47 protein-coding genes (2 of these 47 only partly in view) are annotated in these 57671 nt (G+C 70.8%); 10 read left to right on the forward strand and 37 right to left on the reverse strand.

Going from position 1 to position 57671, the window contains the following annotated elements:
* The 18 genes from ACTWPV_RS03655 to ACTWPV_RS03740 form a co-directional block, all read right to left on the reverse strand.
* On the reverse strand, nucleotides 1–271 hold the beginning of the coding sequence (locus ACTWPV_RS03655; RefSeq protein WP_443150587.1) for a sialidase family protein. It extends 890 nt beyond the left edge of the window; only the first 271 of its 1161 coding nucleotides appear in the window; it begins with the start codon at nucleotides 269–271; the stop codon falls past the left edge of the window.
* 17 nt (nucleotides 272–288) lie between these two features.
* The gene (locus ACTWPV_RS03660) at nucleotides 289–1332 is read right to left on the reverse strand and encodes a sialidase family protein (protein ID WP_443150588.1); all 1044 of its coding nucleotides are present in this window, start codon (nucleotides 1330–1332) and stop codon (nucleotides 289–291) included.
* Nucleotides 1329–2378 (reverse strand): ABC transporter ATP-binding protein, encoded by a 1050-nt coding sequence (locus ACTWPV_RS03665; protein WP_347642075.1) that lies wholly within the window; start codon nucleotides 2376–2378, stop codon nucleotides 1329–1331. Before ACTWPV_RS03665 ends, ACTWPV_RS03660 begins: the two co-directional genes overlap by 4 nt.
* Nucleotides 2375–3382 (reverse strand): ABC transporter ATP-binding protein, encoded by a 1008-nt coding sequence (locus tag ACTWPV_RS03670; protein ID WP_443150589.1) that lies wholly within the window; start codon nucleotides 3380–3382, stop codon nucleotides 2375–2377. The genes ACTWPV_RS03665 and ACTWPV_RS03670 overlap by 4 nt, the downstream gene beginning before the upstream one ends.
* Nucleotides 3383–3388: 6 nt before the next feature.
* On the reverse strand, nucleotides 3389–4564 hold the full coding sequence (locus tag ACTWPV_RS03675) for an ABC transporter permease (protein ID WP_443150590.1): 1176 nt from the start codon (nucleotides 4562–4564) through the stop codon (nucleotides 3389–3391).
* A gap of 6 nt (nucleotides 4565–4570) precedes the next feature.
* Nucleotides 4571–5569, reverse strand: coding sequence for an ABC transporter permease (locus ACTWPV_RS03680; RefSeq protein WP_347642078.1), 999 nt, complete (start codon nucleotides 5567–5569; stop codon nucleotides 4571–4573).
* Between the two features lie 9 nt (nucleotides 5570–5578).
* Nucleotides 5579–7564 (reverse strand): ABC transporter substrate-binding protein, encoded by a 1986-nt coding sequence (locus ACTWPV_RS03685; protein WP_443150591.1) that lies wholly within the window; start codon nucleotides 7562–7564, stop codon nucleotides 5579–5581.
* Between the two features lie 18 nt (nucleotides 7565–7582).
* On the reverse strand, nucleotides 7583–9799 hold the full coding sequence (locus tag ACTWPV_RS03690; protein WP_443150592.1) for an Ig-like domain-containing protein: 2217 nt from the start codon (nucleotides 9797–9799) through the stop codon (nucleotides 7583–7585).
* Between the two features lie 414 nt (nucleotides 9800–10213).
* Nucleotides 10214–11236, reverse strand: coding sequence for a sugar-binding transcriptional regulator (locus ACTWPV_RS03695; protein WP_347642081.1), 1023 nt, complete (start codon nucleotides 11234–11236; stop codon nucleotides 10214–10216).
* A complete protein-coding gene (locus ACTWPV_RS03700; protein WP_443150593.1) occupies nucleotides 11226–12740 on the reverse strand; it encodes an FGGY-family carbohydrate kinase in 1515 nt (504 codons plus the stop codon). Before ACTWPV_RS03700 ends, ACTWPV_RS03695 begins: the two co-directional genes overlap by 11 nt.
* Entirely contained in the window at nucleotides 12730–13749 is a 1020-nt protein-coding gene (locus tag ACTWPV_RS03705) for a transketolase family protein (protein WP_443150594.1), read from the reverse strand. Before ACTWPV_RS03705 ends, ACTWPV_RS03700 begins: the two co-directional genes overlap by 11 nt.
* Complete coding sequence (locus ACTWPV_RS03710; protein ID WP_443150595.1) at nucleotides 13746–14654, reverse strand: transketolase; 909 nt, start codon at nucleotides 14652–14654, stop codon at nucleotides 13746–13748. The genes ACTWPV_RS03705 and ACTWPV_RS03710 overlap by 4 nt, the downstream gene beginning before the upstream one ends.
* A complete protein-coding gene (locus ACTWPV_RS03715) occupies nucleotides 14651–15640 on the reverse strand; it encodes a sugar phosphate isomerase/epimerase family protein (RefSeq protein ID WP_443150596.1) in 990 nt (329 codons plus the stop codon). Before ACTWPV_RS03715 ends, ACTWPV_RS03710 begins: the two co-directional genes overlap by 4 nt.
* A gap of 1 nt (nucleotide 15641) precedes the next feature.
* Nucleotides 15642–16505, reverse strand: a complete 864-nt coding sequence (locus ACTWPV_RS03720) for a nucleoside hydrolase (protein WP_347642086.1) — start codon at nucleotides 16503–16505, stop codon at nucleotides 15642–15644.
* An 88-nt stretch (nucleotides 16506–16593) separates the two neighbouring features.
* The gene (locus ACTWPV_RS03725; RefSeq protein WP_443150597.1) at nucleotides 16594–17898 is read right to left on the reverse strand and encodes a hypothetical protein; all 1305 of its coding nucleotides are present in this window, start codon (nucleotides 17896–17898) and stop codon (nucleotides 16594–16596) included.
* The gene (locus tag ACTWPV_RS03730; protein ID WP_443150598.1) at nucleotides 17885–19360 is read right to left on the reverse strand and encodes a pectinesterase family protein; all 1476 of its coding nucleotides are present in this window, start codon (nucleotides 19358–19360) and stop codon (nucleotides 17885–17887) included. The genes ACTWPV_RS03725 and ACTWPV_RS03730 overlap by 14 nt, the downstream gene beginning before the upstream one ends.
* A 223-nt stretch (nucleotides 19361–19583) precedes the next feature.
* Nucleotides 19584–21464 carry a calcineurin-like phosphoesterase C-terminal domain-containing protein gene (locus tag ACTWPV_RS03735; protein ID WP_443150599.1) on the reverse strand — a complete coding sequence of 627 codons (1881 nt, stop codon included), beginning with the start codon at nucleotides 21462–21464 and terminating at the stop codon, nucleotides 19584–19586.
* Between the two features lie 169 nt (nucleotides 21465–21633).
* Nucleotides 21634–22173: a MarR family winged helix-turn-helix transcriptional regulator gene (locus ACTWPV_RS03740; protein ID WP_443150600.1), complete on the reverse strand. Its 540-nt coding sequence runs from the start codon at nucleotides 22171–22173 to the stop codon at nucleotides 21634–21636.
* 99 nt (nucleotides 22174–22272) lie between these two features.
* On the opposite strand from ACTWPV_RS03740, the gene ACTWPV_RS03745 reads away from it, so the two are divergent.
* Nucleotides 22273–23481: an MFS transporter gene (locus ACTWPV_RS03745; RefSeq protein ID WP_443150601.1), complete on the forward strand. Its 1209-nt coding sequence runs from the start codon at nucleotides 22273–22275 to the stop codon at nucleotides 23479–23481.
* A 155-nt stretch (nucleotides 23482–23636) separates the two neighbouring features.
* Here the strand turns inward: ACTWPV_RS03745 and ACTWPV_RS03750 are convergent, their stop codons facing one another.
* The 12 genes from ACTWPV_RS03750 to ACTWPV_RS03805 form a co-directional block, all read right to left on the reverse strand.
* Complete coding sequence (locus tag ACTWPV_RS03750; RefSeq protein ID WP_443150602.1) at nucleotides 23637–24326, reverse strand: GntR family transcriptional regulator; 690 nt, start codon at nucleotides 24324–24326, stop codon at nucleotides 23637–23639.
* A 41-nt stretch (nucleotides 24327–24367) separates the two neighbouring features.
* Nucleotides 24368–24757 carry a UTRA domain-containing protein gene (locus ACTWPV_RS03755; protein WP_443150603.1) on the reverse strand — a complete coding sequence of 130 codons (390 nt, stop codon included), beginning with the start codon at nucleotides 24755–24757 and terminating at the stop codon, nucleotides 24368–24370.
* A 133-nt stretch (nucleotides 24758–24890) separates the two neighbouring features.
* Nucleotides 24891–26348, reverse strand: coding sequence for an ATP-binding protein (locus ACTWPV_RS03760; RefSeq protein WP_443150604.1), 1458 nt, complete (start codon nucleotides 26346–26348; stop codon nucleotides 24891–24893).
* An 86-nt stretch (nucleotides 26349–26434) separates the two neighbouring features.
* The gene (locus ACTWPV_RS03765; RefSeq protein WP_443150605.1) at nucleotides 26435–26785 is read right to left on the reverse strand and encodes a helix-turn-helix domain-containing protein; all 351 of its coding nucleotides are present in this window, start codon (nucleotides 26783–26785) and stop codon (nucleotides 26435–26437) included.
* 288 nt (nucleotides 26786–27073) lie between these two features.
* Complete coding sequence (locus tag ACTWPV_RS03770; protein ID WP_443150606.1) at nucleotides 27074–30007, reverse strand: glycosyl hydrolase; 2934 nt, start codon at nucleotides 30005–30007, stop codon at nucleotides 27074–27076.
* Between the two features lie 80 nt (nucleotides 30008–30087).
* Complete coding sequence (locus tag ACTWPV_RS03775) at nucleotides 30088–31887, reverse strand: right-handed parallel beta-helix repeat-containing protein (protein WP_443150607.1); 1800 nt, start codon at nucleotides 31885–31887, stop codon at nucleotides 30088–30090.
* A complete protein-coding gene (locus tag ACTWPV_RS03780) occupies nucleotides 31884–33740 on the reverse strand; it encodes a right-handed parallel beta-helix repeat-containing protein (RefSeq protein ID WP_443150608.1) in 1857 nt (618 codons plus the stop codon). Before ACTWPV_RS03780 ends, ACTWPV_RS03775 begins: the two co-directional genes overlap by 4 nt.
* On the reverse strand, nucleotides 33737–34504 hold the full coding sequence (locus tag ACTWPV_RS03785; RefSeq protein WP_443150609.1) for a hypothetical protein: 768 nt from the start codon (nucleotides 34502–34504) through the stop codon (nucleotides 33737–33739). Before ACTWPV_RS03785 ends, ACTWPV_RS03780 begins: the two co-directional genes overlap by 4 nt.
* A gap of 8 nt (nucleotides 34505–34512) precedes the next feature.
* A complete protein-coding gene (locus ACTWPV_RS03790) occupies nucleotides 34513–36504 on the reverse strand; it encodes a hypothetical protein (RefSeq protein ID WP_347642099.1) in 1992 nt (663 codons plus the stop codon).
* Nucleotides 36505–36506: 2 nt separating this feature from the next.
* Nucleotides 36507–37313 (reverse strand): carbohydrate ABC transporter permease, encoded by an 807-nt coding sequence (locus ACTWPV_RS03795; protein WP_347622522.1) that lies wholly within the window; start codon nucleotides 37311–37313, stop codon nucleotides 36507–36509.
* Nucleotides 37310–38242 (reverse strand): carbohydrate ABC transporter permease, encoded by a 933-nt coding sequence (locus ACTWPV_RS03800; RefSeq protein ID WP_347642100.1) that lies wholly within the window; start codon nucleotides 38240–38242, stop codon nucleotides 37310–37312. The genes ACTWPV_RS03795 and ACTWPV_RS03800 overlap by 4 nt, the downstream gene beginning before the upstream one ends.
* Nucleotides 38239–39510, reverse strand: coding sequence for an ABC transporter substrate-binding protein (locus ACTWPV_RS03805; protein WP_347642101.1), 1272 nt, complete (start codon nucleotides 39508–39510; stop codon nucleotides 38239–38241). Before ACTWPV_RS03805 ends, ACTWPV_RS03800 begins: the two co-directional genes overlap by 4 nt.
* Nucleotides 39511–39670: 160 nt before the next feature.
* Between ACTWPV_RS03805 and ACTWPV_RS03810 the strand changes: the two genes are divergently transcribed.
* Nucleotides 39671–40771, forward strand: coding sequence for an FCD domain-containing protein (locus ACTWPV_RS03810; protein ID WP_443150610.1), 1101 nt, complete (start codon nucleotides 39671–39673; stop codon nucleotides 40769–40771).
* On the opposite strand, the gene ACTWPV_RS03815 is transcribed toward ACTWPV_RS03810, so the two are convergent.
* Nucleotides 40758–43181: a glycoside hydrolase family 95 protein gene (locus ACTWPV_RS03815; protein ID WP_443150611.1), complete on the reverse strand. Its 2424-nt coding sequence runs from the start codon at nucleotides 43179–43181 to the stop codon at nucleotides 40758–40760. The genes ACTWPV_RS03810 and ACTWPV_RS03815 overlap by 14 nt on opposite strands.
* A 299-nt stretch (nucleotides 43182–43480) precedes the next feature.
* On the opposite strand from ACTWPV_RS03815, the gene ACTWPV_RS03820 reads away from it, so the two are divergent.
* A complete protein-coding gene (locus ACTWPV_RS03820) occupies nucleotides 43481–44323 on the forward strand; it encodes an amidohydrolase family protein (protein ID WP_443150612.1) in 843 nt (280 codons plus the stop codon).
* Nucleotides 44324–44339: 16 nt separating this feature from the next.
* Here ACTWPV_RS03820 and ACTWPV_RS03825 read toward each other — a convergent pair whose 3' ends face one another.
* From ACTWPV_RS03825 to ACTWPV_RS03850, 6 genes are read right to left on the reverse strand one after another with little or no spacing between them, the layout of a single operon-like run.
* Nucleotides 44340–45386, reverse strand: coding sequence for an aldose 1-epimerase family protein (locus tag ACTWPV_RS03825; RefSeq protein ID WP_347642105.1), 1047 nt, complete (start codon nucleotides 45384–45386; stop codon nucleotides 44340–44342).
* Nucleotides 45383–46096, reverse strand: a complete 714-nt coding sequence (locus ACTWPV_RS03830) for an SDR family NAD(P)-dependent oxidoreductase (RefSeq protein WP_443150613.1) — start codon at nucleotides 46094–46096, stop codon at nucleotides 45383–45385. Before ACTWPV_RS03830 ends, ACTWPV_RS03825 begins: the two co-directional genes overlap by 4 nt.
* Nucleotides 46093–47133 (reverse strand): hypothetical protein, encoded by a 1041-nt coding sequence (locus ACTWPV_RS03835; protein WP_443150614.1) that lies wholly within the window; start codon nucleotides 47131–47133, stop codon nucleotides 46093–46095. The genes ACTWPV_RS03830 and ACTWPV_RS03835 overlap by 4 nt, the downstream gene beginning before the upstream one ends.
* The gene (locus ACTWPV_RS03840) at nucleotides 47121–48311 is read right to left on the reverse strand and encodes a CaiB/BaiF CoA transferase family protein (RefSeq protein WP_443150615.1); all 1191 of its coding nucleotides are present in this window, start codon (nucleotides 48309–48311) and stop codon (nucleotides 47121–47123) included. The genes ACTWPV_RS03835 and ACTWPV_RS03840 overlap by 13 nt, the downstream gene beginning before the upstream one ends.
* Nucleotides 48311–49087, reverse strand: a complete 777-nt coding sequence (locus ACTWPV_RS03845) for an enoyl-CoA hydratase/isomerase family protein (RefSeq protein ID WP_347642109.1) — start codon at nucleotides 49085–49087, stop codon at nucleotides 48311–48313. The genes ACTWPV_RS03840 and ACTWPV_RS03845 overlap by 1 nt, the downstream gene beginning before the upstream one ends.
* A gap of 13 nt (nucleotides 49088–49100) precedes the next feature.
* Nucleotides 49101–49817: a FadR/GntR family transcriptional regulator gene (locus ACTWPV_RS03850; protein ID WP_347642110.1), complete on the reverse strand. Its 717-nt coding sequence runs from the start codon at nucleotides 49815–49817 to the stop codon at nucleotides 49101–49103.
* 188 nt (nucleotides 49818–50005) lie between these two features.
* Here ACTWPV_RS03850 and ACTWPV_RS03855 point away from each other — a divergent pair, with 188 nt between their 5' ends.
* The 7 genes from ACTWPV_RS03855 to ACTWPV_RS03885 all read left to right on the forward strand — a co-directional run.
* Nucleotides 50006–50668, forward strand: a complete 663-nt coding sequence (locus ACTWPV_RS03855; RefSeq protein ID WP_347642111.1) for an aspartate/glutamate racemase family protein — start codon at nucleotides 50006–50008, stop codon at nucleotides 50666–50668.
* Nucleotides 50665–51963, forward strand: a complete 1299-nt coding sequence (locus ACTWPV_RS03860; RefSeq protein ID WP_347642112.1) for a RuBisCO large subunit C-terminal-like domain-containing protein — start codon at nucleotides 50665–50667, stop codon at nucleotides 51961–51963. Before ACTWPV_RS03855 ends, ACTWPV_RS03860 begins: the two co-directional genes overlap by 4 nt.
* 7 nt (nucleotides 51964–51970) lie before the next feature.
* On the forward strand, nucleotides 51971–53209 hold the full coding sequence (locus ACTWPV_RS03865; protein ID WP_347642113.1) for a four-carbon acid sugar kinase family protein: 1239 nt from the start codon (nucleotides 51971–51973) through the stop codon (nucleotides 53207–53209).
* Between the two features lie 212 nt (nucleotides 53210–53421).
* Nucleotides 53422–54174: an SDR family NAD(P)-dependent oxidoreductase gene (locus ACTWPV_RS03870; protein WP_443150616.1), complete on the forward strand. Its 753-nt coding sequence runs from the start codon at nucleotides 53422–53424 to the stop codon at nucleotides 54172–54174.
* 433 nt (nucleotides 54175–54607) lie between these two features.
* The gene (locus tag ACTWPV_RS03875; protein ID WP_347622537.1) at nucleotides 54608–55585 is read left to right on the forward strand and encodes an ABC transporter permease; all 978 of its coding nucleotides are present in this window, start codon (nucleotides 54608–54610) and stop codon (nucleotides 55583–55585) included.
* A gap of 1 nt (nucleotide 55586) precedes the next feature.
* Complete coding sequence (locus tag ACTWPV_RS03880; protein WP_347642115.1) at nucleotides 55587–56429, forward strand: ABC transporter permease; 843 nt, start codon at nucleotides 55587–55589, stop codon at nucleotides 56427–56429.
* On the forward strand, nucleotides 56426–57671 hold the 5' portion of the coding sequence (locus ACTWPV_RS03885; protein ID WP_443150617.1) for an ABC transporter ATP-binding protein. 824 nt of this gene lie beyond the right edge of the window; 1246 of the gene's 2070 nt are visible here — the first part of the coding sequence; it begins with the start codon at nucleotides 56426–56428; the stop codon falls past the right edge of the window. Before ACTWPV_RS03880 ends, ACTWPV_RS03885 begins: the two co-directional genes overlap by 4 nt.

A 57671-nucleotide genomic window follows, 5' to 3' on the forward strand; every position in this document is an offset into this window, starting at 1 on the left:
GCTTGCCCGCCGCCAGCCGCGACATGTAGAGCGCCTGGTTCGGCGCCCCTTCCGTGGTGCCGCCGTAGTAGACGGTCAGCATGTCGCCGTTCGGCGCCTGCGCCAGCCCGGCCGCGTGCACCTTGGGGACGTCCGGGTCGGGCGCGGCGACGTCCTGGCGGCAGGCGTAGGAGCCGGTCGGCTCCACCCGCACGTCGCCGTCTCTGTCGCCGGCACTGTTGGAGAGGGAAGAGGGGACCGCCACTGCCACCGCCAGAGCGCCGTATAACATGCTCTGCCGAAGTTTCATCACAGGCCAATCTCTAGATACTTGATGGTTTTCCGGAGATAGGAGAAGGCGACGTCCGCACGCCCGTCACCGCCGTCAATGACGCTCGGATAGGAGTAGCCGAGCTCGTTCTGCCAGTACTCGCTGTCGGAGTCCTGCAGGACCCGCCGGTACGGCCAGCTCTCGCCGCCGTCGTCCGACACCGCGAGCACCAAGGGGGTGCGCAGCGCCTTCTTGCGCTGCTTGCCGTTCTTGACCACCCACCTGTACTGCTCGCGCTCCAGGCTCGCGTCGTTGTAGACGAGCGCCAGCCGTCCGTCCCGGAGCTTCGTGAGCTGGACGGAGGAGTCGTTGTTCGGCAGGCCGGTCCGTTCCGGAACCGACCATGCCCGGCCGTCGGCCGAGGTGGAGGCGTAGATCCGCTCCGCCCGCCGGTCGCGGTACATCGCCAGCAGGCGCCCGTCGGGCCGCTCGGCGATGGTCATCTGCACGAGGTCGCCGCTGTCGGGGACCGCGTGCTCGGTCCACGTGCGCCCGCCGTCGTCGCTGACCTGGATCGCGCTGCGGTCGCCGGACTTGCCGCAGTGGTAGACGGGCAGCAGCCACGTCCCGCCGGCCAGGACGACCGGCGGGTTCCGCACCCAGGTGCCCGGCTCGGAGAAGAGCACGTCCGGCTCGCTCCAGGTGCGGCCCGCGTCGGCAGACGTCCTGACCACGATGTGCGCCGTCGTCTGGTCGTACGGCTCGCCGGAAGTGTGCAGCAGCCGGATCAGCCCGTCGCCGCCGTCGAACAGCACCGGGTTCTGCTCGCTGCGCCGCGGGTCCGCGGCGACCAGCAGGGGGGTCTCCCAGCGCTCGCCGGCCAGCCTGGAGACGACCACGTTGGTGCCGGGGGCGCCCTCCTCGGGGCCGCTGAACCAGGTGCACAGCAGCTCGCCGTCCCGGGTGCGCAGCAGGTTGGCGGCGTGGTTGTCCGGGCCGTGCGGCGCGGGCAGCAGCGCCTCCCGCACGCCCGGCAGCGCGCCGGACGGGCGGATGACGCCGTCGAAACGGGGGTCGGTCATGCGTTCACCTTCGGGTCCTCGCGTACGTCCGGGTCCGGGACGCCGCGCAGTTCGAGTTCCTCCGCGAAATGGCAGGCGACGCGGCGCCCTCCGACCTCGCGCAGCGGCGGCTGCTCCGTGCGGCACACGTCCTTGGCGTACACGCAGCGCGGGTGGAAGGGACAGCCGGCCGGCACGTTCGCCGGGTCGGCGATGTCGCCGAGCAGCTTGATGCGCTCGCGGCGTTTCCTGGCCGCCGGGTCGGGGTCGGGCACCGCCGACAGCAGCGCCTCGGTGTAGGGGTGCATGGGGCGGCCGTAGAGCTCGCCGGTCGGGCCCTGCTCGACGACCTTGCCGAGGTACATCACCGCGACGACGTCGGCGACGTGCTCGATGATGCCGAGGTCGTGGCTGACGAACAGGAAGCCGATGCCCGACTCCTCCTGCAGGTCGGTCAGCAGGTTGAGGATCTGCGCGCGGACCGACACGTCGAGCGCGCTCACCGCCTCGTCGGCGACGACCAGCCGGGGCGACAGGGCCAGCGCCCGCGCGATCCCGACCCGCTGGCGCTCGCCGCCGCTGAAGGCGTGCGGGTAGCGGTTGGCGTACTCCGGGCGCAGGCCGACGCGGTCGAGCAGCTCGCCGACGCGGTCGTGGATCTCCTCCTTGGTGCCGTACTGGTGCGCCCGCATGGGCTCCCCGATGATCTCGCGCAGCGTCTTGCGCGGGTTGAGCGACGAGTGCGGGTCCTGGAAGATCATCCGCACCTGCCCCCTGTACGGCTTGAGCTCCTTCTCCTTCAGGCCCGCCACGTCGACCACCGAGCCGTCCGGCCGCCGGTAGAGCATGCGCCCGCCGGTGGGGTCGTGCGCCCGCACGATGCACCGGCCCAGCGTGGTCTTGCCGCAGCCGGACTCCCCGACCAGCCCGATCGTGGTGCCCTCCTCGATGGTCAGGTCCACCGCGTCCACGGCCTTGACCGCGCCGACCTGCCGGCCGAGCAGGCCGCTGCGGATGGGGAAGTGCTTGGTCAGCCCTTCGATCTTGAGCAGGGGTTCCGTGCTCATGGACGCTCCTCCTGCTCGTCGTCGTAGAGGAGGCAGGAGACCTCGCGGTCGCCCACCGGGATGCGGCTCGGGGTCACGGTGTCGCACCGGCCGGCCATGGCGCTGTCGCAGCGCGGGTGGAACGTGCAGCCGCCCGGCCGCGCGAACGGCGGCGGCACCATGCCCTTGATCGCCGCCAGCCGGGTCCGCGAGGCGCGCCCGAGCCGGGGCATCGAGCGCAGCAGCGCCTGCGCGTACGGATGTTTGGGCGCGGAGAGCACCTGCTCGGCGGCTCCGTACTCGACCACCCGGCCCAGGTACATGACCGCCATCCGGTCGGCCACCTGCGCGGCCACGCCGAGGTCGTGCGTGATCAGCATGATCGCCATGCCGAACTCCGCCTGCAGGTCCCTGAGCAGCTCCAGGATCTGCGCCTGGGTGGTCACGTCCAGCGCGGTCGTCGGCTCGTCGGCGATGAGCAGGCTCGGGCGGCACGACAGCGCCATCGCGATCATCGCCCGCTGCCGCATGCCGCCGCTCAGCTCGAACGGGTAGGCGTCGACCCGGCGCCGCGGCTTGGGGATGCCGACGCGGTCGAGCATGTCGATGGCCCGCTCGCGCGCCTCGGCCTTGCCGACGTTGTCGTGCAGCCGGACCGCCTCGACGATCTGGCTGCCGATGGTGTGCACCAGGCTCAACGAGGCCATCGGCTCCTGGAACACCATCGCGATGTCCTGCCAGCGGACCTGCCGGAGCAGCCGCTTGTCCGCCCCGACCAGCTCGACGGGTCCGTCCTCCCGGTGCAGCGTGATCCGCCCGCCCTCGATCTGTCCCGGCGGGTCCACCAGGCGCAGGATCGAGCGGGCCATGACGCTCTTCCCGCAGCCGGACTCGCCGACGATGGCCAGCGTCTCGCCTCTGTGAACGCGCAGGTCCACGCCGTCGACCGCGCACACCACGCCGTCGTCGAGCAGGAAGTGGGTGCGCAGGTCCTCGATCTCAAGCAGCACGTCGTCCGCGGGCACGCCTGCTCACCTTCCTGTCGCCGGGTTGATGGTCGTGCTCGCCTGTCGCGCCCGGCGCCAGCGGGGCTTCCTTCTCCGGGCCCGGCTCGCCGATCCGTACGGGTCGGCCGCGTCTCTCAAGCCGTCTCCGAAGAAGTTCATGGCGACCACGACGACCACCACCGCGACGCCCGGAGCCAGCAGCCACGGAGCGTTCGCGACGACGCGCACGTTCTGCGCGCCCTCCAGCAGCACGCCCCAGCTCACCGCCGGCGCCTGCAGCCCCAGGCCGAGGAAGCTCAGGCTGGTCTCGCCGAGGATCATGGCCGGGATGGCCAGCGACAGCGAGGCGATGATGTGGCTGGCGAACGACGGGATCATGTGCCGGAAGATGATCGACAGCCGGCCGACGCCGTCCAGCCGGGCGGCGGTGACGAAGTCCTCCTCGCGCAGCGACAGGAACCGCCCGCGCACGTCCCTGGCCAGCCCGGTCCATCCGATCAGCGACAGCAGCACCGTGATGGCGAAATATCGGGTCAGCGGCCCCCAGTCCGTGGGGAGCGCGGCCGACAGCGCCATCCACAGGGGCAACGTCGGGATCGCCATCAGGAACTCGATGACCCGCTGCACGACGTTGTCGACGCCGCCCCCGAAATATCCGGAAATGCCGCCTATGAGCATGCCGAGTAAGAAGCTGGCGGCGACCCCGACCAGCCCGATCGACAACGACACGCGGGCGCCGTGGATGAGCCTGGACAGCAGGTCCCTGCCGTTCTCGTCGGAGCCCAGCAGGAAGACCGGCTCGCCCTTGGTGACCGGGCCGATCAGGTGGATGTCGGACGGGATCAGCCCGAGCAGCCTGTACTCGTCGCCGTGCACGAACAGCCCCACCCTGATCACCTTGGCGGGGTCCTCGGTGTAGGTCTGCGCGTACGTCGTCGCGTCGCGTTCGGTCGTGTACCCGTAGACGTGCAGGCCGTGCTCACCCGAGTACCGCACCGTCTGCGGCGGCGCGTACGTCATCGACGTGTTCGCCGTCGAGCTGGACATCGGCGCGAAGAACTCCGCGAAGATCGCCACGAAGTACACCGGGATCAGGATCGCCGCGCCGACCATCGCGAGCCGGTGCCGGCGGAACTGCCGCCACATCAGCCGCCACTGCGGCAGCGTCCCTACTTCCTTCGTCGGTCGCCTGAGGAACATGTGGCGCTACTCTCTCTTGTACCGTTTGCGGATTCGCGGGTCCCACCACGCCAGCGCCAGATCGCTCACCACGGTGCCGACCACGGTCAGCGTGCTGAGGATCATGATGAAGCTGCCGACCAGGTACATGTCCTGGCTCATGACCCCGCTGAGCAGCAGCGGGCCCCCTGTCGGCAGGCTCATGACGACCGACACGATGGTCTCCCCGCCGATGAGCCCCGGGAGCAGCCAGCCCACCGTGCTGAAGAACGGGCTGAGCGACATCCGCACCGGGTACTTCAGCAGCAGCTTCCACTCCGGCAGCCCCTTGGCCCTGGCCGTGTGCACGTAGGGCCGGTAGAGCTCGTCGAGCAGGTTCGCCCTGGTCACCCGGATCATGCCGGCCGTGCCGGACACCCCGATGACCAGGATCGGCACCCACAGATGTCCCGCCAGGTCCAGGACCTTGCCCAGGTTCCAGGCCGCGTCCTGGAACTCCGGCGAGAACAGGCCGCCCACGCTCGCCCCGAAGTAGCGGAACCCGATGTACATGAGGACCAGCGCCAGCATGAACTCGGGGACCGCCATCCCGATGAAGCCGAGGAAGGAGAACCCGTAGTCACCCCAGGAGTACTGCTTGACCGCGCTGTAGATCCCGATGGGGAACGCGATCGCCCAGACCATGAGCAGCGAGCTGATCGACAGGATCGCCGAGAGCGCGACCCGCTCGCCGATGAGCGTGGCGACCGGCTGGTTCCAGGCAAACGATTGACCGAAGTCGCCGTGGAGCAGGATCGCGGTGATCCAGCGCCAGTACTGCAGGAAGATCGGATCGTCCAGGCCGTAGCGCAGCCTGAGGTTCTCGATCTCCGCCGGAGTGAGGCCCTCGCCGCCCGCCTGCGCGTTCGCGATCAGCGTCGAGACGTAGTCGCCCGGCGGCAGGTTGATGATGACGAAGGTGGCGATCGAGATCGCCCACATCGTCACCACCACGTACAGCAGGCGGCGGCCGAAATAACCCAGCATGCCGGCGCCTCAGAAGGAGTACTGCTCGGGCTGGGTCGGCCCGGGGTTCACGGGACAGACGGACATGGAGTCGGGCACGTTCTTGACCTCGTTGGAGACGATGCCGTACTCGTCGGGGTGCGAGCTGACGCCGATCGCGTAGAACTGGTCCTTGGCGATCCGCACGACCTCCTTGGCGTGCTCCAGCGCCTTGTTGATGTCCGGCTCGGTGCGCATCGCGGTGAACGCCTCGAGCTGCTCGCGCACCACCGCCGGCGGCTCGTCGCCGTTCTTGCCCTTGCTGCCGTACCACAGGGCCCAGCGGATGGCGTAGCGGGCGCTGCCTGAGTTGCTCGGCACGTAGTAGTGGCTGCCGCCGGTGCCGGTGATCACGTCGAAGTCGCTGCACGTGAACGTGGACGCCTGCGGGTTGTTGCCCATCGTGCGCTCGGTGAACAGCGTGTCCGAGACCGGATCGACGCGCAGGCTGACCCCGACCGCCTCCCAGTGCTTCTTGACGAACTCCAGCGCCTGGACATGGTGCGGGAACTCCGCGCTGGTCATGACGGTGACGATCAGCGGCTTGCCGTCGGGGCCCAGCCGCCTGCCGGCGGAGTCCTTCTCGGTCAGCCCGGCCTTGTCCAGGTACTCGCCCGCCTTGGCGACGTCGTACTCGGTGTACTGCTTGGCGAACTCCGCGTCGTAGACGGCGTTGTTCTTGGACGGCGCGGCCTGCCAGGGCTCGCCCTGCCCCGCGTACACGCCGTCGATGATCTCCTTGCGGTTGATCGCGTACGACAGCCCGATCCGGAAGTCCTTCTTCTGGAACAACTCGCGCAGGTCGTCGTCGCCGATCGTCTGGTTGAACTGGATGATCATCGTGTTGCTCAGCCGGCTCGGCACGTTGAACAGCCGGTACTTGCCCTTCCCGGCGTTCTGCGCGACCAGCGGCTTGTTCTCCGGCGTGTTGAAGTTGCGGAGCTGCATGTGGATCTCGCCGTTCATGATCTTCAGCAGCTCCACCTCGACGTCGCCGAGGAGGTCCGACCTGAACCGGTCCATGTAGGGCAGCTGGCGCCCCTGGTCGTCGACCTTCCAGTAGTACGGGTTCCGCTCGGCCACCACCGCCGTGCCGTCGCCGATCGCGGTGGTGATCTTCCACGGGTGCAGCGTCGGGATGTCGGCGTTGTGCGCCCAGTCGTTCTTCTGCATGAACAGCTGCGTCCAGTCCTCGAACTGCTGTTCCTTGGCGAGCTTGTCGGCGTCCGGGTTGTACTTCTTGTGGAACTGCTTGAGGTAGTGCTTGGGCAGCAGGAGGCCGGTGGCTCCGCCACGCTCGAACGTGGCGACCGCGATCTGGAACAGCAGGCCCGCCTTCGGCTCCTTGTAGACGTAGCGGACCGTCCGCTCGTCCACCTTCTCCACCTTGACCAGCTCGTCCGTGGTGCCGTTCTCCAGGAAGAGGTCGTAGACGCCGGTCGTGTGCAGGCCCTTGTAGACGGTCACGTCCTCGAAGCCGAACAACAGGTCGTCGGCCGTGCAGGGCTGCCCGTCGGACCACTTCAGGCCGTCGCGCAGCCGGAAGACGTACTCCCGGCCGTCGTCCTTGACCTCGAACTCGGCCACGTTGGGGATGATGTCGTCCGGCCCCTTCTGGCCGTTGGTGCCGGGCTTGAGCCGGACGAGGGGCTCGTAGGCGAGGGTGTAGATCAGCCAGTCCCAGTCGTCCTCGCCCACCATGGCCGAGTTCCACGTGCCGCCGTACGAGCCGGGCTCCTTCAGCGGCTTGACCACCAGGGGGTTCTTGGGCAGGCGCTCGGCGAGCGGCGGCAGCTTGCCGTTCCTGACCAGCTCTGCCAGCGCGGGAGCCTCCTTGGCCGACAGGTCGGCCGCCTTCGCGACCTTGCCGCCCGTGTCGGGGCTGGTGTCGAAGAAGCCGCATCCACTGGCGGAGGCCAGCAGCAGGAAGCCGCCGCCGGCGAGCAGACCCCTCCTCGTCAACGGTTGTGGTGTCATGAGCATGCTCCTGTCTGGTCAGCCATTGATCTTCACGAGGCTGAACTGCGCCGTGGTGTAGTTGCGGACGGCGATCGCCTCCTGGTTCCCGTCGACCGCGAGGCCGATGTAGAACCGGCCGCTGCGCATCGCGATGCGCTCGTAGCCGATGCGGTCCCAGTTCAGCGAGTTGTCCGAGAGGAAGGCCTCGAACTCGTGGTCGCCGGTCGGCAGGCTCCGGCAGACCAGGCGCAGCCAGTACGGCTTCACGCTGAGCGGATCCTCGCCGTCGTACGGCCAGAGGCCGACGCTGGGCTCCTTGCCGTTCTGGGCCACCCTGATGGCCTTGGCGCGCAGGCCGGCGCCGTCGTCGCCGCTCGCGGAGTAACCGATGCCGGCCATCATGAACGGCGAGTTCGGCGCGAGGTCCTGGCGCACCATGATGCCCGCCACGGCGTCGATGTGACCCGCGCTCATGCTGTCCAGCCGCGCGGTGATCTCGACGACCTGCCCCCGCTTGGTGAACCCGACCGCCTGGTGGGCGAAGTGGAAGGAGTCCTTCCAGCCGGCGATCTTCCCTGACCCCTTCAACGTGAGCACGCCGTCCTTCAGCGCCGTGCTCCCGGGGATGGGCACCTCGCCGATGTCCTGCGCCTTCCACGGCTTGTGGGTCCTGGTGCGGGTGACGTGGATCGGCACCAGCGACGAGGTGGTCGCCGATCCCGTGCTGTCGGTCGCGCGGGCCGTCAGGCAGTGGCTGCCGTCGGTCGCGTCCGCCCAGGTCACCTGGTACGGCGCCGCGGTGGCCTCGCCGATCTTCTTGTCACCGTGGAAGAACTCGACCGTGGCGATGGACGCGCCGTCGAGGGCCTTGGCGTCGGCCTTGACCACGATGGACTGCTTGTCCTGGTCGGCCGCGAACAGCTGGTCGGCCTTGGGGGACAGGATCGCCACCTCGGGGTTGCGGGCCCCGGCCCGCTGGATGGAGTTCAGGTAGCGCTCCAGGTTCGTGTACCCGCTGCCGTCCACCGTCCTGGCGTCGTCGGCGTTCTCCGGGTCCAGCCCTTGCGCGGTCTCCCAGTCGTCCGGCATGCCGTCGTGGTCGCCGTCGGCGGGGGCGGGCACCTCGGACGGCAGCGGCAGCGGGCCGCCCACGTCCTTCTGCGAGTTGATGTGCCGCCCCGTGCCGGTGCGCGCCTCGTTGACCAGCCGGGCGTCGATGGCGTCCCGCCGCGGCAGGGTCGCTCCGGCCTGCTCCAGGACCGTGGCGTACGCCTGCGCCGGCGTCTGCTCCGTGATGCCGTTCTCGAACTCCACCGGCCTGGGTAGCAGCGTGATGCCGCCGACCGGGTAGGTGATGCCGAGCGTGTTGTCGGCCGTGATGTCGTCGTGGCCCTCGACCGTGTTGCCGCTGACGTGCCACTGGCCGAAGCGTCCTGGCGCCACGATCGTCCTGGCGATCGGGGGCCGCGTGTTCGGTCCTGGCTTGTAGTAGTTGCCGACGATGTTGATGCCGTTGGACCACTCGCCGCCGTAGCAGGACGTGATGCCGGGGTTGTAGATCACGTTGTTGCGGTGGTCCACGACCAGGCTCATGCCCTCGGTGAAGCTGAAGCGCGGGTTGCGGCCGTTCTCGTGGACGAGCAGGTTGTGGTGGTAGGTGATGGTGTCGCCGCCCCACAGGCCGCCCATGCCGTGGCGGCCCTTGGGGTGCACCGAGTTCACCAGGCCCTCGGAGATGACGCACCACTGGACGGTCACGTTGGTGTTGCCGTAGACGGAGAAGCACTCGTCCACGCCCCAGCTGAACGAGCAGTGGTCGATGATGAGGTCCCGCACGCCGCGGGCGCCGAAGGTGTCGATGGGGGTGCCGAGCTCGTCGCCGCCGCGGAAGCGCAGGTGGCGCAGGATGATGTTGTCACCCTTGATCTGCGTCTCGTTGCCGATGACGGTGACGCCGTGGCCGGGAGCGGTCTGGCCGGCGATGGTGAGGTTGGAGCCGGTGATGTCGAGGCCGCCCTTGATCCGGATGTTGCCGGCGACCCGGAAGACGATCGTCCCGTCGGACTTCGCCACCGCCTCGCGTAACGAGCCGGGGCCGTCGTCGTCAAGGGTGGTCACCTCGTACACGGCGCCGCCCCGGCCGCCCGTGGTGTACATCCCGGCCCCTTCGGCGCCGGGGAAGGCGGGCACGCCCTTGGCCCGCACCTTCGCCTCGACCGTGGGGGTCGGGCTCGGGCTCGGCTTCGCCGCCACGCTCGATGTGCTCGCCCATGCCACGGCGGGCGGGGCCAACGCCGCGGATCGCACGAAATTCCGGCGGCTGAATGATGAATGATGGCGATCGAAGCCAAGGGCCTCGGTCATGCGGAACGCTCTCTTTCCGCCCCGAACAGACAGGGCTGTGCCGTCTTTCGGCACGACTCCGGAACCACGCTGGCGCTTGCTGAGAATTTTTATTCAGGCATGAATGGAGTGGATTCATCACATCGTGAACGACACGGTTGTGGCTGTCAAGAGTGGTTACGTACGTGGATGAAACAGTCAGTTAACAGACGCGTCACGGCGTCCTGGGAGCGGAGACGGCGAAGGCCGCCGGGCCAGATGCCCGGCGGCCTTCGCGCACGAGAGAGAGCCCGGGGGCGGAATGGCCGCCCGGGGGAGCGGAGGTCAGTCCTTGAGCAGCTGCTCGGCCACGCCCACATCCGTGATCAGAGTGTTCACCCAGCCGCCCTTGAGCGCCGCGCGGATGGCCGCAGCCTTGCGCCGGCCCCCGGCGATCGCGATGCGCCGGGGCACCCGCAGCAGGTCGTCGGCCGGAATGCCCAGGATGCGCCGCTCCAGCGGCGAGTCGATCAGGTGGCCGTCGGCGTCGAAGAACCGCAGGCACACGTCGCCCACCGCGCCCAGACCGCGCAGCGTCTCCAGCTCCTCCTCGTCGATGGCGTTGCCGCTGTCACGCAGCAACGGCGACGGGTCGAGGCTGCCGACGCCGACCAGCACGGTCGTCAGCCGCGACCACGCTTCGACGACCTGCCGCACCACGTGATCCTCCGACAGCGCCCGGCGGGCCTCCGGCGTGCCGACCAGACCCGGAGCGGGCAGGAACACCGGCTCGGCGCCCGTCAGATCCGCCAGGTGGGCGGCCAGCCGGGTGGCCTGCACCTGCGCCGAGCCCTTGCCCACGCCGCCGATGAGCTGCACGACCTCCTCGGCCACCCGCACCGGACGGCGCTGCATCGCCTCGACCGTGGCCAGCAGGCTCGCGCTCCACGACGAGATGCCGAGGTGCTCGCCACCGATGAGGGTGGCGTCGAGGTGGGTCGCCCCGGCCGAGCCCAGCGCGGCCACCACGTCGTGGTTGTCGCCCGCGGCGTCCACGACGATGATCTGCTCCACGCCGTACTTGCGCTCGAGGTCCTCCTCCAGCAGCGCGTGCACGCCGCTGGGCACCACGACGACCGTGCGCACGATGCCGATCTCCGCGGCCTCCTTGAGCAGCCGGGACACCCGCGGCTGCGAGATGCGCAGCTGGGCGGCGATCTGCGGCTGGCGCACGCCGTGCTCGTGGTAGAGACGCGCGACCCGCACCAGCAGCCGCATGCGCTCGGACTCCTGGCTGAGCCGGCGCCCGGAGTACCTCACGGGCTCGCCGCCGACACGGCTCTTCTCGAACTGACTGTCAGCTCCCACGATCGCTGGCCTCCGCTTCGGCTCCGCCGCTCCTGCTGGTCCGGTGGCGAGCCCGGCCCACTGCTGAGTGCCATTCTGCTAGGGCGCGGCGGCGCTCGCACACCGGAAGGCCGGGCGTGTAGCACCGGCCGTGGCGGGGCAGCCCGGACAGCTCCCGGCGGGACCACACACCGGACGACACCCCGGCCAGGTGAGCGGCCCCAAGCGCGGACAGCTCGGGCCGTCGCGCCACCCGCACCGCGCGCCCGGTCACGTCGGCCTGCCACTGCATGAGGTCGGCGTTGGCGGTGGGACCCCCGTCGGCCAGCAGCTCGTCGACCGGGCCCGCCGCCCGCTCCAGGGCCGCCACGACATCGCCGACCTGCAGCGCGACCGAGTCGACCGCCGCCCTGGCGAGGTCTTCCCTGCCGGTGCCGAGGCCGAACCCCGTCATGACCGCCACCGCCTGGTCGTCCCACCACGGCGCGCCGAGGCCGCCGAAGGCCGGCACGAGCTGCACCGCGCCCCTGCGGCCCCGGGTCGCCAGCCGCGCCAGCTCCTCCGGCTCCGTGCCGAGCACCCCGGCCAGCCAGGTGATCGTCGCCCCCGCGGACAGGATGTTGCCCTCCAGCGCGTACGCGGGCGCCTCGTCCTGCCAGCCGATGGTCAGGCACAACCCCTCGTCCCCATCGGCTCCCGGGTCGGCCAGTCCCATCACCGAGGAGCCCGTGCCGTACGTGACCTTGACCCGTCCAGGACGGCCCGCCGCGTGCGCGAACAGGGCGGCGTGCGAGTCGCCGAGCACCGCGCTGACCGGCACGCCGGCCAGGGACGGGTGCAGCGCGGCGGCGTCGGCGTGCTCCTTGACGGAGGGCGCCGCGGACGGCGCGATCGCGGGCAGCGTCTCCTCGGGGATCCCGAACAACTCCAGCAGCTCCGGGCTCCACCGGCGTTCCCGGACGTCCATGAGCTGGGTACGGGAGGCGCTGCCGACCTCGATCACGTGCCCGGCGCCCAGCCGGTGCAACAACCACGAGTCGACCGTGCCCAGACAGAGCCCGCCCGGCCGGCCGTTCTCCCGGCCGTGGTGGTCGAGCAGCCAGGCCGCCTTGGCCGCCGAGAACATCGGGTCCAGGGGCAGGCCGCTGATCCCGCGCACCATGGGCGCGGCGCCGGAGGCGGCCAGCCGGGCGCACAGGGCGGTGCCCCGGCGGTCCTGCCAGCTCACCAGCGGGCTGAGCGGCGCGCCCGACGCGCGGTCCCAGAGGATCAGCGACTCGCGCTGCACGCTCAGCCCCACGGCGACCACCCGTCCCGGCGGCGCACCGGCCAGGCAGGCCGACGCCGCGTCGCGGACGCCGCGCCACAGCTCCTCGCCGTCCTGCTCGACCATGCCCGGCGCCGGATGCCGCTGCGCGAGCGGCACGGAGGCCCGCGCCACCGTCTCGCCCGCGGCGTCCACGAGGATCGCCTTGGTGGCGCTGGTTCCCTGGTCGACGCCCAGGACCAGCGGGTCAGCCGTCATGGTCCGCACCCGCAAGGTCGCCGCCGTGGCCGCCGCCTTCGCGGCCGCCGCCTCCGAGGTCGCCGTGCCCGAGGCCCAGCACGTCCAGCGCCGAGCGGGCGATGCCCTCGGCGGTGAGCCCGAAGTGTTCCAGCAGGAACGCCGTCTCGCCGGTCGGCGCGAACGTACGGGGGCCGAGCAGCCGCATCGGCACCGGCCTGGTCTCCAGCACGACCTCCGCCACCGCCGCCCCGAGCCCGCCGGTGGGCACCGCCTCCTCGGCCGTGACGACCGCCCTGGTCTGCCGGGCGGCGGCGACGATCTCCTCGCGGTCGAGCGGGGAGATCGTCGACACGTTCACCACCCGGGCGTCCACTCCGTGCTCGGCGAGCAGCGCGGCGGCCTGGAGCGCGCGGCTGACCATCGTGCCGGTCGCCACGAGCGTCGCGTCGTCGCCGTCCCGCAGCCGTGCCGCCCGCCCGTAGGCGAAGGCGGGGCCGCCGGGCGGCGAGACGTCCGGCACGGGGAAGCGGCCGATCCGCAGGAACACCGGCCCCGTCGTCTCCGCCGCCCACCGGATCGCCGCGCTGGTCTGCGCTGGATCGGCGGGCACGACGACGGGCAGGTCGGCGATGGCCCGCAACCACGACAGGTCCTCCGTCGAGTGGTGGGTGGGCCCGAGCGCGCCGTAGGCGAGCCCGGGGCTCATCCCGCACAACTTGACGTTGGCCAGGCTGTAGGCGATGTCGGCCTTGATCTGCTCCAGCGCCCGCGCGGTCAGGAACGTCGCCGCCCCGCACACGAACGGCACCAGCCCGGCGTTGGCCAGCCCCGCGCCGATGCCCACCATGTCCTGCTCGGCGATGCCGACGTTGATCAGCCGGTCGGGGAACTCCTGGGCGAAGGCGCCCAGCTTGCTCGACCCCACCGAGTCGTTGCACACGGCCACGATCCGGCTGTCGGCGCGGGCCAGCCGCACCAACTCCGCGGCGAAGGCGTCCCTGCAGTCGTGCGTCTCCTCGACGATCAACGCAGTTCCTCGAGCGCCATGCGGGTCTGCTCGGCATCCGGCACCTTGTGATGCCATTCCACCCGGTCCTCCATGAACGACACCCCTCGCCCTTTCACGGTCCTCGCGATCACGCACCGCGGCCTCCGTCCGGCTCGCGGCGCGGTCACGGCGTCCAGCAGCGCCAGATGGTCGTGCCCGTCGACCTCGGCGACCTCCCACCCGAACGCCCGCCACTTGTCCGCGAGCGGTTCCAGGTCGTTGGTGTCGCCGGTGGGCGCGCCCTGCTGCAGTCCGTTGCGGTCGATGACGGCCGTCAGGGACGACAACCCCCGGTGGGCCGCCGTCATGGCGGCCTCCCAGTTGCTGCCCTCCTGCAGCTCGCCGTCGCCGAGAACGACCACGGTCCTGGCCGGTGACCCGCGCAGGCGCAGCCCGACCGCCACGCCGACGCCGACGGGCAGGCCGTGCCCGAGCGGGCCCGAGCTGGTCTCGACCCCCGGCACCGCCTTGCGGCTGGGATGGCCGTTGAGCGGCGACATCGGGGCCGCGAACGTGGCCAGCCGGTCCGCGGGGAAGAAGCCGCAGGTCGCGAGCGTGGTGTAGAGCGCGACCGAGCAGTGTCCCTTGCTCAGGATGAGGCGGTCGCGCTCGGGCCAGTCCGGCCTGGCCGGGTCGATGCGCAGCACGGCGCCGTACAGCGTGGTGAGAATGTCGGTCACGGACAGGTCGCCTCCGGTGTGACCGAGGCCCACCGCGTGGATCGTGCTGATCACCGTGCGCCGGATCCCGCCCGCCAGCGCGGCCAGCGCGGCGGCCGAGGCGGCCCGGTCGGCGTGTGCCAGGCGGTCGCGTAGCCGGCGCCATTCACCGATGGCGTCGTGGTCGGGCAGCAGGAGGCCGCCGGCGGTCTGCGTGAGGGTCACGGCGTCTCGCGTGCGGTTCCGAGCGCCGCCCAGAGCAGCGCCTGGGCCCTGAGCGCGTCCTGCCGCTCCTGCGCGTCACGCAGCTCGTCGAGGTCGACGCGGTCGCACACCTGCTCCAGCATGCGGATCGTGGCGATGCTCTGCGACAGCGCACGCACCGGGTCCTCCCTGAAGGGGAACTGGTCGAGCAGGACCGGCGCGCTCCAGCCGATGCGCCGCACCGCCAGCAGGTATTCGATGGTCTCGAACAGGTGCACCGACGCCACCGGCAGGTCGTCGTCCCAGCCGCGCCAGTTGTCGTTCAGCTCCACCGACACGAGCCGCCCGCGCCGGTGCACGAGCTGCACCGCCTCCGCGGGCGTCTCGCCGGCCAGCAGGGAGTGGCCGAAGTCCATGACGATGCCGACGTTCGGCTGGCCGGCCTCCTCGATGGCCAGCAGGGTGCGGGCCGCGTCGGAGAGCGTGATGCGCACCCGCGGCTCCTTGGCCTTGTACTCGATCGCGAACTGCACGTCCGGGTGTGCCGAGGCCAGCTCCCGGATCGCGGCGACGGTCAGGTCCCACAACCGCGCGTAGTCGGCCTGTCCCGGCATGTCGAAGCCGTCCTGGCCGGGCCAGAACTTCACGTAGCCGGCACCGAGCTCCCGCGCGACGGCGACCGCCTCGTGCACGCGCTCCACGGCGCGCTCGCGCACGGCGGGATCGGGGTTGGTGAACGCCCCCTTGACGAACTCCCGCGTGTACAGGTGCGGCGTGATCGCCCTGGCCCGCAGGCCGCGCTCGGCCAGCGCCGCCGCCAGCTCGGACGTCTTGGAGACGCCCTCGGCGAACGGCACGTTGATGTCGAGGCACTCCAGCCCGTCCACGGACGCCGCCAGGTCGAGCATCTCGGTCATCTTCCTCGACGGCCCGTAGCCGTCGGTCGCGTACCGGTCGACGATCTGCCCGAACGCCCATATCCCGGCGCCGAACGTCAGCGCGCTCATGTCACACCCTCCTCTGCGCGAAGGCCCGCAGTTTGGCGAAGAAGTCCTCGTGGATGAACCGTGCGTCGATCGAGTCGTAGGTGCGGATCGGCCGGTTCGCGACGGAGAAGTCGTGCGAGCCGTCGTGGCGGAAGTTCGGCGCGGGCCGCTCCACCCAGGTCCCGCAGGCCGGGTGCAACATCAGGCCGATCGCGGGGGAGTCGCCCAGCACGCGGAACTCGATCGACCCGCCGTGCTGGCTCTCGTTCCACTCGACGAGCTGGCGCACGAGGTAGTCGCCGATCTCGCCGTACGGCGCGACCTTCTCGTCCAGCTCGGCGTAGCCGACCGCCATCATCCGGTACGTCGGCGCGGGGATCTGCCAGACCCGCAGCGCCGACGAGAACACGATGTTGGCCGCCACGATGTCGTTGGACAGGTTGAACTCGGGGCGTCCCGGGTCGCCCCCTCTGCCGTCGTAACCGCCGCCGCCGATCCAGATCACGGTCACGTCCCGCTCGGCGATGCGGGGCTCCAGGAGCAGGGCCGAGGCCATGTCGGTGAGCGGGCCGAGGAACGCCACGAAGAGCGGCTCGGCCACGTCGCGCATGGCCTCGGAGATGATCAGCTCGACGCCCGGCGTCATGACCGGGGTGCCGACGTCGGGCAGCGCGTACGGCATGCCGTCGGCCACCGGCACCTGGCCGTCGAGCTTCATCAGCCGCAGCAGCAGCTCGATCTCCTCCCGGCTTTCCTCCAGGCTCGACCGGGTGCGTCTGTTGCCGAAATGCGCGGGCACCAGACCTCGAATGTCGAGGCTCGGGGAGAGCAGGGCGTGCACGATCGCGAATTGGTCGTCCGCCTCATTTTTGGCATCGGTGTTCACGATCACCCGGCGCCGGTGGGAAAAAGTCCTGACCGCCACGGAATCCTCCGCCTGAATATTTATTCAGTAATGTATCTATATTCCGATATTAGGTTGTGATATTTGAGGTGTCAAGATCCCAGAGGATCACGGACAGCGCGTGCGGCGAGATGGTGTGGTCCTCGTGCGTGGCGTCCTCGAGGATGTCCCACCGCCCCTCCTCGGGCCGCCCGCCCGCGAGCAGCGCCACCCGGTCGCGCACCGGGGCGTGGTAGGCGCGGTGCCCGACCCCGTTGAAGCAGCAGTCGTCGAACCGGTTGAGAATCTGCAGCTGGCCACGCCCCCGGCCGATCGAGGCCAGCACGTACATGTCGAGGAAGTCGTCGGACTCGGCGGCGTAGAAGCCCGGCAGCGCCGCCTTCGTCTGCTCGAAGTCGCCGATCGTCGGGCTCGGCTTGGGCGAGGCCGGGCGCAGGAAGAACGGCAGCGACCCGGCCACCGGATAGCTGCGCGTCACCCGCGGGTCGAGCGCGGAGTAGACCGTGGTCGTCCAGCCGCCGCCCGACAATCCGACCATCTCCACGGAGGCCGGCCGGTACGTCGCCGCCGCGTAGTTCAGGGTCACCGTGAGCGGTTCGAGGAAGAAGGTCAGCGTCGAGAACCCGGACCTCTCCCAGGGCGGAAGCTCCTTGTGCGAGGGGCCGGGCAGCAGCGTGTCCGGGTCGTCCGGGTCGGCGATCTGCTGGGCGTTCCAGTGGTGGAACGGCATCGCGTACGCCATCACCCGGTAGCCCCTGTCCAGCAGCGCCTGGACGGTGCGGAGCATGGTGTCGAACGGCTCGCCGTGCCCGTTGTGATAGAGGGCCAGCCGCCGGTTCCAGCCCTTGCGCGGCAGGAGGTCGTACACCTTGGCCGAGACGCGGTAGCGCAGCGGGACCGTCAGCAGGTCGATCCTGCGCACGCCGGTCAGCGAGGCGAAGTCGGGCGCGTCGACGCCCTTCTCCACCTCCGGCAGTGACGTGGGCAGGCCCGCGCCCTTCCAGATGTAGTCCGCCATGGCCGTGCGCCTGGCCGCGATGTCGGCGGCCGAGTGGATGCCGATCAGCGGCTCGATGTCGACGCCCGCCACGGCCCCGGGCAGCGTCCGGTACTCGGGGCCGAACCTGGCGGCGATCTCCTGGTTCACCGGCGCCGCCGGGCGCGGCGGCCGCTTGGCCCCCAGCCCGCCCGCCGCGGCCGTCCCCGTCGTGGCCCGGGCCGCGCTCCGGGTCGTGGCCGCCGAGGCCGGCGCCGCCGCGCCCGCGACGGCGGCCGCGCCGAGCCCGCCCAGAATCCCGCCCAGCACGCCGCGCCGGCTCGCCGCGCCACTCACAGGGCCGGCCGCGCCCGGGCCCTTCTCGTCACTCGTGTGCATCAGATCGGCTCCCGTGCTCTCCGCGGTGGCCCCGCTCCGGATCCCAGCCGCCCAGGACGAACGCCGGGTCGCTCCACTGCTTCGCCTCGGCGTCCGTGAGCTGGCGCGAGCAGGCCAGCCGCTGCGAGGTGTCGATCGCGCGGCCGGACAGGTCGGTGCTGCCGTGCTCCCAGAAGGACGTCTGCTGGGCCTGCGCGCAGTCGTTCGGGTCGATCTGCCAGCCGGCCGGGTCGATGTGGCCGTCCATCTCGGTGTCGATGTACACGACCTGGCTGTGCGTGAACCGCCACACCGCGCTGCGGCTCAGCGCGACCGAGCCGTCCGGCACGCCGGGCGCCCGTGTCAGCTTGGTCCTGACGAACACCGTGCCTGGGCGGGTCTCGTCGTTGCGGCTCTGCGAGATGTAGCCGCGGTCCGTCGACTCCAGCACCGTGTCCTGGATGAACACCGTGCCGGTGCCCCAGACGAAGTCGGTGTCGCCGCTGATGTGGCTGTCGCTCACGAAGCCCTTGCCCTGCAGGCGCAGCGTGTCCTGGAAGCTGCGCAGGTGCACGCGTTCGAGCGCGATGCGCTCGTTGTTGCCCCGGAACGCCTCGGCCTGCGAGCCGCCGTCCGGCGTCGTGTTGTGCAAGGTGACGTCGCTCATCCGGAAGTCGGACGCGTCCACCCCGAACGAGGCCCGCCAGCAGTTGTGCAGGTCGGACGTCTCCAGCACGCGGCGCGGGCACACGTCCTCGGGGCCGCCGTCGCTCAGCGCCTTGTCGCCGTTGCGCAGGTCGTTGTTGGGATAGCGGATCACGGTGCGCTTCGCGCCCGAGCCCTTGATGGTGATGTGCGGGCGGTCCTCGCGGACGTAGACGATCTCGGTGTAGACGCCGGGCCGCACGTCGATCGTCACCGGGGTCGTGTTGCCGGTCGGCACCGCGTCGATGGCGCCCTGCACGGTGCAGAAGTCGCCGGTTCCCTTGGCCGACACCGTCAGCCGGCCCGGCTTGGGCTCGCGCCTGGTCGTCGTGAACCGCCAGGCCCGTGGGTCCCGCACGCCGTCGAAGCCCGCGAACACGCCCTGGTCGACGGTGACGTAGTACTCCTGGCCGTACTCCAGTCGGTGGTGCAGGTAGACGTCGGCCCGGCGCCCCTCGATCATGATCGATTCGTACGAGAAGTCGTGCGGCAGTCCCGTGTCGGAGATCGCGCTCCCGACGTTCTTCCTGTCGGTCCTGGCGGTGGCGGCCTCGATGCGGTCGGCGAGCGTGCCGTCGGCGCGGCGCACCTCGATCGCGCCGGTCGTGCCCAGGGCCGGCGGCTCGGGGAACGTGATGGTCAGGGGCGCGTCGACGCAGGTCCCGCCGCCCCGCCCGGGTACCGAGAAGCGCGGCTCGTCACCCGCCTCGGCCTGTGCGGTCACCGGGCATAAGACGAGCGCCGCCGCGGTCGCGAGCACCGTGATGGTTGCCTTCACCTGCACCTCTCATGGCGAATGGATAGTTGGCTGTGAATAAATATGTATACGTCTCAACAGGTCCGGTCAAGGCCGCAAAGCCCCCTGTTCGCTCGCATCCATGGCTTCCGCAGGGCGTCGGGCAGGTTCCAGGCCGGGAAAGGGCCGACGAGGAGAGGCCGCGAACGCGCGAAGGCCGCCACCCGATGCGGGTGGCGGCCCCGGAGAGACGGGCGGGAGAGCCCTACCGTTGTTCGGCGACGGTGAAGCGCAACTCGTCGGTGAACTTCCGGCCGTAGGAGTCGGTCGCGGTGACCCTCGCCCTGTGCTCGCCCTCGGCGAGGTCGGCGGGCAGCTCGAACCGCCAGAGATGCATCGACCGGTCCGCGATGCTGGCGTCGCCCACCAGTTGCCGCGCGACGGCGTGCGGGTCGGCCCACTCGGGGCCGACCAGCTGGTCCTCGCCGCGGAGCTCCTGCGTACGCGTGGCCTCGCGCGCCGGGCCGTGGTCGATCGAGACCTTGACCGTGGAGCCGGTGGAGCCCATCCAGAAGTTGGTCGTGAGCCAGGTGCGCCCGTTCAGATCATCGCGGTCCAGGACATTGGGGTCACCCAGTTCCGGCGCCTCTCCTTGCTGATCCTCGTTCCAGGCCTGCCGCGCGGCGTACCACTCACGATAGGCCGGGCTGTTGAGGCCCAGCTGCGTCTGCACCCTGTCGCTCTTGCCGGTCACCGTGTACCGCTCCTTGAAGGAGCTGCCCCTGATGTCGAGGGTGAGCAGGCCCGGCATGCCGCCGTCGCGTCCGACGGCCACGGGGTAGCCCTCGTCGGTCAGCTCACCCGAGTACCAGTCACCGGAGATGGCGCCCGCCGTGATGTGCGGGAACGGCAGCCCTTCGACGCCGAAGAGGTCACGCCAGCCCTGGGCGAGGTCGCCGGTCTTCATGTTCTCGATGGAGTGGCTGTGCCCGGAGACGGCGACGGCCTTGCGGCCGTCCAGCAGTTCGTGCACCTTGCGGACCTGGTCGACGTTGTGGATCGGGCTGCCCTCGTCGGCCCAGTTCAGCAGGGAGATGTGGCTGGCGACCACGATGAGCTTGCCACGGTCGACCTCGGCCAGGTCCCGCTCCAGCCACGTGAGCTGGTCCTCGCTGAGTCTGCCGTTGTACGCCGGCTTGCCCGCCGGGTCGTCGCACTGGGGCCGCAGGCCGTCGGCGTTGTCGACGTCGGGGGTGCAGGGGTAGCGCACCGTGTTCAGCGCGACGACGTGCACCTCGCCCACGTCGTACGAGTAGTACGCGGGCGCGAGCTGCGCGCGGAAGGTGTCGAACGAGTGCTCGGCGGTCTCGGCGTCGAAGTCGAGGTCGTGGTTCCCGGGCAGGAACCGGGCCGGCCCGTTGGTCAGGCTCGTGAGCTCCTTCACGTCCGGGTAGAGCGACAGGTCGTCACCGACGACGTCACCGATGAAGAGGGTGCCGCATCCCTGGTAGTCGTTGCGCTTCGCGAGGTCGGCCATCGCACCCTTGCGGGCGTAGCCGATTTCCGTCTTGTTGTAGGGCTGCAGGTCGCCCGCGATCACGCAGTGCTGTTCCCTGGTCTTCGTCCGCGTGCTCCGGACGACGGGGAAGTTCACCGCGTTCGGAAGGGCGCCGGTGGGGGCGATGCCGCCGTAGCGCAGCTCGGGCGAGCCCTCGGGCAGGTGGTTGTAGTGGAACTGCGCCACGTTGGACGCGTCCACCGGCACCTGGTAGCCGGCCGGCTGCGTGATGAACACCGTCATGTTGTCGTAGACGGGTAGCCGGTAGCGGCCGCGGGAGTCGGTGGTCACCACGTCGCGCCCGTTCGACACCACGACGTCGCGCAGGCCGCGCTCGTGCCGGTCGTGGACGCTGTCTCGGTCACGGTCGTCGAAGACGGTCCCGGTCAGGACCGAGGGGTCGGCCGGGCCGTCAGGGGTGCGGACGACCTCGACGTGGCCGCGGTAGGCGGTCTTGTTCCAGGCACCGTGCAGCGTGCTCGCCGCGGCGCCCGAGGCGGGGCCGATCGCGACGGCTGAGCCGGCGACCAGGGAGGTGAGGGTCAGGGCGACGCGGAGTCTGATGCCTGCTCGGGAGGGACTCAACATAAGCGTTCTCCGGTGAGTCGTTCGGTGCGGCCGTCATGGCCGGCCGGACGATCTTTTCGGAGCTAGCTGAACAGCGACCCCTGCGCGAGAGAACGCCAGCGGTATGGAGATCGGCCCGCGGATGATCCCACGCGCGGGCCGGCGGCGGGCCCGCGCGTGGGATGGCCGGTCATCTGCGGGACGGCGCCGCGCCCGCCTGCGCCCCGGCCGGGGCGTCCCCGTGGCTGAGTAGGAGTTTGCGCAGCAGGGCGGCCAGCTGGTCCTGTTCGGTGGGTGACAGCGCGGCCAGGGACCGGGCCTCGCCGTTGACGTGGTCGGTGACGGCCTGGTCGATGAGGTCACGGCCGGCGTCGGTGAGGGTGATCAGGACACTGCGGCGGTTGTCCGGGTCGGTTTCGCGGGTGACCAGGTCGCGGCTCACGAGGTGGTCGATCCGGTTGGTGATCGCGCCAGAGGTGACCATCGACGCGCCGCTGAGGCCGCCGGCGGTCATCTGGTACGGCGGCCCTGACCGGCGCAGCGTCGCCAGGATGTCGAACTCCCAGGGCTGGAGTTCATGGCGGGCGAACACGGCACGATTGCGCTTGCTGAGCGTCTGGGCGGCGCGGGAGATGCGGCCGATCACGCCCATGGGCGAGGGGTCGATGTCGGGGCGCTCGGCCCGCCACTGACGCAGCACGTGGTCGACGTGGTCCTCGGAGTGCTCCATCAAGACTCCTTAACATTGAAGTGTTTGACACCAAGATAACCCATCTTCTACGATCCTCAGTGTTGAAAAGTTCAACATTGAGATTTTGAGGTGGTTGTCATGTCCGTGGACACCGCACCCGTCGCCAGCGCCACGCCGGCGCCCCCGTCCCCGAACGTTCCGCTGCGGAGCTGGCTGGCCGTCATCGCGGTGGCCACCGCCACCTTCGCGATGGTCACCGTGGAGTCGCTGCCGGTGGGGCTGCTCACCGCCATCAGCGGCGGTCTCGGCGTCTCCCCAGGGCTGGCCGGGCTGACCGTGACCCTGCCGGGGCTGCTGGCGGCGATCTCAGCCCCGGTCCTGCCGATCCTGATCCGCCGGCTCGACCGGCGTCTGGTGCTGCTGAGCCTGCTCACGGTCATGCTCGCGGCGACCCTCACATCCGCGCTCGCCCCCAACTTCGGCGTGCTGCTGGCCTCCCGCGTCTTCGTCGGCATCGCCATCGGCGGCTTCTGGGCGCTGGCCGCCAGCGTCGCCGTCCGGCTCGTACCCGAACGTCACATCCCCCGCGCCACCTCGCTGGCCTTCGGCGGCGCCACGGCCGCCAACGTGCTGGGCGCTCCCGCCGCCACCCTGATCGGCGGGCTGACCGACTGGCGGATCGCCTTCGGTGTGGTCGCCGCCCTCGGCGCCCTGGTCGCCGTCGCCCTGTACGCCCTGCTGCCCAAGCTGCCCGCCACCACGACCGTCTCGCCGCGCACCCTGGTCGCCCAGCTGCGCAACCCCGCCGTGCGCGCCGCGGTGACCGCCACCTTCCTCCTGGTCGGGGCGCACTGGGCCGCCTTCACCTTCATCAGCCCGATCCTGCAGCAGACCTCCGGGCTCGACGCCACGCTGATCGGCCCCGCGCAACTGGCCTTCGGCGTCGCCGGGATTCTCGGCACCTTCGTCGCCGGGTCCGCCGCCGCCCGCGACCCGCGCCGCGCGCTCATCGGCGCGGGTGCGCTGCTGGCCGCCTCCCTGGCCCTGTTCCCCCTCGTCGGCGCCACGCCGGCCGGCGGCCTGGTCCTGCTGGTCGTCTGGGGCCTGGCCTTCGGCGGGGTGCCCGTGGGCGTGCAGAGCTGGATCTTCAAGGCCGCTCCCGAGGCGGCCGAGGCCGCCACCGCGCTGAACACCTCGATGTTCAACCTGGCGATCGCTGCGGGCGCGGCGGTCGGCGGCGTCATCGTCTCGATGACCGGCACCACCGGCGTCCTGTGGATCGGCGCGGCACTCGGCGTCGTCGCCGGCCTGGCGGTCTGGGCCACCGGCCGCTCCCTGACCAGGTGAGCTGTACACCGAGGCAACGACCACGTGGCGCGCCCGATCCGGACCGGCTCCGGCGGGCGCGCTTCCTTTTGAGCGGTCACAGACGGGCGCGCACGCTGACCCGGGCGGGCAGCGCGATCCTTGGAGTCTCGCCCTTCTCGCGGGTCAGATCCTCCCTATCGTTCACCGGGCTGGGCCAGCTGCCGATAGAGCACCTCGAACAGGTGGCCCCCCTTGATCAGAATCGACGCCTCAACGGGGCGCTCAGCGTCACTGCGGATCACACGAAACTGCCTGATCACCGGCACGTCGGACGGTAGGTCGAGCAACACGACCTCTTCGGTACGCGGTTGGCGCACCGAGATTCGATCCTCAAAGATTCGCTCAGGGAAACCCAGGTCGGCGAGTGCCTTGGGAGCACCGCCTTTGATCCTTACCTGCCGGGCGAGGGGTGTCCCCTGAGCGATGGCGAGGGGATAGTACGACCACGAGAGTTCGATCGGATCGCCCGCGTGCAGCAGGACACGGTGGCGCTCCACGCACCGCTCGCCTTCGTTGAGATCGAGCGCGTGCGCGACGTCGGCTGGTGGCTCGACCTCACTCACCCGCAGCAGGTCGTAGCCGTAGCCGCCGGGCACGGGTGTTTTGTACGCGGCGGCCGTGACAGCGAAGGGCTGCCGCTGCCGTACGAAGACGCCCTTGCCGGGCTGCCCCTCCAGAAAACGCTCGTCTTTCAGGAGCTTGATCGCCCCCTGGACAGTGGCAGGTGCGCATCCGTACTGCTCCGCAAGTTGCTGCGTTGAGGGCAGTTGCGCGCCCGAGGGAAGAAGCCCGGACATGATGTGGGCGCGCAGGTCTGCGGCCACCTGCTGATGCCGAGGTCGGCTGTCAACCCGTTTCACCACGTTCAGCCTTCCTCGTGTTCGTACCGTAGTTCGCGGCCGCTGGCGATCATAGCCATCACGGTGCTCTCGAACGGGGTTCCGGCGTGGTCCCGGACGACGCGACGAAGCACCAGAACCCAGTCGGTCTCATCGAGGTGCAGCACGTTCCGCTCGGTCGCCGTGGCCGGCCGGGCGCTCACCGTTTCCTCGACTTTGCGCATCCTGTAGCCGAGTTCAGCGAGCAGTCGCACCGCACCGCCACGGATCTTCCTCGGTTGTGCAAGAGGTGTACCGCGAGCGATCGAGACCGGATAGTAGGAGTCGGCGAGTTCGACCGGAGCCCCGTCCAGCAAGACCGTGCGGCGCCTGATGACGTCGTACGAACTCTGCGTGGCGGGCGGCTTGGGCCACATCCGCAGGACGGACAGGACGGCCAGTGGTGATCGGGTCAGCGAGAGCCCATGGGTGCACATGGCGGAGGCGAGACGGCTGTGGAACGAGCTACTCGGAGGGGGCGCTCGGTAGCGTCGACGTTGAGGAGTAGCCTCAGGAATAGAGGCGCTCCGGCGTGACGAGCATGAGGTCGCCGCCTTCCGCCGCGAGCAGATCCGCGGTGAACCCGGCGGCGCTGTAGCAGACCAGCCGGGTCGATCGTGTGTCATATCCCCGGCCCGCGAGCAGGCCGCGTACGCGGCGGAGCCGTTCGACGTGTCCCTCGCACATGGTGTCCCCCCATTTGACCTCGCCGAGGGAGAGCACCTTGCGAGGCCCGCCGTCCGGCTCGCCCAGGACCACCACGTCCACCTCGTGGCTGGTCCGGCGTTCCGGGTCGTTGACGACGCCGTGACCGATCTCCGCCGGGACGCCGCCGAAGGCTTCCGCGCCCGCGAAGTCCGCAGCCCAGGTGCGGCAGACCTCTTCGAAGTGCGGCCCCACCACCCCGCTCAGGAATCGATCGCGGCTGCGCCTCCACACCTGGTCGGCTCGCCGGCGTTCGAGCTCCCGCCAGGCCGGACGCATCACCGCGTGGTAGAAGGTGATCAGTGGCTCGGTGATCCGGTAGAGCGGGCGGGCCGCACGCAACATGTCCGGAGACTTGGCCAGCAGGCCGGCGTCCTCCAGCACGGCGAGCGGGTGGCTGATCTCCGTGGACTTGCGGCCGATGTAGTTGGCGATGCCCCCGCGCGAGGCGTTCCCCTCCGCCACCGCCGCCAGGACCGAGTGGTAGAGGGCGGCGTCGCGCAGGTCCGGCTCTTCGGCGAGGAGATAGCGTGCCTCGCGGAAGAGCGGCCGGGCGGGGTTCAGCACCGCGCGCTTGACCCAGTCGTCGAAGTCGTCCAGCGACCGCGGCGTGTCGTCGCGGACGTATTCGCGACGGTACGCGGGTGTGCCGCCCACCACGGCGTGAGTGAGGAGGGCGAGCCGGGGGTCGCTGATCTGCCAGAACTCCGCTGCCAGCCGGTAGTCCAGAGTGGGGACGACCAGTTCCAGGCCCGCCCTGCCGCGCAACGGCGCGTTGCCGGCGAGCAGGCCGCCCATGAACGTGAGGGCGGAGCCGCACAGGATCAGCCGGATCGGCGATCCTCCCTTGCGCCGCCGCAGGTCCAGGGCTGCTTGGAGGACGGACGGCAGCTCGGGGGAGACCTTCACCAGGTAGGGGAACTCGTCGATCACCACCGGAAGCGGTGACGTGGTCTCCAGGTCGAGAATCGCTTCGATGACCGCACGCCAGGATGTGAAGTGGAGCGGGACGGGGCTGCCGAGGCGGGCGGCCAGTTGCTCGCCGATCAGGTGGAAGTGCTCGGCGGCGACCGCCTCCGTGCCTTCGATGTAGATGCCTCCTGCCGCATCGGCGATGGAGCCGAGGAGCAGCGTCTTGCCCTGACGCCGTCTCCCCGACACCACGCCGAGCGTCGGGTATGGGGAGTCATCACGGATGAACTCGACCAGTTCGGCCCACTCCGCCTCGCGGTCGAAGATCTCTGAAGGCTTGGTGAGGTTCACTCCAATAATATAGGAGTACGATTATTATAAGTCTACTTCAACATGCTGCGCCGCTGGATGGCGTACGGCGGCTCTCCAGCGATGTGTCAGGCTGCGCTGTCCACCGGCTTGTCGGTGACGGGCAGTCGCAGGGTCCGGTCGCCGAAGTCGACGACCAGGTCGAGTCGTGCGCCGAGTGCCTCGACATAACGAGCGATGACAGTGATGGAGGTCACTTCACCGTGTTCGATCTGCGAAACTCGGGCGACGCTCACGTCCATGATTGCCGCAATGTCCTTCTGGCCCAAGCCGCTTTCCTTGCGAGCTTCGGCCAGTTGGTGTCCCCTCGCTTCGGCAAGCAGGCGTCGCGCTCCTGCCTCGATCTCTGCTGGGGCAACACCGGCAGCGTGCAGTTCACGCTCCAGGTCTTCCCAGTCTCCCGGCGTTCTCTTAGGCACGTTCACTCCTTGCTGTAGCTGGTGTAGACGGTATAGAGCTGTTCGGCCAGCGGAATGTTCTTCTCGTACCAGCGCTCCCAGTTCCCAGCCTTGTCGTCACTGTCCACGCCAAATGATGCTCCTCGATTCAAGGATAGCCTTAAGTGTTGGGTCAGACTACTTCCTGAGGCGTGGGAACGCAGCGGATCCGATCGAATTCATAGAGTGACCGACGTCACTGCTCGCCCCGCACTTAGCTGATCGGCTCAGCAGCGGTGCAGCCGGGGCGTGGTTCCGGGCGCGCGGGCCTCAGCCGGGCAGGCGCGCCTCCCTGTACGGCACCAGCCTGACCGGTCCCTTCAGCCCGTACGGTTGCCGCTTCAGCCCGCCGTAGACGTCCGGGTCCGCCACCCTGAGCCGGTTGCCCAGCGGGGTGGCCACCTCGACCTCGATGGTGTTGGGGCCGCGCCGGACGTGCGGGCCGAGGTCCACGATCGGGTGGAGCTGGTCGGCGGGGTCCAGGCGGCGGCCGTTGACGCGCACCCGGCACGTGTCGGTCACCTCGCCCAGCTCCAGGTACGCCGGGCCGTCCAGGTCGACCGTGGTGGTGTAGGTCCCGATGCCCGACACGTCGGCCAGTCCGGGGAGCTCCGCCCAGGGAACGAGCGTGTCCAGGTCCAGCTCGTGGATGACTTTCGAGGTCTGCGTCGGCGTGGCGCCGGGCTGCCAGTCCTCGACCCTGAGCCGCCACGACGACAGCTCCACGGGCGGGGGGACCTCGCCGACGGCCGTGGTGACGGTGCGGCCGGTGGAGAGGGTGGTGGTGTAGGTGCCTGCCTTGGCGGCCCGGATGGCGAGGTCGCCGCCAGAGTAGAGGGCGCGGTCCGCGTCGGTGGCGGTGGCGTGGGGGAGCCGGCCCGTACGGTAGCCGAACAGCCCGGCCCGCGCGATCGCGACGATCCGGGCCTGCCCGGGCCGGAGGGCGACGCGCAGGCGGATCCCGTCGGGCTCCTCCGTGTACAGCGCGATCCGCTCGGCCCGCCCGGTCCACGGGTCCAGCAGGTACGGGACTCCGTGGCGGTCCGCGCGGGCCAGCGTGACGTCGTGGTCGATCGGGGCGACCGGCGGTTTGGGGTTCTCGACGTGCTTGCCGTTGCACAGGTAGTAGTAGTCGATCTTCCCGGCTGACCGTCGCAGGGTGAGCAGCGTGCTGGGGGCGGCGTACCGCACGTCGGGCCGCACGCCGAGGGAGGCGAGCGCGCCGGGGACGTCGGCCTGGCCGGCGACCATCCGCACCGTGGGCTCGGCCAGCAGCGCGGCGACGAGTTCGCGGAGCCGCTCGTTCTCGCCGTCCCGGGGCAGGCCCGGCGCCGAGGCCGACTCCCACGCGCCGAGCAGCACGATGGGCAGCCCGGCCCGCGCGTACTCCAGCAACCGCCCGGCCACCGGCACCGTCATCGTGGGCTCGCCCGCGTAGAACTTGTCGCCCTCGACGAACAGCGCCTTGTAGGCGGGCCCCGACGGCGCGAGCCGGCCGCCGGAGACGCGGGCGGCGGGCAGGTCGAGCAGGGGGCCGCTGACGAACTGGTGGGTCCAGCCGGTGGGGATGCCGTCGCCGGTGAACCAGGAGGCGCCGATGCCGGTCTTGGTGTAGCCGGTCTGCCGCAGGACGGCGACGTCGGCTCGGGGCACGCCCTCACGCAGGACCTCGTGGACACGGGCGAGATATCCAGAAATATCGGATACGTGGTGCCAGGTCGGCTGGCGCGGCCCCCACGACTCGGCGTAGCCGGCCGTCCCGTCGTACGGCGTGAACGCGGCGAACCCCGGCCAGGCCGCCCCCGGCGCGCTCGCGTAGCTGAACCCGTGCAGCACCGTCTGGTTGAGCCCCGCCGCGTACGCGCCCCCCATGGTGGTGAGCAGCCTCGTCCACGTCGTGGTGTAGGCGCCGCCCGCGTACGCCCCCGCCTCGCAGGACAGCAGCTCGTGCCCCGCCAGGTCCCGGCCGCCGGCCAGGCAGCGGTAGTCGTCGAGGTTCTTGAACCCGAGCGACTCGCCCTCGGGGATGTCCAGCACGGCCGCCGCCGCGATGGCGTCGGTCCGCAACCCGTACGGCTGCGCGCGCAGCTTCAGCCCGAGCGAGTGGGCCCAGTCGCGCAGCCCGGCGAAGTGGTGCTCGTTGAACAGCTCGGAGATCGTGTCCCAGTAGTCCTTGCGGGCGTGCCGGGTCATGGCGGCCTCGTACGCGAAGACCGGGTCCTCCTCGGCCAGCAGCACCACCGGCAGCAGGGGCGCGAGCGGGTGGCCCCGCCGCCGCCCGAACTCCTCCAGCAGCCCCGGCGTCCACGGCAGCGCGTCGGTCTCGATCTCGATGGAGTCCTCGAACAGCGCGCCGCCCGCCTTCTTCAGCAGCCGGCGCGTGGCAGGCGTGAGCAGCTCCGACTCCCAGTGGTCGATGACCGCCTGGGTGCCCGCCGCGCTGAAGTGGTCGACCACGTACGCCTCGGGCGCGGTGTGCGGGCCGGACTCGGGGCGCTGGCCGGAGCCGCGCTCCCAGTAGGAGATCAGCACCCACTCGCCGTCGGCGGGCGCGGTCCAGGTGACGTTCTCGCCGGTCACGGGCACCTCCCGCACGGAGGCGGGGTCGAGCCCGGTCTCGTCGCCGGTGGAGTGGGCGGGCTCGATCCTGGCGGCCTGGACGAGCAGCAGTTTCCGCTCGGTGACGCCCTCGCCGGGCGGCACGGCCGGTGGCGGCGCGGCGCCCGCGTACGTGGCGCCCGCGGCGACCGTGACCGAGCCGTGGGCGAGCTCCTTGACCGCGGCCGGGCTGTCCGGGGTGATGGACGGCACCGCCGCCGGCCAGGACGGGCCGATGGTCAGGTCGATGCGGATGCCGCGCCTGGCCGCCTGGTCGAGCGCGGCCTCGACGGCGGCGTTCCACGCGGGGGTGCCCCAGCCGTGGCCGGCGGGGTCGAGCACGGACTTGTCGCGGATGCTGTGGTGCACCGCCGCGATCTCCGCGCCGCCGAAACCGGCGGCGGCGAGCTGGTCGACCTCCCGTCGGATCTCGGCGGGATCGACGTGGGCGTCGGGCCACCACCAGCGCACCATGGGCCGCGCGGACCGGGCCGGGCGAGAGGACCAGATCCTCCCCGGCCCACCGACGGCGGGCGTTCCGGAAAGGGCGAGCGTGGCCGTGGCGGTGCTCAGGAAGAGGAAGCCGCGGCGCGTCAGATCGTTCATGGGGGATGCTCCAGCGGGCCGGAGGGCGGGGGTGGAGAACGCCCGCGGGCGGGGGATCGGTCGCCGCCCGCGGGCGCCGTCTAACTCGGGACGGGGTACGGGAAGGCGCTGGTCACGCCGATCTTGTCGTACTCCATCTTCGAGGCGTCGAAGCCGTCCGCCCAGTTGGCGTTGGTGACCTCGTTGCACTGGTAGCTCTGGTACTTGTCGTCGGTCACCTTGCCGACCTCGATGTCGGCGAAGGAGAAGCCGCAGCCGCCGGCGTCCATGTGCACCCCTCGCGTCCCGCTGTCGGGCATCGACGCGTCGGGGATGACGTCGCCGATCACGACCTGGGAGACGTGGTTGGTGATCGGGTGCGGATCGGCGTTGCTGACGCCGTAGGTGTAGAAGGCGCCCATGTCACCGCTGTCCAGGCCCGCCTCCTCGATGCGGAGATACTTGAACATGTTGCCGTGCGCGTACCCGTCGCCGTCCTTGACCTCGGGGCGCACCTCCAGGCTGACGCCGTAGCGGGCGCTGTGCCGGACGACCGTGTGGCTGACCTCGTTGTTGCCGGTGTTCATGAGCTCGACGCCGGCCGCGTCGCCGGGCACGAGCTCGCCGACGTGGTGGATGTAGTTGTTGGTGAAGACGTTGTGACCCGCCACGTCGCCTTCGCCCGGGTAGCCGCCCTCGACCTTGATGCCGTCGGCGCCGATGTTCTCCAGCAGGCTGTCGGAGATCCGGATGTGGTCGTTGGCGAACAGCAGGTAGACCGCCGTGAAGCCGGTGTCGGCGATGTGCAGCCGGGTAAGGTCGACGCCCCGGGTGTTGGTGAGGGTGACCGCGCCGAACCGGTTGCGCGGCATCTCGATCTGCCGGTCGTACTCGGGGTACTTGTGCGGCACGCCGGCGTCGCCCGCGCTGATCCAGCCGTTGCGGTACCAGCCGACGAAGTCGCTGTACTGCAGGGCCAGCCCGTCGAGGGTGAGGTTCTGGACCCGCTTGTCCGGGGTGCTGCCCGCCAGCGAGACGATCGTCTGCACCGTCGGCGCCATGACCTTGTCGATCGAGCCGCGCGGCCAGTAGTAGACCTCGCCCTTGCCGAAGTCGAAGAAGTACTCACCCGGCTGGTCGAGGAAGTCGAGGGAGTTCTGCAGGAAGTAGCGCGAGCCGCCGCGGCTGTTGACCAGGGCGTAGCGCGTCCAGTGTTCGAGGGTGATCTGGTTGTCGTCCCAGGACGGGTTCTGGATCGGGACGGTGTCGGTGAACCAGCTCCAGCTGCCGCCCGACCAGACCGTCACCTGCGCGTTGTCGAGGTTCCAGCTCTTGTCCCACTCGCCCGGGTTGGAGTAGAGCCACTGGTGCACCGCCTCCTTCTCCGGCTCCTTGAGCACGGAGGTGAGGTAGGGCGCCCACACGTCGTCGGACCTGCGGTTGGGGAAGCGGGCGGTGGTGGCGCGCCTGCCGTCCTCGAACAGCGTGTAGAAGGTCCGGTCGACCTTCGTCTTGTAGATGTCGCCCTTGTACTTCTGCCAGCCGGTGAGCGGCTCGGCGCCGAGCAGGCGGGCCTTGCCCGGCCCGTCCGCGCTGCGGTAGATGATCCGGTGGCCGTTCTCGCCCGAGTCGGCCTCGGTGAACTCGATGGTCTTGTCGACGACGTAGTCACCGGCCTTGACGTTGACCACGATGTCGCACTTCTGGTGCTTCTTCTTGGCCCTGACCTGGTCGCGGGCGTGCTCGATCGTCTTCCACGGGCGTTGCGCGTTGCCCGCCCCACGGTCCGCGCCGTCGGGCGCGACGTAGAACTCCACCGGCTTGCACGGGGCCTGCGCGCTCGCGGCCGGCGCGACGACCAGCGCCGCCAGGACGACCACCGCCGCGCTCACGACCTTCACTGCCGCACCTTCCCGGGCGCCGCCTTGGCCTCCGGCAGCGGGTACGGGAACGCGTCGGTCACGCCGATCTTGTCGTACTCCATCTTCGAGGCGTCGAAGCCGTCCGCCCAGTTGGCGTTGGTGACCTCGTTGCACTGGTAGCTCTGGTACTTGTCGTCGCTGACCTCGCCGACCTCGATGTTGGCGAAGGAGAAGCCGCAGCCGCCGGCGTCCATGTGCACGCCTCGGGTGCCGCTGTCCGGCATCGCGCCGGCCGGGTCGTTGATGACGTCGCCGATCACCATCTGCGAGACGTGGTTGTCGATCTCGTGCGGCTCGGTGTTGCTGACGCCGTAGGTGTAGAAGGCGCCCATGTCGCCGCTGTCCAGCCCCGCCTCGTCGATGCGGATGTAGGAGAAGCGGTTGTTGCGGGCGTAGTTGTCCTCGTCCTTGATCTCGGGGCGGACCTCGAGGCTGATGCCGTAGCGGGCGCTGTGCCGGACGTTGATGTGGCTGATCTCGTTGTTGCCCGTGCTCATCAGCTCGATGCCGGCCGCGTCGCCGGGGACGAGCTCGCCGACGTGGTGGATGTAGTTGTTGGTGATCGTGTGATGACCCGAGATGTCGCCCTCGCCGGGATAGCCGCCCTCGACCTTGATCCCGTCGGCGCCGATGTTCTCCAGCAGGCTGTCCGACACCCTGACCCGCTCGTTGGCGAACAACATGTAGACGCCCATGAAGCCGCTGTCCGACAGGTGCAGCCTGGTCAGGTCGATGTCCCGCGAGTTCGTCACCGTGATCATGCCGAACCGGTTGCGCGGCATCTCGATCTGCCGGTCGTAGACCGGGTACTTGTGCACGTAGCCCGAATCGCCCTCGCTGATCCAGCCCGCGCGATACCAGTCCACGAAGTCGCTGTACTGCAGCGCCAGCCCGTCGAAGGCGAGGTCGTGCACCCGCTGCTCGGGGGTGCTGCCCGCGATCTGCAGGATCGTCTTCACCGTCGGCGCCATGACCTTGTCGATCGAGCCGCGCGGCCAGTAGTAGACCTCGCCCTTGGCGAAGTCGAAGTAGTACTCACCCGGCTGGTCGAGGAAGCGCAGCGTGTTCTGCAGGAAGTAGCGCGAGCCGCTGCGGCTGTTGACGAACGAGTAGCGGGCCCAGTGGTTGAGCGTGAAGAAGTTCTTGCGGAAGTCGGCGCCGCCCAGCGGCACGGTGTCGGTGAACCAGCTCCACGAGCCGCCCGACCAGACCACGACCTGGGCGTTCTGGTCGAAGTCGGCGTCCCACTCCTGCGGCACGTCCTCCGGCTTGAAGTACAGCCACTGGCGCACCGCCTCCTTCTCCGGCTCGCCGAGGATGGAGAACAGGTAGGGGGACCACAGCTCGTCGCTCGTCCTGTTCGGGTGGCGGGCGGTGGTGGCGCGCTTGCCGTCCTCGAACAGCGTGTAGAAGTTCCGGTCGATCTTGGTCTTGTAGATGTTGTCCTTGTACTTCTGCCAGCCGGTGAGCGGCTTGGCGCCGAGCAGGCGGGCCTTGCCCGGCCCGTCCGCGCTGCGGTAGGTGATCGTGTGGCCGTTCTCGCCCGAGTCGGCCTCGGTGAACTCGATGGTCTTGTCGACGACGTAGTCGCCGGCCTTGACGTTGACCACGATGTCGCACTTCTGGGGCTTCTTGTCGGCCCGCAGGGCGTCGCGGGCCTGCTCGATCGACTTCCACGGGCGTTTCTCGGTGCCGTCGCCCCGGTCGCCGCCCGAGGGGGAGACGTAGTAGTCACAGGTGGGCTTGGCCGCCGCCGAAGGAGCGGAGGCGGAGGCCGGGGCGGTCAATCCGCCGATGAGTAAGATGATCGCGCCGACAGACCTGATGATCACTGGCTCTCCTTGACGTTCCGCCACCGCTCGTACTCGGCGCGGGTTTCGGGGGTGAGTGGGTAGTAGTCGGAAAGCGCCCCGCCCTCTTCGATGCGGGCGCGGCTGTAGAGCTCCCACTGCTCGTGGTCGGCCGCCGCCTCCAGCACCTGCTGGGCGCGACGGCGCGGCACGATCACCGCGCCGTCGTCGTCGGCCACGCACAGGTCGCCGGGCAGCGCCAGCGTCCCGCCGACGGCCACCGGCACGTCGTACGCCCACGGGAACAGCTCCGCCTGCGAGGCGTAGTGGGGGGTGGCACCCGTCGACCAGATCGGCAGGCCGAGGCCGCCCACCCTGGGCAGATCCCTGATCCGGCCGTCGACGACGATGCCCGCGCCGCCCTTGCGCTTGAAGTAGCGGACCAGCATGTCGCCGAAGCACCCGGTGTAGGCGCTGCCGTACGCCTGCACGACCAGCACGTCGCCGGGCCGGATCTCCTCGAGCACGGCCCACAGGGCGGTGTGCCGCTCGACGTACTCCTGGCCGAGCCCGGAGGCGATGTCCTCGCGCTGCGGCATGAACTGCAGCGTGCGCACCCGGCCGGCGATCTTCTGTCCTTGGGCGATGGGACGCGGTCCCTCGATGAAGGTGCGCCGGATGCCCTGCGCGTGCAGCTTGGCGCAGGCGGTGGCCGCGCTGATCCGGGACAGCCCCTCCACGAGGGCGGGATCGGGTTCGGCGGGCAGTTCTCCGCGAACAGGCAGATCCCAGATGGCGTCGTCCATGAAACTCCTCAGTAGTGCTGGTGCGACGGCGTGCGGGCGCGCGCGGTCGTGTGCAGGTCGAGCCGGATGCGGCGGCCGGGCGGCAGCTCCACGAGCAGGCGCGGGCCGTCCACCGCCACCTCCTGCCCGGCCTCGGTGATCGGGGGAGTGGTGTAGGCGCGCGGGTCGCCCGGGTAGGCGTCGCCGCTGGACCTGGTGACCACCGCGCGGTCGATCCGGTGCTCGCCGAACGCGCCCGCCTGCACCACGACCCTGCGGGTGCGGGCGACGCCGAGGTTGACCAGCTCGACGCCGGTGGCGCCGGGGCGTACCGAGTCGACCAGCGCGGCCACGTCCGGAGGAAGGCCGGGACGGCGGCGGTCGGCGTCGAAGTACGCGAGCCGGGCGGGCAGCAGCCCGCCGTTGTAGAGCACCTGCGGGGTGCCGGTGGCCAGCTGCAGCAGCGCCTCCGTGACGACCGGGTTGAGCCGCTGCCAGTGGTGCACGTGGATGGTGGACAGGTCCGCGGTGTCGGCGTCGATGAGCGCCATGCGCCGCTGCACCTGGCCGAGCGCCGCCGACAGCATGGCCTCGGGGAAGCCGGGGTTGGCGCCGCGCAGGAACTCCAGCCAGGGCGCCTCGTGCCCGGCCTCCTCCTTGTTGCGGAACGGGCGCACGGTCGTCCAGTCGTAGCCGGAGCCGGCCCGCAGCCGGTCGAGCCGGTCGGCGTCGCCGCCGGACTGGCTCGCGTGCCAGAGCCAGACCGGCAGGCCCAGCTGCGGTGGCTGGAAGTCGAACCAGCCCTGGTCGTCGTGCCGGTTGGGCACCAGCATGGTGGGCTTGCCGGCCTCGTCGCCGAGCTCGGCCAGCCAGCGGTCGCTGATGCTCATGTCCGTCTCGGTGACGCTCGCCTGGACGGCGTGGCCGTACACGGCCTCCAGAGGGTCGCGGCCGATGGCGAGGGCGGCGTCGTCGCCGGTCAGCAGGTGGGCGTTGACCGCGGCGATCGCGGCGGCGGCGCCCACGCTGTAAATGCCGTGCGGCCACTGCCAGCCGTAGTTGCCGCCGTACCAGCGGCCGCCGTGCAGCTCGCCGACGGCGCCGGACGGGCCGACATTGTCGGGCAGGATCCCGCCGTTGGCCTCCGCCCTGCGCTGCCAGGCGCCGATGTAGCGCAGCGCCCAGTCGCGGTAACGCTCGTCGCCGTCGTACAGCCAGGCGTTGACGGCCAGGCTCGTCGCGGCCAGGTTGACGGCCACGTCGCCGCGGCCGATGCGCTCGCTCATCGCCGCGCCCATGCGGGCGGCGTTGCACGGGTCGGCCAGGTCCTCCCACCGCGTGATGCCCGGCAGGTCGCGCAGCGGCAGGCCGAACGGCCGCATGCTGACCAGGTCGGTGTGGTAGGAGGCCCACTCCCACTGCAGGCCGTAGCGGGGGCCGCCGGCGCCGTTGTGCGGGGCGCGGATGATGTCGCGCTCGGCGTCGTAGTTGGCCGAGCCCGGGAGGTAGAGGTCGGCGAAGCGGCGGGCGCGCTCGCGGAAACGTTCGTCGCGCGGGTCCGCGGCGCAGATGCCGTAGAACAGCAGCAGCGACTCGCCCTGGTGGAACCAGTCATAGCCGCGCTCGAACTCGTCCACCAGGTAGCCGAGCTCCGTGAGCTGCGTGGTGACGCCCTCCCAGTGGTGCTTGGCGGCGTCCAGCAGGTCGTCCGCGCCGCCCAGCTGGTAGAGCGTCGGCCAGTTGAAGAACGCCTCGTAGAAGTCGTCGGCGCCGTCCCGGTCGGCTGCCGGCCCGTGGTAGATGAGCCGCCCGTCGGGCCCGCAGTAGCGGGCGGCGAAGGCCCGCCAGGCCTCGTCGAGCGTGTCGAACAGGCGGCGCTCCAGCACCGCCCAGGCGGGCGGCGTGCCGAGCGGGACGGTCGCGGTGACGGAGGGCACGGCGGGGTCGGAGGGCGCCGAGAACTCGGGGGACTCGGGGGACTCGGGTTTCGAGGGCTCGGACGGTGAGGGCACTGTGCGCATCTTCAACCTTTCGTGGCCCCGGCGGTGAGGCCGCTGATGATGTGCCGTTGCATGAAGACGAAGAAGACGAGGAGCGGGGCGATGGCCAGCAGCAGCGTCGGGAACACCACCGTGTAATCGGTGGAGTACTGGCTGACGGCGGCGTAGACGCCCGTGGTCACCGTGTAGAGGCCGCTGCCGGGGCCCAGGATGATCTGCGGGTTCACGAAGTCGTTCCACACCGAGAACGTGTTGAGGATGACCATCGTGGCGACCGCGGGCCGCATCAGGGGGAAGACGATCTGCCAGAACGTGCGCAGCCGCCCCGCCCCGTCGACGGCCGCCGCCTGGTCGAGCACGGCGGGGATGGTGGCGATGTAGCCGGCGTACAGGAAGATCGAGAACGGCAGCGTGAGCGTGGTCTCGAACAGCACGAACCCGCGGATGGTGCCCATGAGGCCGAGGGTCTTGAGCACGTACACGACGGGGATGACCAGCACCTGGCCCGGGATGAACGTCCCGGCCAGGAAGAACAGCATGAGCACCCGGAACCGGCGCTTGGGGCTGCGCGCGATCGTGTACGCGGCGGGCGCGGCCAGCAGCACCGACAGCACGTTGACGGCCACCACGAACAGCAGCGTGACCGCGTACCCCTTGACCACGTCGAACTGCGGGTTCGTCAGCGCCCTGCCGAGCGGTTCCAGCGTGAGGCCGCCCAGGCCGAACGGGTCGCTCAGGATGTCCTGCTGGCCCTTGAACGCGTTGACGGTCAGCACGTAGAGCGGGACGAGCATGAAGGCGACGGTCGCCCAGAGGAAGGTTTTTCTCACTGGTGCACCGCCATCTCGCCGCGCCGGCGCAGCTTGGTCACCACGAACGCCAGCGCCGCGGTGACCAGCATGAGGATCACCGACTGCGCCGAGCCGAAGCCGAGGCGGGCGTCGTGGAAGGAGTTCCACAGGATGAGGTAGGCGACGGTCTGGGTCTGCCCGGCGGGGCCGCCCGCCGTCAGCGACACCACCAGGTCGTACGTCTTGAGCAGCGTCACCAGCGACAGCACGATGTTGATCGTCACCGACGGTCCCAGCGCGGGCAGTGTCACGTTCCTGAACACCTGCCACCGGGTCGCCCCGTCGATCTTCGCGGCCTCGATCAGCGAGTGCGGCACCGCCTGGAGCCCGGCCAGGTAGAGCACGACGTTGACGCCGAACCCGGCCCACACCAGCACCGCGATCATCGTGACCGTGGCCCAGGCAGGGTCGGACAGGAACGGCAGCACCTCACCGCCCCACGTGGTCACCAGGTTGTTGACCGCGCCGGTGGTGCCGAGGATGGCCGACCAGAGGAAGCCGACCACGAGGGCGCTGAGCACGTGCGGGTAGAACAGCACGATCCGGAAGAACGTGTTGGCCCGGGAGGCACCGTTCACCAGGAGGGCGAAGCCGAGGCCGAGCAGGTTGAGCCCGGCCGTGCCCGCCGCCGCGATCAGCAGGGTGACCAGGGCCGCGCGGCGCAGCTCGGGGTCGTCGAGCAGGCTCGCGTAGTTGGCGGCGCCGACGAAGGCGGGGTCGGCGCTGAAGCCGTCCCAGTCGGTCAGGCTCAGGTAGAAGGCCAGGCCGACCGGGATGACCAGCATCACCACGTAGAGGATGGTGGCCGGGCCGGCCATCAGCGCGGTCGTCAGGCCGTCGTGCCGCCGCCTGGGCCTGCGCGGCGTCTCGCGCGCGGCGGCCACGGGTGCTTCCCGGGTGAGGGTCATGAGCGTCCGGCCAGCCAGCGGTCCACGCCCTCGGCGACCTCCTTGGGCGACTTGCCCACGTACAGGCCCTGGACCTCGGTGTTCCACGCGGAGTTGAAGCCCTTGGGGAGGGTGGCGTCGCCGTAGCCCTCGCCCTGCGGGACGCCGGCCGGCGCCTGGTCGAGGATCTCCTGCACCTGCTTCTCCAGCGGGGTGAACTCGCGCTCGACGCCGGTGCGGAAGTTGCCGTCCTGGCTGAGCTGGCTCTTGACCGCGGCCGGGTCGGTGACGAGCCACTGGACCAGCTTGAGCGCCGCGTCCTTCTGCGGGCTGGACTTGAGGATCATGTACGGGGCCGCGAGCGTCGCGCCCTGCGGGCCGGGGTGCTGCTGGCCCTTGTCGACCGGGGCAGGGAAGACGCCGACCTCGAAGTCCTTCTCGGCCTTGGCCTCGGCGGCGGTGAACCAGCTGCCCATGACGTACATGCCCGACTTGCCGGACAGGAACGCGGTCTCGGCGTCGGCGTACTTCATGCCCAGGGCGTTCTTGTCGACGTACCCCTTGCCGATCCAGCCGTGGTAGCGCTCCAGGTACGGCAGTAGCGACTCGCCGGCCTTGATCTTGCCCGACGTGACGTCCTGCTGCCAGGTGGGGTGGTGCTGGGCCCGGGAGGGGTTGGAGAGCTGGAGCAGTTGGAGGCCGGTCAGGAAGTCGCCGCCGGTCTGCAGCGGCAGGTAGCCGGCCGACTTGAGCTTGCCCATGGCCGCGTCGAGCTCGTCCCACGTGGTCGGCGGCTTGTCGATCCCGGCCTTGCCGAAGGCGGCCTTGTTGTAGAAGACCAGCGACTGGGCCTGCACGCCGACGCCGACGGTGTAGATCTTGCCGCCCAGCTTGGCCTGCTCGACCAGCGGCGTGTCCTTCGCCCACGGCTGGTCGCTCAGGTCGAGCATCTGCTTGGCCAGCGTCTCGTCGGCCATCAGCGTCTCGACCACGTCGGGGGCGTTGCCGGCGGCGAGCTGCTGCGGCAGCGTGTCGGCCACGCCCTTGCCGGTAGGCGCCTCGATCTTCACGTCGATGCCGGGGTTCGCCTGCTCGAACGGCTTGACCAGGCCGTCCCAGAACGCCTGCGTGAGGTTCGGGCTGATGTTGACCAGCATCCTGACGGTGACCTGGCCGCCCTCGCTCTGCTGTGCTTGGGAGTCGCCGGCGAAGCCGCCCCCGCCGCAGCCGGTGAGCAGGAGCAGGCATCCGATGCCTGACAGGACGGGGAATGAACGGGGGGACCGCATCGCACCTCCAAGGGGCGAGATCTGCGACGCCTTTTAATGGGTCGATACTCGATTAGCGATTATTTAATACGTTGGTAACCGTGGTCGGTCAAGGGGTTTTGCTCTGCTACAAATACGTTTCCAGCGGCCGTCTGAGTCATAAGTACGTTAGAGTCGGGGCGTGACTGGACGCGTTGACGACAAACGGCTGGTAATGGGCGCCGAGGAGCGCGCCACGCTCGAGGCGTGGGCGGAGGAAGCCGGGGGCGGGCTGGGCCTGCGCAGCCGCATCGTGCTGGCGTGCGCCGACGGGCTGTCGCGCAAGGAGATCGCGACCCGGCTCGCCGTCAGCTCGGCGACCGTCGCGAAGTGGCGCGCCCGCTTCGTGGAGCGCGGCCTCGACGGCCTGGCCGACGCGCCGAGACCCGGGCGGCCGCGCAGCACGGAGCGGCAGGAGGCCGAGCGCGTGATCGCCGCCGCGGCTCATGGCTCCGCCGTGCCCTCCACCCGCTCGATGGCCAGGCAGCTCGGGCTGTCGCAGTCGACGGTCGCGCGCATCTGGCAGGAGCAGCAGATCGCGCCGCCCGCCAGCCAGGTGCTGCCCAGGGAGCTGCTGTCCGACCGCGTCTACGCACTGCTGCGCGGCTGGATCGTCTCGGGGGAGCTCGTGGCCGGGCAGCGGCTGGTGGAGGCCGAGATCGCCCGCCGGGTCGGCACCAGCCAGGCCCCGGCGAGAGAGGCTATCAAGCGATTGGCGCACGAGGGACTGGTCATCTCCTATCCCAACCGGGGCAGCTACGTCGCGGAGATCTCCGACGAGCAGGCCCGGGAGGTGCGTGACATCAGGGTGTTGCTGGAGGAGTATGCCGCACGCGGCGCCGCCGTCCGCATCCAGCCCGAGACGTTGCAGCAGCTCGCGGGGGATGTGCTGGCCATGCGGCGGGCGGCGGGCGACGGCGACATCGGAGCGTTCAGGGACGCCGACCTCGCCTTCCACCGGCGGGTGTGCGCCGCGTGCGGAAACTCCTTCCTGCTGCGGTTGTGGCGGACCATCGAGTCGAACCTGTGGAGCCTGCACGTGGTGGGCAACCCGCTCTACGAAGGCGACTGGATGGCGATGGCCGGCCACCACGACGACCTGGTGACGGCCCTGTCGTCCGGCGACCCGGACGAGGCGGCCCGCCTCTTCGCCGCCCACGCCCGCGGCGAGGCCTCCCGCACGCGCCCGCGTTCCCGGCCCGGCGCCGCCCCGCCGGGCCGGGAGGACGTCAGGCCGGGGTGATCTCGTACGTCGCGCCCTTGCGGGTGTCGAAGACGAGGACCCCGGGTTCGGGCCGGTCGGCCTTGACGGGGCGGCCTCGTTCCGTGACGGTGACCGGGCGGGCGGTGCGGAGGGTGAGCTCGCGTCCGAGGTCCGAGCGGATCCGGCCGCGCCGCAGGGCGCCGCCCTCCCACGCGAGGTCCACCTCGAACCCGCCGCGCGCCCGCAACCCCCGGTACGACCCGGCGGGCCAGGCGGCGGGCAGGGCGGGCAGCAGGTGCACCTGGTCGCCGTGGCTCTGCAGCAACATCTCCGTGATCCCGGAGACCCCGCCGAAGTTCCCGTCGATCTGGAACGGCGGGTGCAGGTCGAACATGTTGGGGGCGGTGCGCGCGGGCACGAGCAGGTTGCCCAGCCGCTTGTACGCCTCGGCGGAGTCCAGCAGCCGCGCCCAGAAGTTGATCTTCCAGGCGAGCGACCATCCCGCACCCGCCTCGCCGCGCAGCTCCAGCGTCCGGCGGGCCGCCTGGGCCAGGTCGGGGGAGAGGCGCGGGTCGATCTGGTGGCCGGGGAACAGCCCCCACAGGTGGGAGATGTGCCGGCTGCGCGACAGGGCGGCGTCGCCGCGGTAGTCCTCCTGCCATTCCTGGATCTGCCCGAGATGCCCCACCTGGTTGGGTACGAGCCGCGAGCGGGCCTCGCCGGCCTTCGCGCGCAGGTCCTCCTCGACCCCGAGGACCTCCGACGCCTCCGCGAACGCGCCGAACAGGTCCCGCAGGATCTGCATGTCCATGGTGGGCCCCGCGCAGATGCTGACGTTCTCGTCGCCGTCCTCGTGGTGGCCCACCTCCGGCGAGTGGGAGGGGTTGGTCACCAGGTGGCCGGTCCTGGGGTCGGTCTGGAGGGTGTCGAGGAAGAACTCCACCGAGCCCTTGATGAGCGGGAAGTGCTCGCGCAACCGCCGCTCGTCGCCGGTGTAGAGGTAGTGCTCCCACAGCGTCAGGCACAACCACGCCCCGCCGGTCGGCCACACGCCGTAGAACGCGAAGTCCACGGGCGCCGTGCCGCGCCAGCCGTCGGTGTTGTGGTGGGCGACCCAGCCCTTCGCGCCGTACTGCGTCCTGGCGGTGCGCGCGCCGGTCTCGGCCAGGTCCTTGATCAGGTCGAACAGCGGGTCCATGCACTCGATGAGGTTGCCGGGACCGGCCGGCCAGTAGTTCATCTCGCAGTTGATGTTGATGGTGTACTTCGACTCCCACGCCGGCGTGAGGGAGTCGTTCCAGATGCCCTGCAGGTTGGCCGCGTGGCCGGGCGCCCGGGAGCAGGAGATCAGCAGGTAGCGGCCGTACTGGAAGTAGAGGGCGGCCAGCTGCGGGTCCGTGTCGAGCTGCTGGCGGGCGATGCGCTCGCCGGTCGGCAGCGCGATCGCCTCCGACGTTCCGAGGTCGATCTCGACCCTGCCGAACAGCTTCTGGTAGTCGTGGACGTGCTTGCGCCGCAGCACCTCGTACGGCTGCCCGGCGGCCCGCTTCAGATGCCGTTCGGCCACCTCGGCGGGGTCGCCGCCGACGTCCTTGAAGCTGCGGTAGCTGGAGCCCATGGAGATGAGCAGCGTCACCTCGTCGGCGCCGGTCACGGTGAGCGTGCCGCCGTCGGTGCCGACCGTCCCGCCCTTCGCCTCGGCCCTGGCCAGGGCGCGGAAGCGCACCTCGCCCCTGAGCCCCTGGGTGTCGCCGCTGACGCCGTCGAGGGCGATGGTGGCGGAGCCGGCGGCGGCCGTCGTGGTGGCCTGCGGGCTGGAGAAGGCCGCCTGGAACGTCACCGAGCCGGGCTTGTCGGCCGTGTGGCGCACGACGATGACCTGGCCGGGGTTGCTGGCGAAGACCTCGCGGGTGTGGCGGACGCCGTCGCGGACGTAGGTGACGGTGGTGACGGCTCGGGTCAGGTCGAGCTCGCGCCGGTAGTCGGTGAACTCGGCCGGCCCGGGGAAGGTCAGGGTGAGGTCGCCGAGCACCTGGTACGGCGCCTGCTCGCTCGGGATGCCGAGGAACTTCTCGTCGGCCAGGTTCTGCGCCTTCTGCCACTTGTCCTCCCAGACCCACTGCCGGATCTGCGGGAGGGCGGCCAGCGCCTCGGGGTTGTCGTAGGTGTGCGGCCCGCCGGCCCAGATGCTGTCCTCGTTGAGCTGGAACCGCTCGGTGGCCACGCCGCCGAACACCATGGCGCCGATCCGCCCGCAGCCGACGGGCAGCGCTTCGAGCCACTCCTCGGCCGGGCGGGTGTACCAGAGGGTGAGCGGGTTGCCCTCCGGGCCGTGCTGCGTACCGGCCCGCGCGGGACCGGCGCTCACTCCGGTCACGAGCATGGATCCGGCCGCGGCGCCTAAGCCCGTCGCGAGCACGCCTCGTCGTGTGTAGCCGTCGTTGGTCACCGTTACTCCTCTTCCAGAACGCATGCCGCCGCCGGGGCGGGATGTCATGAGAGCGATGAGGGCGATCGCACCGTCAGGGGGTCCGGATGTCTCTCGGACCGCGGGGGACGTCGAAGGCGAGTCGTTCAGCGGAGGTTCACCGCGAACATGGGATGTATGTCTACGCGAAGAGGGCTCTGATGTCTATACCGCCCCCAATTTTGGCTCTAACGTAGGATGTATGTTAGGTTCCGGTCCGGAAACGATCTCCTCGTGGAGTGGGCGGCCGCCGCCCGCTCCCGACCGAGCCGGAAGCCGTGATGACCCGCATCGACGCCCACCACCACGTCTGGGATCTGTCCGTCCGCCCCCACGCCTGGCTCGACCCGGAGCCCATGGCCCCCGTGCGCCGCACGTTCACCCTCGACGACCTCGCCGGGCCCGCCACCGCGGCCGGGGTGAGCCGCACCGTGCTGGTGCAGGTGCTGCCCGACCTTGACGAGACCCGCGAGTTCCTGGCCCTGGCCGCCCGGTCCGAGCTCGTCGCGGGCGTCGTCGGCTGGATCGACCTGACCGCGCCCGACGCCGCCGACACCCTCGCCGGGCTGCCCCATGGACAGCGCGGCGGGCTGGTCGCCGTCAGGCACGGCGTGCAGTCCGAGCCCGACCCCGGCTGGCTGACCCGCGCCGACGTGCGCCGCGGGCTCGCCGCCGTGGCCGCCGCCGGGCTGGCCTACGACCTGCTCACGCTCCCGCACCAGCTGCCCGCCGCCATCGACACGGTGGCCGCCGTGCCGGAGCTGACGTTCGTGCTCGACCACCTGTCCAAGCCGCCGATCGCCTCGGGCGAGCTGGAGCCGTGGCGCGGCCGGATCCTGGAGCTGGCCCGCCATCCCAACGTCTTCTGCAAGTTGTCCGGGATGGTCACCGAGGCCGACCGGGCGTCCTGGCAGGTGGCCGACCTGCGGCCGTACGCCGAGACCGTCCTGGAGGCGTTCGGGCCCGAGCGGGTGATGTTCGGCTCCGACTGGCCCGTGTGCCTGCTCGCGGCCGGCTACGGACAGGTCGCCGAGGCCGCGGACGAGCTCTGCGCGGGCCTGTCGGACAGCGAGCGCGCCGACGTCTTCGCCGGGACGGCGCGGCGGGCGTACCGGCTGGACTGACGCCCGCCCGGTGGCCTCAGGGCGCCTCGACACGGAACGTGGTGTGGTAGGTCCGCGACTCCTGCGGGCCGAGCCAGATCATGCTGCCGTCCTCCCTCGCCGCGGCGTCGCCGGCGACGTGGTGGGTGGACGGTTCGAGCCCGACCGCGTAGTTGCCCGAGCGCAGGTTCAGCCACTCGAAGAAGTACGGGAACTCCTCCGCCGGCCACTCCACGGACACCTTCATCCCGAGCCGGTCGTTGACCACGGCCACCCGGTGCAGCCCGTCGTCGCCGGGGACGAGCGCGTGCTCGTACACCTGCTCCACGAACCCCGGCACCGGCCCGGGGAAGACGATGTGATCGGCCTTCTGCTCGGCCACGCTGTCGCTCTGCCAGAGCGTCTCGCGGATGGCGGCCTCGAACCTGGCGCCCTCGTCGAGCAGCGGCCAGCCCAGGTTGATGTGGTAGAGGTACATGTGCGGCGTCGGCTCGAACCCCGCGTTGGTGACGGTGTCCACCAGCCTGATCTCCTCGCCGCCGAGGTCGGCCTCGATCCGCCGCACCAGGCGCAGGTTCTCGGCGAAGACCGCGGCCTGGCGCACCTCGCCCTCGGCCCACAACACGCAGCGCTCGCCGTCCCAGCGCTCGCCGTAGCCGGTCAGCCGGGCGGGCAGGTTGCCCGCGCGCCCGTGCAGGCCGTGCCGCACCGACGTGCGAGGCGGGTAGCGGTAGGTGCCGGCGGGCACGTCGCCGCCGAACAGCGTGTGGTCGAGCCCGGCCGTGACGATGAGCCCGGAGAACGAGCGCAACCAGGACAGCCCGTCCTCGTCGGCGTTCTCGTGCAGCCCCGGATGGCGGAAACCCGTGGGGGAGCGCCAGCCGAACGCGCGCCCGCCGTGCTCGGCGTGCCCGATGTCCATGCACCTGTCCACCAGCACGTCGAACGCCAGCCCCGAGCCCGTCCTGAACTCCAGCGTCCTGATGCCGCGCTCGGCCCCGTCGCCGAGCGTCACAAGCCGGACCCCGCCGGCCGCGCTCAGATCGCCCGTCAGCTCGGCCAGCCGCCTGCGGTCCGGCGTCATGCCATCACCCACCCTCCGTTGACTTCGATGGTCTGGCCCGTGACGAAGGAGGCGTCCGGGCCGGTCAGGAACGACACCACGGCCGCCAGCTCCTCCGGCTTGCCGCGCCGCTGGAGCGCCTGCCGCTCCAGCACCATCCGGTCGTACGCCTCCGGATCCGGATGGATGCTCTCCGCCGCCGTCGGGAACGCGCCGGGCGAGACGCAGTTGACCCGGATCTCCTTCGGGCCGAGCTCGCGGGCCAGCGCCCTGGTGAGCGCGGCGGCGGCGCCCTTGGTGGCGACGTAGGCGGCCAGGTCGGACCAGCCGCCGTGCATGGTGATGGAGGCGATGTTGACGATCGCGCCGCCCAGGCCGCCCACCTGCCTGCTCATCTGCTGGGCCGCGAGCTGGGCCGCCAGCCAGTAGGCGCGCTGGTTGACCGCGTGCACGTCGTCGTACTCGCTCAGTGGCACCTCCAGGAAGGGCCGGGCCGGGTAGACGGCCGCGTTGTTGACGAGGATGCCGACCGGCCCCAGCCGCGCCTCCGTCTCGGCGAACGCGGCCTCGACGGCGGCCGGATCGCGCAGGTCGGTCTCCAGGTTGAGCGCGCCTTCGAGCGTCTTCGCGTCGACGTCGAGTGCCGCCACCCGGTGGCCGTCGGCGGCCAGCCGGCGGACGATCGCGCGGCCGAGCGCGCCGGCGGCGCCGGTGACGAGCGCCGTGGTCATCTGTGCCTCCATTCGTTGTGCAGGTCCTTGAACAGGTCGAGGGCCGGGACGCGGGCGAGCAGCCCGTCGCGGATCAGCGCGGAAGCCCTCTCCTGCAGGGCGATGTAGCCAGGGAAGCGCGGCCTGATCCAGGCGGCCTCCAAGGTGGCCCGGGTGTCGCGGTAGAAGCCGCCCGTCTCCCACACGGCGCGGGCCGCGGGCTGCCCGCCGGTGGCGGGGAACAGCCCCGCCTGCACCGGCTCCGACAGCAGGCGGCGCAGGTGGGCGCGGACCGCCTCGCGGATCGTGCCTGCGCGCCGCCTGGAGACGGCCAGCCCGGTGCCGCCGAGCACGCTGCCCGGCGGCAGGCCCGGCCAGGCGGGGGCGTCGGAGAAGGTCAGCGGGTAGGAGCCGTAGCCGTACAGCAGGGGGCAGCAGTCGATCTCACCCGCCGCCATCGCGTCGAGCACGCCGATCGGGTTGCGCAGCGACAGCCCGGGGTCGGCGGCGGCCAGCAGCTCCGCCATCAGCTCCAGCGCCCTGACCCCGGCCTCCTCGTCCAGGAAGTCGCCCGAGCAGAGCGCGCAGAACATGAGGAACGCGTGCGGCCCGCCCAGGCACAACGCCATCCGCGTGCCCCGGGCGAACGCCGCCATCTCCGTCCACTCCGCCGGCACCCGCACGCCCGGCCTGGCCGCCGCCACCTGCATCGCCGCGTCGAGCGGCAGCGCCCACTGGCGCCCGTCCAGGTGGTAGCTGTCGAAGCAACGACCCGCCGAGCAGGCTCGCAGGCCCGCCAGCTCGTCCGGCTCGAACAGCTCCTCCATCGGCACCAGCGCGTCCACCGCCGCGCCCAGCCCCGGATGGTCGATGACGAGCACGTCGTACGTCTCGCAGAGCCCAGCGATCGGCTCCGACTCGAACCCCTCGAGCGGCTGCCGGTCCCACACGATCGGCTCGGGCACATCGCCGTACGGGTTCGAGCCGGCCAGGTCGAGCCGGGTCAGCTCGTCGAGCGGGGCGTACCCCCTCGGATGGTCCCAGGTCAGTCCTCGCATGCCAGCACGCCCTCCGCCACCAGCTCGGCCGTGCGCTCCGGCGGGTATCCGAGCTCGTCGAGCAGCTCCCTGGTGTGCTCGCCCACCAGCGGCGCGCCCCTGCGCACCTCCGGAGGGGTGGCGCTGAAGCCGTACGGGAAGCCGGGCGTGGTCACCGTGCCCTCGGTGCGGTGGTCGTAGGTGACGAACGACCCGTTCTGCCTGACCTGCGGATCGGCCACCAGGTCGGCGTAGCCGTACACCGGGCCGGCCCACAGGTCGTGGCGGGCGCAGATCTCCAGCCACTCGGCGGTCGTGCGGGCGGGCAGGCGGCGGGCCACGATCGCGGTGATCTCGTCGCGCCTGGTGTGGCCGTCGGCGTCGCCGTCCATGCCCGCGAGCTCGGGCAGGTCGAGGGCGACGGCCAGCGCGTCGAGCCGGGGCATGCCGAGCGCGAGATAGCCGTCCTTCGTGGCGAACACGCCGTAGGGCGCGCGGATGTAGGTGTGGCCGTGCGGCTCGCTCCCGCGGCGCTGCGGCACGCCGCCGACCGTGAAGATCGACAGCTCCTGCATCTGCACGGCGACGGCCGCGTCCAGCATGTTGACGCTCACCCGCTGCCCCTCCCCGGTGCGCTCGCGGTGCAGCAGCGCGGCGAGCGCGCCTTCGAAGGCGCTGTAGGCGGTGATGGCGTCGATGGCGTACGTGCCCGCGGGGGCCGGCGGGTCCCCCTCGCGGCCGGTGCTCAGCATGGCACCGCTCATGGCCTGCAGCAGCAGGTCCTGGCCAGGCCGCGACGCGTACGGCCCGGTCTGGCCGTAGCCGGACATGGAGACGTACACGATGCGGGGGTTGATCTCGTTGATCGTGGCGTAGTCCATGCCGAGCCGCTCGGCCACGCCGGGACGGTAGTTCTGCAGGAACACGTCGGCCGTCGCGGCCAGCCTGTGCACGATGGCCCGGCCCTCGTCCGCCTTCAGGTTCACGGCCAGGCTGCGCTTGTTGCGGTTGAGCGACAGGAACGACGCGTTCACCCGGTTGCCCGTCGCCCCGCCCGCCGGGGCGTGCCGCTGCCACTCGCCGGTCACCGGCTCCACCTTGACCACGTCGGCGCCCAGGTCGCCCAGCCGCATGGCGGCCAGCGGACCCGCCATCGCGATGGACAGGTCGACCACGCGGTAACCGTCGAGAATGCCCATCAGCGCCCCTCGAAGACGGGCTCGCGCCGCTCGGCGAAGGCGGCCCTTCCCTCGGCCGCGTCGGCGGTGGCGAAACAGACGGTCTGTAGGTCGCGCTCGTACTGGATGGCCTGCTCCAGCGGCATGGAGTAGGCCGCCCTGACGTTGGCCTTGGCCGTCTGCGCGGCGATCGGCGGCCTGGCCGCGATCCGGCCGGCCAGCTCCAGCGCGGCCGGCAGCAGCTCCTCCCTCGGGTGGAGCTCGGTGACCAGGCCCCAGCGCAGGGCGCGGGCGGCGTCGATCGGGTCGCCGGTGAGCAGCATGGTGGCCGCGTTGCTCGAGCCGACGGCGTGGGCGAGCAGCGCCGACTGGCCGCTGCCGCCGATCCAGCCCAGCTTGATCTCGGGCGCGGCGAACGTCGCGGTGTCGGCGGCCAGCCGGATGTCGCAGGCCAGGGCCAGTTCCAGGCCGCCGCCGTAGGCGTAGCCGTTGACGGCCGCGATGATCGGCTTGCGCAGGGCTCGTACGGCGTCGCCGTAGTCGCCGCGGTTGCGGAACTCCCACGGCGTCGCGTAGTCGTCGAGCTCGCCGATGTCGCTGCCGACGCAGAACGAGCGCTCGCCCGCGCCCGTGAGCACGGCCACCCGTACGGCCGGGTCGGAGCCGACCCGGTCCAGGCCGGCGCGGAGCGCGGCGGCCATGCCGGGGGTGATGGCGTTGAGCTTGGCGGGTCTGTTCAGGGTGACGACGGCCACGGGGCCGTCGACGTCGAGGTGAACGTGCACTTGTTCGCTCATTTCGGTGGGGTCTTCAGCAGCAGAGGCGGGCGTGCTGCTCGGCGTCGGCGCGGGCGACCTCGACCACCTCGCGCATCGCCTCTTCGGCCTTGCGGTGGTGGTGGCGCCTGATCGCCACGGCCACCCGCTCGTGGCCGGGCAGCGTCTCCTTGTTGTGGGCGACCGAGCGGGTGTGCACCTGGCGCACGGACCGCAGGGCGATGCTGATCATGTCGTAGACGTAGAGCAGCAGGTCGTTGTCCGCCGCGGCGAACACCGCCTTGTGGAAGGCCAGGTCGGCCTCGATGAACGGCTCGGGGTCGTCGGCGGTGGCGTAGAGCGCGGCCAGTGCCTCGTCGATGCGCCGGACGGCCACCGCGTCCGCCCGCTCGGCCGCCACCCGCGCCGCCCCGGGCTCCAGCGCGACCCGCAGGTCGGCCAGCACCCGGATGTCGCCGGGCTGCGGCTCGGGCATGAACCGCCAGCTCAGGACGTCGGCGTCGAGCAGGTTCCAGGACTCGCGGGGGCGCACGATGGTGCCCGCACTCCTCCTGGTCTCCAGCAGGCCCTTGCCGGCCAGCACCTTCACGCCCTCCCGGACGGCGGACCGGCCCACGCCGAGCTCGCCGACCAGCTCCTCCTCGATGGGGATGGACGTGCCGGGGGCCAGCGCGCCCCCGACGATCTGGGCGCCGAGCGCCTGGACGACCTGGACGTGCCGGGCCGCGTCCGGCTGGGGATCTGTTGCCACGGTTCCGCAAGGTACCCCGAGCGCGCGCCTTTTCCTAGACCCTTCATCGGATGAAGTTCGAACTTCATCCGATGAAGACTCTTAACAATCCGCGATCTCGGTAGTACGTTGCCTGGGAGCGGCACGACCAGCCACCCGAGCAGACCGCCACCCGCCATCGCTGGTCACCGACCCCATAGGGAGACACCATGAGGCTGGGACTGATCCACACCTCGGCGACGCTGGTCGACGTGTTCGCCAAGCTGTGCGCCGAGCACCTCCCCGGCATCGACACGTTCAACATCGTCGACGACAGCCTGATCAAGAACACCATCGCCGCGGGCCGCCTCACCCCCAGGACCGCGCGTCGCGTCGCCGGTCACGTCGGCTCCGCCGAGGCCGCGGGGGCCGATCACATCCTGGTGACCTGCTCCTCCATCGGCGCCGCCGTCGAGGCCGCCGAGCCGCTGACCGGCGTGCCGGTGACGCGGGTGGACCGCCCGATGGCCGACCGCGCCGTCGCGCTCGGCCGCCGGATCGGCGTGCTCGCCACCCTGAGCACCACCCTCGAACCGACCGCCGACCTGGTACGCCGGCGCGCCGCCGCGGCCGGCAGGGAGATCGAGCTGACCGCCAGGGTGTGCGAGGGCGCGTTCGAGGCGCTGATGAGCGGCGACGCCGCCACCCACGACGCGCGCGTGGCGCAGGCCCTGAGCGAGCTCAGCGGGGACGCCGACGTGATCGTGCTGGCCCAGGCGTCGATGGCCCGCGTCGCCGGTACGGTGCCCGCGGCGGCGCCGATCCTGGCCAGCCCGCCCCTCGCCATGGAACACCTGGCCGGGGAGCTCCTGGGCGGGCGGACGCGCCGATGACCACCTCTCCGGGGACGGAACACGTACCGGCCGCCTCGCACGGGGCGGGGCGCGAGCTGACCGTCGCCACGTACCACGTGCTCACCCGCCTCCCGCTCGACCAGGCGGTGAGCGCGATCGCGGGCGAGCAGAGCACCGGCACGTTCGTCAGCGTCGCGGGGGAGAGCGACGAGCTGCGCGCCCGGCACGGCGCGGTGGTGCTCGGCATGACCGAGATCCCCGCGCCGGTCGCCGAGGCCCTGCCGGGCGCGGCCGGCGACGGGCCGCTCACGGCGGGCCTGGTGCGGATCGGGTTCCCGCTCGACAACACCGGGCCGTCGCTCACGAACGTGCTTCCCGTGGTCGCGGGCAACCTGTTCGAGCTGCGCGAGCTGGCCGGGCTGAAGCTGGCCGACCTCGACCTGCCCGCGGCCTTCGGGGAGGCGTACCTGCCCGCCCGGTTCGCGGTGGAGGGCACGCGCCGGCTGGTGGGGCGTCCGGACGGGGTGCTGATCGGCACCATCGTCAAGCCCAACGTCGGGCTGCGCCCTTCCGACTACGTGGACCTGGTGCTCGAACTCGGGCTGTCCGGGGCCGACTTCATCAAGGACGACGAGGTGAACGGCGACTGCCCGCCCGCGCCGCTGCCGCAGCGGGTGCGCGCGGTCACGGGCGCGCTCGACGAGGTCGAACGGCGGACCGGGCGGCGGCCGATGTACGCGTTCAACATCAGCGACGAACCCGACCGGATGCTCGCCAACCACGACCTCGTCGTGGCGGCGGGGGGCACCTGCGTCATGGTCAACCTGAACGTCGTGGGCCTCCCGGCCGTCGCGATGTTGCGGCGGCACTCCCGCGTGCCGATCCACGGGCACGTCACCGGCACCGGAGCGCTGTTCCGCCACCCGGGGATCGGCATCGCGCACGTCGCCTACCAGAAGCTGGCCCGCCTGGCCGGGGTCGACCACCTGCACTGCGGCGGGTTCCACAGCAAGTTCTACGTCACCGACGACGACGTGCAGCGGACGGTGGCGGCCGTGCGCGAACCGCTGCTCGGCGGTTTCCCGTGCCTGCCCGTGTTGTCGTCCGCCCAGTGGGCCGGCACCGCGCCGGTCACCCTGGAACGCACCGGCACCAGCGATCTGCTCGTCCTGGCGGGAGGCGGCGTGCTCGGCCACCCCGACGGGCCCGCGGCCGGGATCACCAGCATCCGGCAGGCGTGGGCGGCGGCGGAGGCGGGCGTGCCGCTGGCCGAGGTGCGCGAGCCCGAGCTGGCCCGGGCGCTGCGGTACTTCGGCGGGGTGGTGCGCAAGTGAGGCCGCTATGACGCGCATCGCCTTCGCCGCCGACGACTTCACGGGCGCGACCGACGCGTTGTGGCAGTTCAGACGGCTCGGGCTGAGCGGATCCCTCGTCACCGGCGTGGCGCACCTGCACGACCGGGACGACGTCATCGGCATCGCCACCACGGCTCGGGCGTCGGCCGACCCGGCGTCCGTGGTGCTGCCCGCGTTCACGGCGCTGGCGGCGCTGCGGCCGCTGGCCATCCAGTACAAGGTCTGCTCGACCTTCGACTCGTCCCCGGAGCGCGGGAGCATCGGGGCCGTCATCGCGGCCCTGCGCCGTGCGGGCCTGGCGCGGGGCCCCGTGCCGGTGCTGGCCGCGCAGCCCGAGCTGGGCCGCTACACGTGGTTCGCCAACCATTTCGTACGGGCGGGCGACGAGGTCCACCGGCTCGACCGGTATCCGCCGGCGCGCGACCACCCGGTCACCCCCGCGACGGAGGCGGACCTGCGGGCGCGCCTGGCCGGGCAGGGCGCCGGCCGGACCGGATGGCTGCCCGCGTCGCCGTCGGAGGAGGCGTACCGGGCGAGGGCCGGGGACACCGGGAACGCGGCCTTCGTCGCGGACGCGATGACGGACGACCACGTCAGGGCGCTCGGCCGGCTGCTGCTCGCCGACGCCGCCACCCGCACCCCGCTGTGCTGCGTCGGCTCCGGCGGCCTCAGCCGCGCCCTCGCCTCAGCCCTCACCGCCGCCCCCACCCCGGCGACAACGGTGGGGCAGGGAGCGCTGGGAGCGGTCGCGCCGGTGCTCGTCCTGTCGGGGAGCCGGTCGCCGATCACCGCCCGCCAGATCGACACCGCCGAGCGCGCGGGGTGGCGGGTGCTCGGAGACCTGTCGGGGCCTGCCGGCCTCGTCGAGCAGGTCGAGGCGAGCCTGCGCGACGGCCGTCACACCGTCGTCGAGTCGACGCGTGGACCGGCGAGGGACCCTGACGGCATCGGGAAGTCGCTCGGCCGGATCGCCGCGACCATGGTGCGCGCCGGGCTGGTGCGGCGGCTGGTGGTCGCGGGCGGCGACACCTCGGGGCAGGTCGTCGCGGCGCTCGGCGCCCGGTCGCTGGACGTGACCGGCAGCCTGGCCGCCGGCGGGCCGGTGTGCGTGCTGGCCTCGGACGATCCCGCGGTCGACGGGGTCGAGGTGGCGCTGAAGGGCGGCCAGGTGGGCGGCGACGACTTCTTCCTCCGCGCCGCGGCCGGCCTCGCCGCCACCTGCTGATCCGCGTCCGCCGGCCGGCACCGTGCCGTCTCTCCCCGCCCAGCCTGGGATCCGCGGCGCGGTAGCCGGGCGGATACGACGGGAGGAGTAGCGCGGGCGGTGGCGCGCCCTCCTGGAGACGCAGGCGGGAAACACCCGTGTGTCCGACGCCGCCGGCCGCCCGCACCGGGCAAGGTGAAGCCGGAAACACCGACGGCGGAGGGAGCACGGTCATGATGTATCCGGATCTTGAGGGAAAGGTGGCGCTGGTCACCGGCGGTTCTGGAGGCATCGGGAGCGAGACCGCCCGGGTGCTGGCCGGGCAGGGCATGCGGGTGGTGGTGAACGGCCGCGACCTCGTCGCCGTCGAGAACGTCGTGCGGTCCATCGGCGGGACGGCGATCGGCGTCGCGGCGGACAGCACCGACCCCGCCTCCGTCGAGTCGATGCGCGAGGAGGTGGAGCGCCGCCTGGGCCCCGTCGACGTGCTGGCGGTCTTCGCCGGCGGTGGCACGGGCCGGCCGCGGCCCATCGACCAGATGAGCGAGGACGACTGGCACGCCACCGTGCACGCCAACCTCACCTCGACGTTCCTGGCCGTCAGGAGCTTCCTGCCCGGCATGCGGCGGCAGGGGAGTGGCTCGATCATCACGATGGCGTCCCTGGCGGCGCGCAGCCCCACGCCCGCCTCCGTGGCCTACACGGCGGCGAAGGCCGGAGTCATCGCGCTGACCAGGCAACTGGCGCACGAACTCGGCCCCGCGGGCATCCGGGTCAATGCCGTCGCCCCTTCGACGATCATGACGGACCGGCTGGAGGAGCGGATGCCGCAGGAGTTCAAGGACCGACTGCTGGCCGAGCATCCGCTGGGGCGGCTCGGCACACCGCTCGACGTCGCGAACGTGACCGCCTTCCTGGCCTCCGGCGCCTCCTCGTGGATCACCGGGCTGACGATCGACGTCGCGGGCGGCAAGTGGATGCCGTAGTGCCCGCTGTCGCGGCTGGGCGCCCCCTCCGCCGGCCGCTCGGCGAACGCTCCGCCGGGAGACGGCGGCGCCCTTGACGCCGCGCACAGCACATTCGCAACGACAAGGTGGATCACCTTGCGCGATCGTCAAATAGTGTCCGGATTCTGTGACATTACCCCCGGCGGAAGTGCCGTGAAGCGGATCAGATGAGGAGATGTCGTCGCAGGTGAAGCCGGTGATCGAGGGGTGCGTGGCGGGGATCGCGGGGCTAATGCGCTTGACCTGAACGTTACGCCGAACGGTTTCTGCCCGTTATATTTTTACATATATTCTGCGCTCTGATCGCCATCTCGGCGTCAAGTGGATTTCACCGAGCGAGATGGGTTTACGTTGCGAGGGCGCCTCTCTCCTGCCGGAAGTCCGCGCCCGCGGTCAGCGCGAACGGAGAGTAATGGGCAAGTACCTGCTCCGCAGGTTGGCAATAAATGTGATCTTGGTCGCCATCGCGGCCAGCCTGGCGTACATGCTCGCGGCCACCACCATGAACCCGCGGGGGGCGTACGAAGGTCGCCAGCCACCGGTCGCAGAGGCGGTCATCGACGCGACGCTCGATGAGTACAACCTGAACGACAAGACTCCGGTGCTCGTCCGTTACGGCACGTGGGCGAAGGGCGTCATCACCGGCGACTTCGGCCGCACCTGGAACGGCGGTTCGGTCAACAACGAGATGGGCCGGCGGATCATGGTGAGCCTCCGGCTGCTGCTCATCGGCACGTTGGTCGGCTTCGCCGTCGGTGTGGCGCTCGGCGCGATCTCCGCCGTGAAACAGTACAAACTCACCGACCGGTTCATCGGGGTCAGCTCCTTCGTGATCATGGCCGTTCCGGTGTTCGTGCTGGCCACCCTCCTTGCGATCGCCACGTACAACCTGAACAGAGGGCTGGGGTTTTCGCTCATCGAGTACACCGGCGAGTACAACCCCCGGCTGTCGGGCTTCGACCAGTTCCTCAACCGGCTGAACCATCTGATCCTGCCGACGATCTCGCTCAGCCTCGGCCTGATCGCCTTCTACAGCCGCATCCAGCGCAACATGATGCTCGACGTGCTCAACCAGGACTTCGTCCGCACCGCCATGGCCAAGGGCCTGAGACGCAGGACGGCGCTGACCAAACACGCGCTGCGCACCGCGCTGATCCCCGCCGCCACCTATTTCGCCTTCGCGTTCGGGACGATGTTCACGGGCGCCACCTTCACCGAGAAGATCTTCGCCTGGCACGGCATGGGAGCCTGGCTGGTCGACTCGATCAACCAGAACGACGTCAACTCCGTCGCCGCGGTGACCTTCTTCACCGCCGTCTGCGTGCTGTTCGCCGCCTTCCTGTCAGACCTGCTGGTGGCGGCCCTCGATCCTCGGGTGCGGGTGAGCTGACATGCGTTCGAAAGTCGTCCTGCGGCGCCTGCTCCGCAACAAGCAGGCCCGCTATGGCTCCATCGCCCTGGTCGTGCTGGTGGGCCTGGCCTACCTCGGGCCGTTCGTCGGCCCGTACGACTGGACCGAGAAGGACTTCCTGGCCTTCCTGTCGCCGCCCGGCGGCGACCACTGGTGGGGCACCACCACGATCGGCCAGGACATGTACGCGGTCACGCTCCGCGGCATGCAGAAGTCGATCATCATCGGCCTGCTCGTGGCGCTCATCTCCACAGGGCTCGCCGCGATCGTGGGTGCGTTCGCCGGATATTTCGGTGGCTGGGTGGACAAGACGCTCATGTGGGGTGTGGACCTGCTGCTGGTCCTGCCGAGCTTCCTGATCATCGCCATCATCTCGCCGCGGCTTCGGGAGGGCGCCTCCTGGCTCTGGTTCGTGGCGCTGCTCGCCGCGTTCTCCTGGATGATCACCTCCAGGGTGGTGCGCAGCATGACGCTCTCGCTCCGCGAGCGGGAGTACGTGCAGGCCGCCGTCTACATGGGCATCCCCCGCTGGAAGATCATCTTCCGGCACATCGTGCCCAACCTGTCGTCGCTGCTGATCATCGACGCCACGCTCAACGTCAGCGGCGCGATCATCGGCGAGGCGGCGCTGTCCTTCTTCGGCTTCGGCATCCAGCCGCCGGACGTCTCGCTCGGCACGCTGATCGCCGAGGGCTCGCGCAACGCCACCGGCTACCCCTGGCTGTTCGCCTTCCCCGCGGGCCTGCTGGTGCTGCTCGTGCTCAGCGTGAACCTGATCGGCGACGGCCTGCGTGACGCACTCGACCCGGGGAGCAACTCGTGAGCATCTTGGAGGTCAAGGACCTCACCGTCACCTTCCCCGGCGGCATCCAGGCCGTGCGCGGCGTCAGCTACGAGGTCGAGCGCGGCGAGGTGCTCGGCATCGTCGGCGAGTCCGGCTCGGGCAAGTCCGTCACCTCTCTCGCCGTCATGGGCCTGCTGCCGGCGAACGCCGTGGTCAGCGGCTCGGTCAAGCTGCACGGCCAGGAACTGCTCGGCATGAAGGAGGACGAGCAGATCAAGGTACGCGGCAAGACGATCAGCATGATCTTCCAGGATCCGCTGTCGGCGTTCACGCCCGTCTACACCATCGGCGACCAGATCGCCGAGGCCGTCCGCGTCCACCAGAACGTCGGCAAGGACAAAGCCGCCAAGCGCGCCGTCGAACTGCTCGACCTGGTCGGCATCCCCAATCCGAGCCTGCGCGCGAAGGCGTTCCCGCACGAGTTCTCCGGCGGCATGCGGCAGCGCGCGATGATCGCCATGGCCGTCGCCAACGACCCCGACCTGCTCATCTGCGACGAGCCCACCACAGCGCTCGACGTGACCATCCAGGCCCAGGTGCTGGAGGTGCTCAAGACCGCCCAGCAGGAGACCGGCGCCGGCATCGTGATGATCACCCACGACCTGGGCGTCATCGCGGGCATGGCCGACCGGGTGGTCGTCATGTACGCGGGCCGCCCGGTCGAGCAGGGTCTCGTGGACGACATCTACTACCGGCCGCGGATGCCGTACACGATGGGCCTGCTCGCCTCGATCCCGAGGATCGACGGCGAGGAGGGCCCGCTCGTGCCCATCGACGGCAACCCGCCCTCGCCCGCGTCGCTGCCGCCCGGCTGCCCCTTCGCGCCGCGCTGCCCGATGAAGGTGGACATGTGCGACGACGAGGAGCCGCCGCTGACCCCGTTCGGCAGCGGGCGCCACGTGGCCTGCATCCGCTCCCACGAGATCGAGCACAAAGGCCTGACCGGGGCCGACGTGTTCCCGGTGCCGGTCATCCCGCCCAACGAGGTGGTCAGGGTGCCGCGCGCCGAGCGCCCCACGGTGCTCGAGCTCGACGACATGATCAAGCACTACCCGCTGCTGAAGGGCGCGATCGTCAAGCGCCGCGTCGGCACCGTCTACGCCGTCGACGGCATCAGCTTCGACATCGCGCAGGGCGAGACGCTGGCCCTGGTCGGCGAGTCCGGCTGCGGCAAGACCACCACGCTGCAGCAGATCATGCAGCTGCAGCCGCCGGAGGGCG

It is taken from the genome of Nonomuraea sp. KM88, assembly GCF_052245635.1.
In the GTDB taxonomy this organism is placed as follows: domain Bacteria; phylum Actinomycetota; class Actinomycetes; order Streptosporangiales; family Streptosporangiaceae; genus Nonomuraea.

What these genes read in the sequence shown, in the direction of transcription:
- ACTWPV_RS03855 (WP_347642111.1), top strand. Translation starts at nt 50,006, where the DNA reads ATGAGGCTGGGACTGATCCACACCTCGGCGACGCTGGTCGACGTGTTC.
- ACTWPV_RS03725 (WP_443150597.1), bottom strand. Translation starts at nt 17,898, where the DNA reads ATGCACACGAGTGACGAGAAGGGCCCGGGCGCGGCCGGCCCTGTGAGT.
- ACTWPV_RS03785 (WP_443150609.1), bottom strand. Translation starts at nt 34,504, where the DNA reads ATGGACGACGCCATCTGGGATCTGCCTGTTCGCGGAGAACTGCCCGCC.
- ACTWPV_RS03870 (WP_443150616.1), top strand. Translation starts at nt 53,422, where the DNA reads ATGATGTATCCGGATCTTGAGGGAAAGGTGGCGCTGGTCACCGGCGGT.
- ACTWPV_RS03865 (WP_347642113.1), top strand. Translation starts at nt 51,971, where the DNA reads ATGACGCGCATCGCCTTCGCCGCCGACGACTTCACGGGCGCGACCGAC.
- ACTWPV_RS03820 (WP_443150612.1), top strand. Translation starts at nt 43,481, where the DNA reads ATGACCCGCATCGACGCCCACCACCACGTCTGGGATCTGTCCGTCCGC.
- ACTWPV_RS03680 (WP_347642078.1), bottom strand. Translation starts at nt 5,569, where the DNA reads ATGCTGGGTTATTTCGGCCGCCGCCTGCTGTACGTGGTGGTGACGATG.
- ACTWPV_RS03835 (WP_443150614.1), bottom strand. Translation starts at nt 47,133, where the DNA reads ATGCGAGGACTGACCTGGGACCATCCGAGGGGGTACGCCCCGCTCGAC.
- ACTWPV_RS03660 (WP_443150588.1), bottom strand. Translation starts at nt 1,332, where the DNA reads ATGACCGACCCCCGTTTCGACGGCGTCATCCGCCCGTCCGGCGCGCTG.
- ACTWPV_RS03800 (WP_347642100.1), bottom strand. Translation starts at nt 38,242, where the DNA reads ATGACCCTCACCCGGGAAGCACCCGTGGCCGCCGCGCGCGAGACGCCG.
- ACTWPV_RS03715 (WP_443150596.1), bottom strand. Translation starts at nt 15,640, where the DNA reads ATGAGCGCGCTGACGTTCGGCGCCGGGATATGGGCGTTCGGGCAGATC.
- ACTWPV_RS03790 (WP_347642099.1), bottom strand. Translation starts at nt 36,504, where the DNA reads ATGCGCACAGTGCCCTCACCGTCCGAGCCCTCGAAACCCGAGTCCCCC.
- ACTWPV_RS03740 (WP_443150600.1), bottom strand. Translation starts at nt 22,173, where the DNA reads ATGGAGCACTCCGAGGACCACGTCGACCACGTGCTGCGTCAGTGGCGG.
- ACTWPV_RS03755 (WP_443150603.1), bottom strand. Translation starts at nt 24,757, where the DNA reads ATGTGGCCCAAGCCGCCCGCCACGCAGAGTTCGTACGACGTCATCAGG.
- ACTWPV_RS03875 (WP_347622537.1), top strand. Translation starts at nt 54,608, where the DNA reads ATGGGCAAGTACCTGCTCCGCAGGTTGGCAATAAATGTGATCTTGGTC.
- ACTWPV_RS03880 (WP_347642115.1), top strand. Translation starts at nt 55,587, where the DNA reads ATGCGTTCGAAAGTCGTCCTGCGGCGCCTGCTCCGCAACAAGCAGGCC.
- ACTWPV_RS03825 (WP_347642105.1), bottom strand. Translation starts at nt 45,386, where the DNA reads ATGACGCCGGACCGCAGGCGGCTGGCCGAGCTGACGGGCGATCTGAGC.
- ACTWPV_RS03845 (WP_347642109.1), bottom strand. Translation starts at nt 49,087, where the DNA reads ATGAGCGAACAAGTGCACGTTCACCTCGACGTCGACGGCCCCGTGGCC.
- ACTWPV_RS03805 (WP_347642101.1), bottom strand. Translation starts at nt 39,510, where the DNA reads ATGCGGTCCCCCCGTTCATTCCCCGTCCTGTCAGGCATCGGATGCCTG.
- ACTWPV_RS03685 (WP_443150591.1), bottom strand. Translation starts at nt 7,564, where the DNA reads ATGACACCACAACCGTTGACGAGGAGGGGTCTGCTCGCCGGCGGCGGC.
- ACTWPV_RS03860 (WP_347642112.1), top strand. Translation starts at nt 50,665, where the DNA reads ATGACCACCTCTCCGGGGACGGAACACGTACCGGCCGCCTCGCACGGG.
- ACTWPV_RS03770 (WP_443150606.1), bottom strand. Translation starts at nt 30,007, where the DNA reads ATGAACGATCTGACGCGCCGCGGCTTCCTCTTCCTGAGCACCGCCACG.
- ACTWPV_RS03700 (WP_443150593.1), bottom strand. Translation starts at nt 12,740, where the DNA reads ATGACGGCTGACCCGCTGGTCCTGGGCGTCGACCAGGGAACCAGCGCC.
- ACTWPV_RS03675 (WP_443150590.1), bottom strand. Translation starts at nt 4,564, where the DNA reads ATGTTCCTCAGGCGACCGACGAAGGAAGTAGGGACGCTGCCGCAGTGG.
- ACTWPV_RS03830 (WP_443150613.1), bottom strand. Translation starts at nt 46,096, where the DNA reads ATGACCACGGCGCTCGTCACCGGCGCCGCCGGCGCGCTCGGCCGCGCG.
- ACTWPV_RS03735 (WP_443150599.1), bottom strand. Translation starts at nt 21,464, where the DNA reads ATGTTGAGTCCCTCCCGAGCAGGCATCAGACTCCGCGTCGCCCTGACC.
- ACTWPV_RS03665 (WP_347642075.1), bottom strand. Translation starts at nt 2,378, where the DNA reads ATGAGCACGGAACCCCTGCTCAAGATCGAAGGGCTGACCAAGCACTTC.
- ACTWPV_RS03840 (WP_443150615.1), bottom strand. Translation starts at nt 48,311, where the DNA reads ATGGGCATTCTCGACGGTTACCGCGTGGTCGACCTGTCCATCGCGATG.
- ACTWPV_RS03745 (WP_443150601.1), top strand. Translation starts at nt 22,273, where the DNA reads ATGTCCGTGGACACCGCACCCGTCGCCAGCGCCACGCCGGCGCCCCCG.